A 53,444-nucleotide genomic window follows, 5' to 3' on the forward strand; every position below is an offset into this window, starting at 1 on the left:
GTTTCGGGGGCGGCGGTTCGTCGGGCGGCTGGTGATAACAATAATGAGCGAGCATTCAAAACCATGGCATTACTGACGGAACACGAACAGCGCAAAGTCGCCGAGGCCATCGCGCGTGTCGAGCGCGACACCGACGCTGAACTGGTCACCGTGCTCGCGGCCCGGGCCGACGACTACGCGTACATCCCGCTGCTCTGGGCCAGCCTGCTGGCGCTGATCGTGCCGGGCATCGTGCACTACGTTACCGGCTGGCTGAACATGCACAGCTTGCTGCTGGTGCAGTGGGTGAGTTTTATCGTGCTGTGCCTGGTGTTCCGGATTCCGTCGATCACCACCCACCTGATCCCGCGGTCGGTGCGCCATTGGCGCGCCTCGAACCTGGCGCGTCGGCAATTTCTGGAGCAGAACCTGCACCACACCGTCGGCGGCACCGGCGTGCTGATTTTCGTCTGTGAAGCCGAGCGCTATGTGGAGATTCTGGTGGACGAAGGGATTTCCAGGCGGCTGCCTGCCAAAAGCTGGGATCCGATCGTCGCGGCCTTCACCCGACAGGTGAAACAGGGCCAGACGTTGCAGGGCTTTGTCACCTGCATCGAGGCCTGTGGCGAGTTGCTCAAGGTGCATGTGCCGGTAACGCAAGTGCGCAATGAGTTGCCAAACCGGTTGGTGGTGTTGGGCTGATTTTTTGGGGGCTGTTGTGCCGTTGGGTAAATAACTGCGTGTCCCGACGCGCCATCCCCCCTAAAATACCGGTCACTCCCCGATCCGCACCGCCCGAGGCGCTTTTTACATGTCTGTTACCGCAACTCCCGCCAGCCTCACGCCGGATCATCACGCGCAATTCATCGACCTGCTGAGCACCAGCCTGGCACAGAACGCCTTCATCAAACTGGTGCTGGCCAAGTACGTCGGCGCTGAAGTCGACTTGCAGCGAATCATCATCAAGCAGCTGACGGTCAAGGAGCAGCCGTGCCTGTCCTTCGTCTATCGCTACAAGACGCGTGACATCACCAAGAATTTTCCGATCGAAGAGGGCATCGCGACGATTGCTGCGCTGTTGCCGCAGGACTTCAAGAACGCTCACCTGCTGGCGCTGACCGATGAAGCCCAGCTCGAATACAGCAAGAAGGGCAAGAGCTCGCTGTTCAAGAGCAAACCCCAGCAACTGCGCGAAGTGCCGTCCGCCGAGCACAACCGTGAGAAGAACCGCTTCCTCGACCTGACCCGACCGTTCCTCGCGGATCTCGGTGTAACGAACAGCAAGCACGAGCTGATTCCGGCGATGTCGCGCAAGTGGAAGCAGATCAACAAGTTCATCGAAGTCTTCAGCCATGCGCTGACGTCTTCACCGCTGGCGCTGGATAAACCGGTACGGGTGGCGGACTTCGGTTCAGGCAAGGGTTACCTGACCTTCGCCATTCACGATTACCTGCGCAACACCTTGCATGCCGAAGGCATGGTCACCGGTGTCGAGTTGCGCGAAGACATGGTCAACCTGTGCAACACCGCTGCCACGCGCCTGGAGCATCCGGGGCTGGTATTCAAATGTGGTGATGTGCGCAGCGTGGCGCCGAGCGAGCTGGACGTGATGATCGCCCTGCATGCCTGTGACATCGCCACCGACTACGCGATCCACACCGGCATCCGCTCCGGTGCCGCGATCATCATGTGCTCGCCGTGCTGCCATAAGCAGATACGCCTGCAAATCCAGAGCCCGGCGCTGCTCAAGCCGATGCTGCAATACGGTTTGCACCTCGGTCAACAGGCCGAAATGGTCACCGACAGCCTGCGCGCGTTGTTCCTCGAGGCCTGCGGGTATGAAACCAAGGTCTTCGAGTTCATCTCTCTGGACCACACCAACAAGAACAAGATGATCCTGGCGGTCAAACGCGCTGAACCGGTGGACCCGGCCCAGCTGTTGGTGAAAATCCAGGAGCTCAAGGCGTTTTACCACATCACCGAGCATTGTCTGGAAACGTTGCTGCGGGCCGATGGGCTGCTTATTTGAGCAGATTGGTCTGAATACCCGCCGGTAACGTGCCTGGTTGCGCCGGGCGCACTGCGGTCTTGCGCCCGAGCATCACGGTGATGATCACCCCGACCGCAAACAGCCAGGTAATCGGTTCGATGTGTTCACCAAAAAACAGTGCCGAAAAGGCGATGGTGAAGAAGATCTGCAGCAGCTGGATCTGACTGACCCGGGCGATGCCACCCATCGCCAGTCCGGCGTACCAGGCGAAGAAACCGATGAACTGCGAGAACAGCGACACGTAACCGAACGCCCACCAGGTTTTCGCCGAAATCTCGCCTTGGTGCTGCAGCGCCAGATACGTCACCGGGCCGATCAACAACGGTGTCGACAGCACCAGCGCCCAGCAGATCACTTGCCAGCCGCCCATCTCCTTGGCCAACCGGCCACCTTCGGCGTAACCCAGGCCGCCGATGGCAATTGCCCCGAGCATCAATAAATCACCGGCCTGGATACTTCCGGCACCGCTGATCAACGCGTAACCCAGAACCAGCGCGCTGCCCAATGCGGCACAGGCCCAGAAGGCTTTCGACGGTCGTTCATGGGACAGCCACGCCGCATACAGCGCCACGCACAAGGGCTGCAAACCGTTGACCAGCGCGCCATGAGACGCCGGCAGCGTTTGCATGGCCCAGGCCGAAAGCACCGGGAAGCCGAGAATCACTCCAGCGATCACCAGGGTCAGGCCTTTGACCTGTTTCCAGGTCGGCCATTTCTCCCGCCGCCAGAGCAACAACATCGCCGCCGGAATCGCCGCGAACAACGCTCGGCCCAGACCATTGAGCAGCGGATGGACTTCTTGCACCACGATCCGGGTGAAGGGCAGGGTCAGGCTGAAGATGACGACGCCGAGCAGGCCCAGGGCCATGCCGGTGTTTTCGCGCGAGGACATAACGGTAACCAGAATTCGAAAGTGGCGGGAGAGCTTTCATCTAGCCATAAACCCAGGGCATGCCGCTGTTACAGCTAGGCAAAGAGTTATCCGTACAGTTTGAAATCGCCATCGCGGTAACTATGCCGTAGTAGCTGGTTATTACCCATCCCACCGGATTCGGACTACCTTGAATACTCCTGCCTGCCCAAGTCTTTACCAGAGGAGTCATCCCCATGGCCGCGAAAAAAATTCTGATGCTGGTCGGCGATTACGTCGAAGACTATGAAGTGATGGTGCCGTTTCAGGCGCTGCTGATGGTTGGTCACACGGTGCACGCGGTGTGTCCGGACAAAACCGCCGGGCAGACCGTGCGCACCGCGATCCATGACTTTGAAGGCGATCAGACCTACAGCGAGAAACCCGGTCACCTGTTCGCGCTGAATTTCGACTTCGCCAAGGTCGATGCGGCGGACTATGACGCCTTGCTGGTGCCGGGTGGTCGTGCGCCGGAATACCTGCGCCTGAACGAAAAAGTCCTGCAACTGGTGCAAGCCTTCGACAAGGCCGGCAAACCAATTGCGGCGGTCTGCCATGGTGCGCAATTGTTGGCGGCGGCGGGGATTCTTGAAGGCCGCGAATGCAGCGCTTATCCCGCCTGCGCGCCAGAGGTACGTTTGGCCGGTGGCACGTTCATCGATATTCCGGTGACGCAAGGTCACGTTCAGGGCAATCTGGCGACAGCTCCAGCCTGGCCGGCACACCCGAGCTGGCTGGCCGGTTTCCTCGGTCTGCTGGGCACCACAATCACCTTGTAAGCGGAGGCCTGCGCATGTGCGAGCTGTACGTCAAAGCCGACCCGATCCTCTACGAGTCACGCTCGCGCTCGCTGCGCATCTGCGGGGTCGTGACCACGCTGCGGCTGGAGAACCAGTTCTGGGACATCCTCAGCGAGATCGCCGAAGTCGATGGAATGACCACCAACCAGTTGATCGCCAAGCTCTATGAAGAGGTGATGGACTACCGGGGCGAAGTGGTGAACTTCGCCTCGTTTCTGCGGGTCAGTTGCACGCGTTACCTGAGTCAGCGCCGGGTAACGACGCCGGCGTTGTCAGTGGTGCGCGCGGTGGTGAAGTAGGGCTGCCTGGTCTTTACTCTGAAGCGCGTAACCTCTCAATCGCCAAGGAGAACGAGCATGTCCGGATGGTACGAATTGAGCAAAAGCATCACTGGCCAGTTTCGCTTTGTGCTGAAAGCGGCCAACGCCGAGACCATTCTCACCAGCGAGCTGTACACCACACGCAGCGCCGCCGATGACGGCATCGCCTCGGTTCAGACCAATAGCCCGCTGGATGAACGCTACGAGAAAAAGTCCACCAAGGATGGCCATCCTTACTTCAATCTCAAGGCTGCCGATCATCAGATCATCGGCAGCAGCGAAGCCTATTCTTCCGACACCGCACTGGAAAAAGGCATCGCCAGCGTCAAGGCCAACGGGCCGACCAAGGTGATCAAGGACAAAACCTTGCCGGTTTTCTGAATACACCGAAAATCCAACGTGGGAGCGAGCTTGCTCGCGAAGGCGTCAGCTTCGCCGCCGCTAAACCTCGACTGGAACGGATAGCTTCGGGCTACCCAAGGCATGGCTCTTCGAATCAAAAAACCTCAGATCCACGCCAGTCCCTTCAAACACCTTCGCGTAATGCCGCTTCTGGCTCTGGATGAACGCCGCGCTGCGCGGGTAAATCGAGACTGCCACGGTTTTCGGTTTCGCCTGGCGCAGCGCATGAACGATGTGAGCGTCCTGCTTGCCCAGGCTGTGGCCGAAGATGCACAGCGCGTTGCTTTGCTTGAGTAACTGGTCATAGCAGAACGACAGATAATCCGAACTGCGGATGGTCTTGAGTTTGTCTTCGCTGCTGCCTTCGCTGACGAACAGCGGCACGTCGTCCAGCGTCTTGATCGTGTTGTTGATCGCAAAACTGCCCAGCAGCGTGCCCTCGGTCGAGGTCAGTTTACGTGCGGTGCCGTCCTGGTTGCGCACCAGGTGCAGGCCACCGTGCAGGTAGAGCAGGCGGGTTTTATCCGCGGTGCTGGCGCTCAGGTCGAAGCTCGGCTCGGTGCCGTGAAACAGGTCACTGATGGCGTCGGCTTGGTGCTGGATCGCCCAGTAATTAAGCAGGTCGTAGTTGGTGGTAAACACTGTCGGATAGGTGCTCAACTCCTGATTGATTGCCGCCAGGCTTGAGGCCTGCACCAGGCGCCACGGGATATGCACGGCGTGCACGGTATTGATCAGCGCTTCCTTGATCGCGTAGTAGCGATTGCGCGGTGCGGCGGAACTCACGGCCAGGGCCTTGTTGACCCGGCTGGTGGTTTTCAGTGCACTCAGCACTTGCTCGAAACTGCGGGTTTGCATCGCGTCGAACACGCTCAGCTCGGACTGGCTCAACGGCTTTTCTTCGACCGTGCGGGCGTTCTCGAACAGCGAGTCGTAACCAAAGTCATCCCACACCGCGCGGCTGGCGCCGTTGCCCACCAGCAGGCCGCTGAACGGGGTGGTTGCGCGCAACGCATTCCAGTCTTCTAGTCGGGCATCAAATTCCTGGAAATCGGTCATCGCGTCGGTCATCTCAAGCAGGTGGAGTGCAGGGCGCAGACTTTATCACGACCGGGTGTTGAGCCAGATCAAGATGCACAGTGACCGATGAGTCGATCCTTCGGGCATTCGCTGAATCGGGGGGCCGGTTCGGCACCATCGAAGAGGACTCGTCATGACCAGCACGTTTTTCATTCCTGCCGTGAACATCATGGGCACCGGTTGCCTCGACGAAGCCATGAATGCCATTCGCAACTATGGCTTTCGCAAGGCCTTGATCGTAACGGACGCAGGATTGGCCAAGGCTGGGGTGGCAGCCCTGATTGCTGAAAAACTGGCGATGCAGGACATCGACTCGGTGATTTTCGACGGTGCCAAACCGAACCCGAGCATCGCCAACGTCGAGAGCGGCCTGGAACTGCTCCAGCGCAGCCAATGTGATTGCGTGATTTCCCTGGGCGGCGGCTCGCCCCACGATTGCGCCAAAGGCATCGCGTTGTGCGCTACCAACGGCGGCAAGATCGCCGATTACGAAGGCGTCGACCAATCAGCCAAGCCGCAATTGCCGCTGATCGCGATCAACACCACCGCCGGCACTGCCAGCGAGATGACCCGCTTCTGCATCATCACCGACGAGTCGCGCCACGTGAAAATGGCTATCGTCGACCGCAATGTAACGCCACTGCTGTCGGTCAACGACCCGACGCTGATGGCGGGCATGCCCAAGGGCCTGACCGCAGCGACTGGCATGGACGCCTTGACCCACGCCATCGAAGCCTACGTTTCCACGGCCGCCAACCCGATCACTGACGCCTGCGCGCTGAAAGCCATCGAGCTGATCAGCCGTAACCTGCGCCTGGCCGTACACGATGGCAGCGACATGATCGCCCGGGAAAACATGGCGTATGCGCAGTTCCTCGCCGGCATGGCATTCAACAATGCTTCGTTGGGGTTTGTACATGCGATGGCGCACCAATTGGGCGGTTTTTATGACTTGCCCCACGGTGTCTGCAACGCGGTACTGCTGCCGCACGTGCAGAGCTTCAACGCCGCGGTCTGCGCCGAACGCCTGGTCGTGGTGGCGCAGGCTCTGGGGGCCGACACTCGTGGCGTCAGCCCGGAAGAGGGCGCCCAGGCGGCCATTGCGGCGATCCGCACGCTGGCCAGGGATGTCGAGATTCCCGGCGGTTTGCGCGACCTCGGCGCCAAGCTGCAAGACATCCCGATCCTCGCCGCCAACGCCTTGAAAGACGCCTGCGGCCTGACCAATCCACGGGCCGCGGATCAGCGGCAGATCGAGGAGATCTTTCGCAGCGCGTTTTGAATGGCGGCGTTACCGGGCGCTTTGTTCGATGATTTCGGGACGCGGCACAAGCGTTACGCAGAGCATCGCGCCGAGGGCCAACAGGCTGCACAACAATGACAACGGCCAAGCCTGCTGGCTGGCCAGCAGGCTGGCGATGCCACCGATAATGGCGGCCATCAGTTGATGGATAAAGCCGCTCAAGGCCATTGCATAAGCACCACTGACCGGCGAGCCATCGTTGGCCAGGGACAGGCTGATGGGATAAATCAGCGATTGGCCGAGCACCGCAACGCAGTAAGGCAACCACAGCAGTAGCGCCAGTGCAGTTGCCTGCAGGCTGCCCAGTAACATGACCGCGCTGCCGAGCAACATCAAGCCCACTCCCGCGTTCATCAACCGGTGCTGACCGGTGTGCAGGACGTAGCGATTGATCACCAGCGCCCCGAAAAAATAGGCTGCACTGATTGGCCATCCCAAGAGGCCGTACTCGACCGCAGACCAGTTGAATGAACCTTGCAGAATTGCTGGTGCGGCGGTGTTGAACGCGACGATTACTCCGTAACCGAGACCACCGGTGAGTGCTGGAAGCAGAAAATTCCGATGACGCAGAATGCGCCAGTAAATGGGCCAACTGGATGACTGACTTTTCGTTTCTACCAATGTCGGGAAGGTGACCCGTACTACCACTATCCCCATCAACAGGCTCGTGCCGCCCAGCAAATAAAAGATGGCTGACCAGCCCAGTGCAACCTGTATCAGTGAGCCCAGGTATTGTCCGATCCCTAATGCAACCACAAAGGAAATCGAAATCCAGGACAGTGCCTTGGCTAACAGATCTCCGCGAAAGCTGTCGCGAATCAGCACTCGGGCCATGACTGAAATCCCACTGGCGCCAATACCCTGAACCAACCGTAGTGCAAGGAATGACTCCAGGGTGGTGCCCATGGGCAAGGCCAGATTACCCAGCCCATAGATGCCTAACGCCGCGATCAGCACCGGCTTGCGACCAATGCGCTGGCTCAGGCTGCCCCAGAACAACATGGGCAGCGCCATGCCAATCAGGTACACCGCCAGCCCCCAGGAAACCTGCGAAGCCTCGCTGTTCAGGTACCGGGCAATCTCCGGCAGGGCCGGGAGATAAATGCTCATGCCCAACTGCGCGAGAAAAACCGTAGAGCAAGTGATGACGAGTGTTGTACTGCTTTTCAAGAACTGTTTCCTGGAGCGTCAATGGCCGGTGTTTCGGCTGTGAGCGCGCAATAGGTCGATGATCAGCTCGCAAAAAACGGCTGACCTGCGTGGGTTCCATGTCCGCACCAAAGGTCATTGCTTCAGTGCTGCCCGGTCCGTGTGAGGCTGTCAAAGCGTTGGATATTAACCTGAAGTTTTTCCAAGAATACGGAATATTAGAAGGCTCAGCGTCATTCGATGTATGCACCTGGCATCGCAGCCCTCGCGTCATGGCGACGATCAGGCATTGAACGGGTTGAATCGACAGACCGGGCAGGCGATAGTGCACGGCCGATCTTTTATCAATTGATGACGTTCGCAAGGAACAGGGAATGACCTTGAAATACAGCTGGTTGGGATGTGTGGCAATGAGCGGTGCGCTGGGCGCGACCCAGGCCTATGCCGAGTGTGTAACACCGCCATTGCCCGAGGGTGTACCGGGTTATTCGGTGTGCAAGGACTGGCCGGCCTATGACGGCCAGACCATCACTGCACTGTCGCAGATTGAGCTGGACTCGACTCATAGCGATGAGCCTGACGGCATGGGTATGTACGACTTGAAACTGGCGGTGGTGTCCAACGTCGACGGCAAGCCGCTGGCCCTCTATTCCAAAGCCTCGGTGTTCAGCTCCGATGCCATCCGGTTCGATGGGCTGAGCATCGATACCGCACGCTACAAGCTCACCTCCGACCTGCGAGCGTTCGGCGTGCGGGCAGGTTTCACCGGCTCGTCACGGGCCAATCCTTTCGGCGAGTCCCAGCTGTCGCTGTATGTTCGCGAAGGCAACACACTGCGCCCGGTCCTGGAGCAGCTGGTGATCGAATCCGGTGGCGGTGAGTGGGATACCAACTGTGCGGGCGAGTTCTCGAACATCAAACGCACTCTGGATATAGCCAAAACCAGCAGCCACGGCTTCGCCGACCTGATCGTTAAATCGGTGACCACCGGCTCGCAAGACTCGGTGAAAAATGGCGAATGCGAATCCAAAGATACAGTGGGCAAAACGGTACTGACGACGCTGCGTTATGACGGTCAGCGGTATGTTGTTCCGAAAGAGTTAAAAGGGCTCTGAACCGATGCTCTCCGGCCTCAACCATCTGACCCTGGCGGTCACTGATCTGGACCGCAGCGTGGCGTTCTATCATGGCCTGTTGCAACTGCGCCTCGACGCCACCTGGGACGGCGGCGCCTATCTGTCGTTGCCGGGGTTGTGGCTGTGCCTGTCTCTCGATCCGCTGCGCGAGCCTGAGGCGGCGGTCGATTACACTCATTACGCATTCAGCGTAGCCGCCAGCGACTTCCCGGTATTGGTTCAACGACTGCGAGCTGTGGGTGTTTTAGAGTGGCGGGACAATCGCAGCGAAGGCGCGTCGTTTTATTTCCTGGATCCGGATGGGCACAAGCTTGAACTCCATGTCGGGGATCTGGTGTCGCGACTTGAGGCGTGCCGCCAGAGACCTTATGCCGGGATGAAGTTTTTCACTCCGTGACCGGGCGCACTCCCGGCATGTCCATAGCTGATTTTTCCGAGTTTCGTTGGCGGTAGCGCCGCATACGCTATTCTGATCGGCATTGTGGGCACTCGTCGGGTTCAGCGTCATGAGCTGGCAATTACCCGGATTTGCGGGGTAATGTTCATCGGTTTCGCCATCAACGCCTTGCTGCACGCGGTGCCGGGGGGCTGACGAATAAAGTTTGAGGCTGCGCGCAGGGCTGCGACAGCAGCATCAGGACATCCGTTTCAGCGATGCCGGGTCCAGGGATTGATACTCACGGCTGCACTTTTGGACAGTATCCATCTTTGATGACCACCAGTAATTCCGCGCCGCTGGCGAGCTACATCGATCTTTTGCTCGACGTCGTGTGTGCGGTCGATAGCCAGGGGCGCTTCGTCTTTGTCAGTGCCGCTAGCGAGCGAGTGTTCGGTTACACGCCGGACGAGCTGATCGGCCAGTCGATGATCGAGATGGTCCACCCGGCCGATCGCCAACGGACTCTGGACGCCGCTCGGGAAATCATGCGCGGCCAACCCAACCCGAACTTCGAAAACCGCTACCTGCGCAAGGATGGTCAGGTGGTGCATCTTCTCTGGTCGGCGCGTTGGTCTGAAGTCGATCAACTGCGTATCGCCGTGGCCCGTGACATCACCGAGCGCAAACAGGCAGAGTCCCGGCAGGCCGCACTGTACGCGATCTCCGAAGCCGCCCATGCCGCTGAGGATTTGCTGGCGCTGTTCAAGCTCGTTCATCAACTGATTGGCGAATGGCTGCCGGCGTTGAACTTCTCGGTGGCGCTCTATGACGAGCACTGCGAGCAATTGAGTTTCCCTTACCACGTCGACGAACACGAGAGCGATCCGCTGTGCAGCGTTACCGGCCGGCTTTGCACCGAGGTGATCCAAACGGGGCAGCCGGTGCTGGTGACGCCTGACCAACCTGTCTTGATGCCCGGACTGTCCGAGGTCGGCAATGGCCAGGATTCACCCTGCTGGCTGGGCGTACCGCTGAACTCACAGAAAGGCACCATCGGTGCACTGATCGTCAAAAGCGTACCCGGTGGCGAACGCTATACCGAGCGCGACAAGGAGCTGCTGCAATACGTCTGTGCCCAGCTCGCGGCAGCCATTGAGCGCAAGCAGTTGCACTGCCGGCTGCAATTCATGGCGCAGCACGACCAGTTGACCCGTTTGCCTAACCGCGAACTGTTGCGTGAACGCCTGACTGCTGCCCTCGGCAAAGCCAGAAGAGACTCTGGACAGATGGCGCTACTGTACGTCGACCTGGACCACTTCAAGCAGGTCAACGACACCTATGGCCATGGCGTCGGCGACATGTTGCTGCAAGCCGTGGCCAATCGACTGCAAGGCTGCGTGCGTGAGACCGACACGGTGGCGCGCATTGGCGGTGATGAGTTTGTCGTCCTGCTCGACAGCATTCACGCTGCCGAAGACGCGGCCCGTGTGGCGATCAAAATCTGTCAGGTGCTCGGCCAGCCGATGCGTCTGGACAGCCATAGCCTGAACATCATGCCGAGCATCGGTATCGCGCTTTACCCCGAGCATGGCAGTGAGGAAAAGCAATTGTTCAAGCACGCAGATGAGGCCATGTACGCTGCCAAGCGCTTGAGCGGGCGCCTGGACCGCGCCTGATTCGACTTTGGCGCGGGGCACCGTTCGTCGCGGCAGGCTCAACTTTTCTAAACCTTTGTGGCGTTTTAACTTCAGACGTCAGGCGGGGATGCCCGCTGCACTCATTTGCCTGTTCAGGAGGGCGTGACCATGAAACGTATGGCCAGCCGATTACCGACCATCAGTTTTGCCGTGTTGCTGGGTCTGGGCGCCAGCAGCGCTTTTGCCCAGTCGCCAGCCGAATTCATCAACGACACCTCGGCCAAAGGCATGGCCGAGATTGAAGCCAGCCGCCTGGCTCACCAGAAAACCGAATCCAAAGAGGTCAAGGATTATGCGATTGTGGTGATCAACGACCGTACGACGGCCAACCAGCATCTGGAGAAAATCGCCAAGAAACTCGATCTGCCCGTTGCCCCCAGAGACGAGCTGGCCAGCAAGGCCAAGGCGTTGATTCCTGAGGTCAAGGACGGCGACTCGTTTGACGCGGCCTATGCCGCCAGCCAGGTGAAAACCACTCAGGAAGCCATCGAACAGTTGAAGCAGGAGGCACAAACCACCGACGTGCCGGAGCTCAAGGCCTTCGCTGCAGAGACGCTGCCCAAGCTCGAAAATCACCTGAAAATGGCCAGGGCCCTTCAGGCCAACAGCCAATCGGGTCGGGTGGATGGTTGACGCGGACGATGGGTATTACGACGGATCACCGCAGGAAAAACTGAAAACCGGCTATTGAGGCCGGTTTTTTGTTTAGCTCGACAGCTTCACCCCAACCGTCCAGCTGAAATACCCCAGCACTTCACAGCTGCTGTTCACCAGCATAAAGCTCAGCTCGCACTGCTCGACACCGGTGCTCTGCTGCTGGCAATGCCAGTAGTGATCATCGGCTTTCACCGGGAGTGGTTCGGTGGGGGATTCGGGATTTGGGGCGGCCAAGGTCTGGCCGTTGTGCACCACTAGATGTGGTTTTGAGAACACCCCGGCGTCGCCCACGGTCAGGTTGTAAAACACCACGCTGTGCTCGGCGTGCAGGCCGACGGTTCGGCCACGGATGTGGAAGGTTTTGGTTGAACTTGCGGGTAGTTCAAGGCAAGTGCTCTTGGACGTTGGCGTTGTTCCCGGGGACGCGCCAAAGGTGAAAATGAAGCCGTCCTCGATCACGGTCGGTTGCTGCGGGTCGAGGCTCGGTTCGGGGTAGCGGGTGAGCAGGGTTTCGGCGTCGACAATCAGCAACACATTGGTTGCCTGCTCAGCGATGGATGACGGGTTTGCGCTGGTATCTGTGGACATCACGGCTTCCTTTCATGATGTGGGTGGATCGCGGCGCACCGCTGCGGCTTACGCAAGACATCCAGTTCCAGTCGGGGCGCGAGGCAGAGGGGAAAGCCCCTTGTCGCCAAGGGGCCGTCCAGATCAGTTACGGATGGTGATGAACGGATCCCACGAGCAGCAACCTACAATCTGGCAGTCCCGATCCACGATCAGGAAGTTGAAGTGATAGGTCACGCTGCCGGTGGCAAGGGTTTCCGAAGACCAGTAATAGTTATCGACTTTCTGGCAGCTAGGCACCGAGGGGTTGCTGGCGTTTGGCACGGCAACACTCGCAGTGGCTTTGCGCATGGCCGGTGTCGAAATCAGCTCATTGCCCGCGTTGCCAATGAACTTGTAGAAAATCACCGATTTTTCGAAGCTCTGCGACAGGCTGGTTTCGCGCCAGCGAATCAGGTCACCGACCGAGGCTTTCAAATTGAGTTCGCCACCGGCCTGGCCATTGATCACGTTGTCCCGGTTGGTGACCATGTACACGTGATTGACATCGATCATTGTTGGCGCAGCAGGGTTTTTGCTGATGTTCGGGTAGTTTTTCAGAATGGATTCGGTGTCGATCGAAACAAGCACATCCGTGACTCGAGACATAGTAAAGCTCCTTGTTCATAGTGAGCGCCTGGCATCTACCAGACACAACAACGCTTGATTGTCTTGCGACTGTTGTTAAGCGCGCTATTACGGGGAACCCACCGATCACAGGGTACGAGCTGGCCTGGCTCCTTGCCTATAAAAGTGACCGGCCCGGGTTCCTTCCAACAGGCCGCGTCTGGAATATAGATGCCCGTCTTAAGCTGTCAAAACAGATGGGGCTTCGTTCGACGAACGGTCGTTTTGCTTCTGATTTCCGATGATTTGGCGATAAGGAAATGGCGATCCAGAACGTTTTCCAAGCGTTGATTTCCCTCTAAATTATGTGCCATTGAGCAACGATTACCGATCCCGGCAGCCTCACTTCCAGGGTGTCGGAGAATTGACCATCGATGGTTTTGAGCAGGCCTTGCGCCGATGTTCGACCCTGGCTGATGGCCTTGAGTCCGGAGCTTGCGACCATCAGCGCCTTGAGGTCTTTTAACGTAATGCGGTGCATATTTCTTACGCCGATCAGAGCAACTGCAATGCGTCCGGACGCGCACCGGGAAATACGTTCTGCAACTGCGAAGCGGATAAGCCCCACGTCCTGCCAAGTAAACCACCGAGCAGGTTCCGATAATTGTTGAGCACCGGGTAATCGCGGTTTTGCAGCAGGCTTTGTGGGTTGACCGCCACCTGTTCACCCACGATGCGTCCACCGCGAACGTTGCCGCCAAGTACCCAGTACACCGTGCCATGCCCGTGGTCGGTGCCCCTGGCGCCGTTTTCACGAAAGGTGCGGCCGAACTCCGAGACCACCACCACGGTGGTGTTGCTCCATTCATCCCCCAGCGCCTGGGCATAGGCGACCAGCCCTTCTCCGAGGTTGGCCAGGTTGTTGGCCAGTTGGCCACTGGTGCTGCCTTGATTGACGTGGGTATCCCAGCCGCCGACATCGACGAAACCCAGTCGGTACTGGTCGCGCATCAGCGTCGCCATGCGCCGGGTCTGGGCCGCAAAGTTCTGCGCATTCGGCGCACCACGATTGGCCTTGACCATCTCTTCTTGCAGATCCTTTGACACCTGCTGGCGAAGTTCAAGGCCACCGGCTGCGGAGGCGGCATAAGGTGTGTTTTGGTACATTGACGAAAGAATCGCCGATTGCCGAGCATCGAAGGCCGGTTTCGAGGCACCACGCAACGAGATGTTAGGGATGGCGTTGCCGCCCTGAAAACTCAGGGGTAAAGCATCGGTGAAGGCAATGGGCGCACTGTTCGGCACCTGACGCGACAAGCGCGCAAGAAAGCCCGAGTCGTAACGGTTACGCTGTTGGCTCGGTTCGCCAGACTCGATGTTGTCCTGGGTTTCGAAGTGACTGCGGGACAAGTCATCGGTCCCGGCGAACGGCACGAAGGCGATCTGCTTGCGTTGCCACAACGGATAGATCGAATCACGTAAAACCGGGTTCAGGCCCCAATGGCTGTCCAGCGCAATGGCGCTGTTGGGGTTATGCGTGTCCGGGCGGGCAATGGCGAGAGTCGGACGCGACTCGTAGTAAAAGTCGCTGGAACAGGGCACCAGCAGGTTGTTGCAGTCGTAGCCGCCGCGCAGAAAAACGATCAGAAAGCGCGGTGCCGAAACGGGGGCGGCGAACAGCTTTGCACTGAACGACAACGACGGCAGCGTCGCGGCTGCCGCAGCGGCAATCAGCAGTTCTCGACGATTCATGGCGGCACCTCATTACGCAACTTAGCGGTTATTGAAGTCAGGTGAGGCGAGCAAAAAGGTGTTCCATTCCTGAGGCGACACGGCCTTGTTCAGCGCGCCAAGGGTCGCTGCTGCAAGGTGTGGGGAGATGGCCTCGTAGAACAATGGTGTGGTGATCATCGGAAACCCGGGGCCGGGCAGGTTGCTACCTTGCGGGGTAAACAATCGGTTATCCCCGCGTCCGATTGCCCGGGCGATTTCGAAGCGTTTTGACATCTGCCCTGAGCTCGACCAACCGCTGGATTCCAGAGGCCAGCCGTCCGGTGTCACGCGACCGAATACTGGTTGTCCCAACTGATTGAGCCAATTGATCATCGGCCTGGCGTTGGCCAGCGGCTTACCGTCATAGGCCAGCCGCACCGCCGACACCACAAACTGCATCGGGTCCTTGAACCTGGTGCCAGCGCTTTGCAGCAACTCTTTCGATTCGAACAACGTACGCATCACTTGGGCGATATCGCCGTCGCTGTCCTGGAAGGTCTTGGTCATCCGTTCCACCAGCGCAGGCGACGGCTGATCGGCAACAAAGTATTCGGCCAGCCGTTGCGAGACAAAATGCGCACAGGCTTTCTGCCGGGTGATCAACTCCACGGCCTGACGGATCTCGTCAAAGCCGCTGCCCCTGATCGGATGGCCGAGCAGTACCTTGTCGCTAAAGTCGTGACGACGAGGATTGAATTCGAACAGCCCTTCGCGCACCACCAAGGGCTGTAACCGAGGAGCAAACTTTTGCGTACGACCATCGAGCGGCATCAGCCCGGCGCCGGTCAGAATCAACGCCAGTTGCTGCACGTCTTGCTGGGTATAGCCTGAGCCGACGCCCAGGGTGTGCAGCTCCATCAATTCGCGGGCGTAGTTCTCGTTGACCTTGCCCCGGGCATTTTGCGCGTTGTCCAGGAACTCAAGCATCGCCGGACTCTTGAGGGTGGCCATCACCAGGTCCTTGAACTTACCCAGTGCGTGTGGGCGGATTGCATGTTCTGCGTAGTCCGCCGTCAGCACCCGTATGCGACCTTTGCCCTGAAACACGCTGAAGTGGTTGAGCCAGAAACCCACCAATTGCTCTTTGAGCTGATTGGGCCCATACACCGCACGCAACAGCACGGCTTCACGCGCTTGTTCTGCGAGTTCGTTGGCTTGTTGTTGTGCGTCTTTTTTCGCGGCGTTTTTGGCGTCGCCTTCGGGCATGGCCTTGAGCTGTTCTTGCTGGCTCTTGAATGCCAGCAACAAGGATTCGGGTGATGTGCTCAATACCGGATAACTGTGCAACAGCGCGTTGATTGCCGGTGGCAGCGGGTCATTGATGCGGTCGGCCAATTGGGCTTGAAGCAGGCCCTCGCGTCCCATGCTGCGCAAGCGCGCCAGGTTGGCGGCATCCAGATCGAAGCCATCGCGGCGCAGCCAGGCAATGTCGCTCGGATTGAGCGCGGCGGGTGTACCGGCCGAGGCCAGTGTGGGGAACAACAAGCAGACCGACAGGCACAACGGGCGAAAAACGGCATGTGGCATGTGCATGTAGGAGGTTCCCGAGTATCAAGAGAGACGTCGACAGCAGCCAGTGTAGTTTCCACCCGTGCAGCTGACGCTATGCTGAATAACGTACATCTAGAACAGCTCGACAAAGAAGACGTTGCACTTTTTCTTGCAGGTTCTGCGAGCTGTGGAAGGTCAACTTTTCTTTACACAGTTCCTGTGGGTGGGTTCAGGTATTAGACAGATATCTGCTGGTACAAATATTCATACGCCAAGCAGGAGCGCGGCGGTAAAGGGGGCATGGTTTTACGGGGTTACTCTATTGGCCGATGAGCCTCAGGAGGCAGCATGTTGTTACGTTACGCGGCATTGGTAGCAGTGGTCATCGCGGCCTCCGGTTGCGTACAGGAGCGGGTGGTTCATGACCGGCGTCCGCCGCCACGCGAGTACGTCGAAGTCATCGCACCGCAGCCACCACCGGTCCAGGTGATCGAAGTGGAGCCCGCGGGCCGGCCGGGTTATGTCTGGTCGCGCGGTTACTGGCGCTGGGAAGGCGGGCGTTATGTCGCCGTTCGCGGGCACTGGGAACCGGAACGCCGAGGCTATCGTTACGTGCACCCGCATTGGGAACCGCGCAACGATGGCTGGCATTGGCAAGGCGGGGGCTGGGCCCACTAGAGCCAGCGTTTCGCCGAATCAAAAAGAGCGACCTTCTCAGGTCGCTTTTTTATTGTGTTGTGGTCACGATTTCGCAGCGTTGACACTGATTTCGTAGCAGCTGCCGTGCTCTCGTCGGAAGGATGGCCGGAGGCGTTACCGACCAGGTCTACCGGACATCGGCGTAACCACCTTCACCACATCACCCACCCACCGGATCTTGACGAACTTGGCGGGTCCGTCGCTTACTGGCGCCCCACGAGCGAAACGCAGAGTCTAGCGCGTCGCTCATGTCCTGATCCGTTACAGGAGTCCGCGATGAGCTGGTCTGCCAAACAGTATGTGGCTTTCGAAGATGAGCGCACGCGCCCGGCGCGCGATTTGCTGGCGGCTATCCCGAACACCGATGCGCATTCGGTGATCGACATCGGCTGCGGCCCCGGCAACTCTACCGAATTGCTCGTGCAGCGCTTTGCCAATGCCGCGGTGCGTGGACTGGACAGCTCGGCCGACATGATTGACGCCGCCCGTAAACGCTTGCCGGACGTACGCTTCGACACTGCCGATATCGCCGCCTGGAGCGAGCCCGGCCCGTTCGATGTGATCTTCGCCAACGCGGTGTTCCAGTGGTTGCCTGACCACGCCACGCTATTGCCGTCGCTGGTGTCCAAGCTCGCACCGGGTGGCAGCCTGGCGATTCAAATGCCTGACAACCTCGATCAACCGTCGCATCGGATGATGCGTGAAGTCGCCAGTAAGGGGCCTTGGGCCAGCAAGCTGGCGGACATCGCCGGGCAACGGACGACCCTGGACGATGCCAATACCTACTACCGGATGCTGTGTTCGTGCGCCTCGCGCGTCGATGTGTGGCGCACCACCTACCATCACCCGCTGGAGGGCGGTCCTGCGGCCGTGGTCGAGTGGTTCAAGGGCAGCGGTTTGCGGCCGTTTCTTGAACCGCTCGACGAGGCGGAAAAAGCTCAGTACCTCGAGCAATATCTGGCTGCGTTAGAGCCATTCTTCCCGGTACAGGCCGATGGTTCGGTGTTGCTGCCGTTCCCGCGTTTATTCATTGTGGCGACCCGCTAAAGGCCGTTGTTGCATCGGGCCTGAAGCTGTTGCCCTCAGCCCTGCTGCAACACTTTCAACGCCGCCGAGGCCAGGAAGCCGGAACGGCTTTTTTCTTCCGGGTGATGCAGCACGTATTCGTCGATACGGGTCAGCAGATAGCCGGGCAGGGTGATGTTGAGTTTCTGCGCCTTGCCCAGGTACTTGGTGACATCGATGTCCACCAATGCCCAGGTAACGCCGGCGTACTGCGGATTGGCTGCATGCACGGTGACTTTGTTGGCGGGCGGAATCGCCGAGCCGTCTTCGGCGAGTATCTCGAAGTGGCCTTCGATGGCTTCGCGCGCCATGGCGATCGCATCGTCCAGGTCCTCGCCGGCCGAGAAGCAGCCCGGAATATCCGGCACTTCCACGCCCCAGGCGTGTTCGTTATCGCCCATTGAAATCGCAATTGAGTAAAGCATGTTCGTTGTCCTCTGGGTGCTGTGCGCCGATTCAATACAGCAGGGCCTGTTGCAGAATGCTGACGGCTGTCTTGGTCAGTAAATCCTTTTTAGGGTGCGGGACGGTGACCAGACCAGGCTTCGTTGGATGCTTGAAGTGGTGGTGACTGCCTCTGACCCGTACCAGATACCAGCCGTCTGCGACGATTTGGGTTATCAAATATCGGCTATTCACATCACTTCCCTGTGCTGTGTAGGTGGTTACTATACCTACTGAAAATAAATTATCAACACTATAACCACCGCTGGTGGCGACAGAATGGATGAGTGGTAGGGAACAGTGTAGGAACCACCGCAGGACACGGTGTCCGGGAGCAGCGCTGGAGTGTTTCTGATTCCTTCAACGCCAGGGCAACGTGTGATGTTGCTGAACGACGGGCGTAAAAAACCGGTCACTGAGGACCGGCTTTCTTGTCTCTGCATCTTCTGTTTAAAAGGTGAGTTTTCGACACCGCGCTCCCCCCGCAGAGAAAAACCGAGGCCGAGAATCACGTAGTCGCTACTCAAGCAGCTGATCAATCAATACCGCGTTGGTATAGATCAAGCTTCCATCGCTTGCTCGATGTCCGACCAGATGGAACTGACCGCGCCCATGTTGCAAATAGACGCGCATTTGGCAGTCGGACAAGGGGCCGTATTCCTCTGGCATGATCAAATCCATTGAACTCATGTCGACATCGACCATGGCTTCAGGCTCAAGGGTCTTCTGCAGGCGCCCTTCAGCTTCCTCCAGGCGCAGATGGAGGGGGCCATCGACGTTAAAATGGACTTCTCCCACCGGGGTGGACTTTTGGTCGCCGCTGATTTTGCACCAGCCTTCGATCGTCAAGGCACTCATGACGGAACCTCCATTGTGGACTGCGGGACTCTGTAGCTCGGGCCGCTTCTGGCCGATCTCTGCCGTCCCTGATCAGAAATTGAGTATAGCTGGCAAGCGGGCCTCGCTTGGGATGGGGCGGGCTCGACTCTGATTATTTTGACTGATCGGAAACAAGTCGCTATGCCCAATTGAGTACCGGGGGACGTGATGCTGAGTATCTATAGTTATAGGGGGTGAATGGATTTAAATAATTAACTTAATGATGGAGTTGTAATCTTCGAACATCAGGTTCTTCAGGAAAAGCGCTTGTTTCGTTCATGCACTATACTTCTTGCTGACTCTACCGTCAGCAGCAGGGGTGCTTGTCTACCTTGCTGGTGCGTTAGATGTATGTTGATGTGATGATGCGGTTAAGTGGCGATGCTGTTGCATAACCAACGAGTGACAGGAACAGGATGAAGAGAAAATGGCAATAGCAATTATCTTGATTCTAATCGTTGTTGCATCAGTGTTGTTCAATATTCTGGCACCTTGGCATGCGACACCGGCCGCTTCCAACTGGGGGTCAATAGACACCACCCAGTTCATCACCCTGATCATCAGCGGAATATTTTTCATCGCCGTCACAGTATTTATGGCGGTCGCGGTGATGCGTTATCGTCACAAGGAGGGCGCCAGGGCGGCTTACCAGCCAGGAAATAAGAAGTTGGAGTCATGGTTAATTATTGTTACTTCGGTCGGTATTGCCGCGATGTTGGCGCCAGGTCTGGTTGTTTACAGTGATTTTGTCCGAGTGCCAAAACAAGCTTATGAACTTGAAGTGCTCGCCCAGCAGTGGCAGTGGGCCTTTCGTTTTCCCGGTCGGGACGGGAAACTGGGCAAGTCGGATATTAAGTTTGTTGATTCCACTAACCCCTTCGGTCTTGATCCCAAGGATCCTGCAGGGCAGGACGATGTGCTAATACTAAACAATGAAGTTCGCCTGCCGCTTGATCAGCCGGTAAAAGTTTTACTGCGTTCCAAAGATGTGCTGCACGATTTCGATGTACCGCAAATGCGCGGCAAGATGGACATGGTGCCGGGGATGGTGTCGTACTTTTGGTTTACGCCGACTAAAACCGGGGAATATGAAATTCTGTGCGCTGAATATTGTGGCGTAGGGCATTACAACATGCGCGGTCATATGATCGTGGTAGAACAAAACGCCTTCGATCAATGGCTGAGCAGCCAACCGACTTTTGCGCAGACATTAGCGGCAGCGGCCAAGCCCAGTCGGGACAGCATGCTGGAAAAAGGCCGGCTGTTGGTCGAGAAGTACGGCTGCAGCGCCTGCCATAGCCAGGATGGCAGTGCCAGTCTCGGCCCGGGTTGGAAAGGGTTGTATGGCCGCGCCGAACAGCTCGCCGATGGCACCAGTGTGCAGGTCGATGAGGCCTACCTGAAAGCGGCGATCCTCGATCCGAAAGCCCGACGGGTACAGGGCTACCCGCCGGTCATGGTGGCCTATACTCTCAATGAAGATGAACTGGGTGCTCTCGTTACCCTGATCAAATCACTGGGTACCGCGCGCCAAGGCGATGAGCTTTCTGCCGCAGTTGAAGACTTGGTGGCGCAAGGACAGCAGCTGGCCAAGTCGTTCGGCTGTCTGGCCTGCCACAGTGTTGATGGCAGCAAGGGCGTCGGCCCCAGCTGGCAGGGCCTGTATGGCAAGACAGAAACCCTTGAGGACGGTACGAGGATAAAGGTCGATGAGGACTATATAAAAGAATCGGTTCTTAAGCCTAATGCCAAAATCGTCAAGGGCTATGCGCCCATCATGCCTACCTTTACGCCGAGTGATAAGGAGTTGAGCGCACTGATCGCTTTTATCAAGTCCAAAGCGAATGCCGACGCTGATGCGAGCAAGGCGGGGCCAGGAAAGCAGCCGTAAGCAGCCAGCAATACACCGAAACTTCAGTAGGAGGATGACGTGATGGCCTATGCGGAGCAAGCCGAAACAGAAGCACTGCACGAGCCCAAAAGTTTCCTGACCAAATATATCTGGAGTCAGGACCACAAGGTCATCGCCATTCAGTATTCCTTGACGGCTATATTCGTGGGCATCATCGCCGTGGTGTTGTCCGATTTGATGCGCTTGCAGATAGGCTTCCCCGGTAGTTTGGGATTCATGGACGCCAGTACTTACTATCAGGCGATGACCATGCACGGGATGATCATGGTCATTTACTTGCTGACAGCCTTGTTTCTGGGTGGCTTCGGCAACTATCTGATCCCGCTGATGGTGGGCGCCCGGGACATGGTCTTCCCCTACGTCAACATGCTGAGTTACTGGACTTACCTGCTGGCGGTTCTGGTGTTGCTCGCCGCTTTCTTTGTCCCGGGCGGCCCCACGGGTGCGGGTTGGACGCTTTATCCGCCGCAGTCCATTACCAAGGGGACACCGGGAACCGACTGGGGCATCGTGCTGATGCTCGTGTCACTGGCGATTTTTATCGTCGCAACCACCATGGGCGGGTTGAACTACGTCACCACGGTGTTGCAGGCACGCACGCACGGCATGACCTTGTTTCGCATGCCGCTCTCCGTATGGGGAATCTTCATGGCCTCGATTATGGCCTTGCTGGCGTTCCCGGCGTTGTTTGTCAGTGCGATCATGACGCTGTTCGACAAGCTGTTGGGCACCAGCTTCTTTATGCCGGCAATCATCTCGCTGGGGCAGCAGCTCGATCACCAAGGTGGCAGCCCGATATTATTCCAGCATCTGTTCTGGTTCTTCGGCCACCCGGAAGTCTATATCGTTGCTCTCCCGGCGTTTGGTCTGGTCTCCGACTTGATCAGCACGCATGCGCGTAAAGGTATCTTCGGCTACCGAATGATGGTGTGGGCCATTATTGCGATTGGCGTACTCAGTTTTGTGGTCTGGGCACACCATATGTATGTCAGCGGAATGAACCCGTACTTTGGCTTTTTCTTCGCCACCACCACCTTGATCATCGCGGTGCCGACCGCACTGAAAGTCTACAACTGGATTCTGACCCTGTGGCGGGGCGACATTCATCTGACCGTACCGATGCTGTTTGCCCTGGCCTTTATCGTCACCTTTCTGGTCGGCGGTCTGACGGGGTTGTTTCTCGGTAATGTGATCGTGGACATTCCGCTCTCGGACACCTATTTCGTCGTGGCCCATTTTCATATGGTCATGGGTGTCGCACCGGTACTGGTGGTGTTCGGCGGCATCTATCATTGGTTCCCGAAAGTCACCGGGCGCATGACGAACGACACCCTCGGCAAGCTGCATTTCTGGATTACCTTTCTCGGCACCTACGCGATCTTCTTTCCCATGCACTACCTGGGTTTCCAGGGCATGCCACGCCGCTACTACGCCTATGACAACTACGCGTTCATCCCGCAGTCGGCGCAAGAATTGAATTCTTTCATTACGGTGGTCGCATTGATCGTCGGCGTTTCCCAACTGCTGTTCCTGTTCAACCTGGCCTGGAGCACTTTCAAAGGCAAGCCCGCAGGCAGTAACCCCTGGGGCGCAGCCAGTCTGGAATGGCAAACGCCGGACACCCCGCCGGTACACGGTAACTGGGGCGCGAAGCTGCCGGTCGCGCATCGCTGGGCCTACGACTACAGCATGCCGGGAATAGACCAGGATTTCGTTCCGCAAACGGTCTCCGACGAGGAGCTGGAGCAGATGCGGCAACTCAGTGCAGGAGCCAGGATTGCGGACGTTAAAACATGAACGGGCTGCTATTGAGAAACGCCGACGGTGCTGACCCCGGCGGTAGTTGGAGTGGTGGTCCTGAGGATATTCAGGCTGCCGAGGCTGCCGATAGAATCCAAAACGCAAGGGTCGGCCTGCGCTTGTTTCTGGCCGTAGTGAGCTCGTTATTCTTTCTCTTCCTGGTCGCCTTTATCGAGCGCTCGCAAATGGCCGACTGGCAACCTCTGACGGAGCCCTTGGCGCCGTTAGCCAATCTATGGCAGCTATGGCTGAATTCGGCTTTTCTGGTATTCAGCTGCATCGCACTGCAGTGGTCGCGTATGGCCGCCCGACAGGGTCGACTGGACGCAACGGTCATTGGTTTTGCATTAGGGGGCGTATTTGCAGTTGCCTTTCTGACGGGACAACTCTGGGTCTGGCAGCAGTTTGTCGCCTGGGGCTACTTTGTCGCCAGCAATCCGGCCAATAGTTTCTTTTACCTGTTGACCGGCCTGCATGGGTTCCACCTGCTGGGCGGACTGATCGCCTGGAGCAGAACCGTCGCTAAATTCCTGCATCACATACCGTTGCCGCAACTCAGCGCCAGCGTAGAGCTCTGTGCCACCTATTGGCATTACTTACTGGGTCTTTGGTTCGTGCTATTCGCTCTGCTGACCAGTACGCCGGCAACCTATGAAGCCATTGCCAGATTCTGCGGCCTGAGGTGAAAAACCATGGCATCGCCCCCGCTAGCCCCAGTCGAGTCCAGTTCATCCAACCCACCCAGCTCGCCGCCTGCAACGGGATGGCAGGGCATCGCCAACGACTGGGCCTCGGACAGAGAGGCTTTCAGGCAGGTGCCTTGGGGCAAGGCGATGATGTGGATATTCCTGCTCAGCGATACGTTTGTATTTACCTGCTTTTTAACCGGCTACATGTCGGTACGCATGACGATCACCAGCGCCTGGCCGAACCCCAGTGAAGTGTTCGCATTGACGATCGGCGGTAGAGAAATCCCGCTTATTCTGATCGCCATCATGACCTTTGTGCTGATCAGTAGCAGCGGCACCATGGCCATGGCAGTCAATTTCGCCTATCGCCGCGATCGCGCGAAAACCGCTGCCCTGATGCTGGCGACCGCAGCCTTCGGTGTGACCTTCGTCAGCATGCAGGCATTTGAATGGAGCAAGCTCATCGCAGAAGGGGTGCGTCCCTGGGGGAACCCCATGGGGGCGGCGCAATTCGGCGCCAGCTTTTTCATGATTACCGGTTTCCACGGGCTGCATGTGTCAGTCGGCGTCATCTACCTCAGCATTGTGGCGCTGAAGGTATTGCGCGGAGATTATGAGCGCTCCGGAAACTATCAGATCGTCGAGATAGCCGGGCTTTACTGGCACTTCGTGGACCTGGTGTGGGTGTTTATTTTTGCTTTCTTCTATTTATGGTAGGTCGTGAACAGGTTCTGAAGAGGAGCACTGATGATGGCGCATACTCAGGGGCAGCAACATCCAATCAGTTTGTACCTGAAAATCTGGGGGCTGTTATTCGTCCTCAGCACGCTGTCGTATCTTGTCGACTATTTTCACTTCCAGGGCTACCTCCGGTGGTCCCTGATCATCACGCTCATGTTGTTGAAGGCAGGTTTAATTGTCTCCATCTTCATGCACATGGCCTGGGAACGGTTGGCCATGGTCTACGCCATATTGGTGCCACCGTTGTGTTTACTGGTGCTCGTCGGACTGATGGCCACCGAGGCAGACTATGTGTTCCTCAGTCGGGTGATTTTCTTCGGCCAATAAGCGACGTCCGGATGGCACTTCCGGATGGCCTCAAGCCTCCAGGGGCTAACCCGATATCACTCGCTTGAACTGATGCCATTTGTGCTGCCAGGCTACTGTCCAGTGAGGGGCTGCCGTTCCCGTGCCGGCGATCTTCAGTCTTGGATGATGTTCGATCACCCGGTCCAGTACCGATTCCTGATCCGGCTCAACATCCACGAAGAAGATATGTTTGCCCTCATCGACCACCTGTTTAAAACTGCGGAAGTGAGTGTTCGGCACCTGGATACCAAAAAAACCACCTTCCCAGATGCTGAAGCCCACTATAACAACGGCCAGGAAGATGAAAGGCATCCAGCCTGCGACGGATTGGGTCCACCCCAGCCAATAGGCGCCGCCAAGGACCAGTGCCGCGAGTGGCACACCGACCGCCGCACCAATCTCGCCAGAGTGAACAGTATCCTGTTTCATTAACGAGTTAACTTCGTGGAGGTGATGTTCTTCAACATCAGCAACCTCTTCACTGAGCACATGAATTTGTTCGGTATTGATGCCGTTGGCTTCCAATTCATTTTCAACAGTTTCAAGATCGTCGAGATTGTCACTGATGTAATAGTGCCGATTCATACCACACCTCCCATCTCGTGTTTGCTGTAGACCTCCTCTGTCCGGCAGCCGTTAACTGAGATTTGCAGTCGGTATCTGTACCCGTGGGGGACGTTGCAGACTTCATGCAATTCGAAAGAAGTATAGCACTCGCTATCATGCGTGGTTTTCGCTGTCAAGACCTGGAGGGGGCGCCGAAATGGCGCCCCCTTGTGACGTCAGGACGGTTCTGCATCCATACGTCGCGCAATCACATCCAGCACATCGCAACCGTCGCGCAAAGGTATGCAGCAGAGCAATGCGAAGTCGCTGAGAATGACCGAGTCAGTGGTGATGTCACCCCGCATCGCGAGGTTTTCCAGAATCTGCGTCACGGCTCGGATTCTGTAACTGGCCGTGCTGAGCAGTGAATGCAGCGGTTGAGTGGTGTTGACGAACAGGGAGGGTAGGTCGTCGGCGTTGCTGGTTAAAGCCATATATTCATTCATGAGTAGAGCTCCATTGAGATAAGAGGTCTACCACTCAATCGTCGCCAAACGAAAAGGGTGGCAGCTGTACGCAGGTTGGCGAACCGGACAATGGACAACCCGGCAGACCCGAAGATCTCCCGCGCACAGCTACCAAAATGCAGGCAGCTAAGTGCTTTAAAGCGCTCCGAAAACTGATCGGAGGCTTTTGTACATTGGCATCGAGTCGCCAAACCCGAAGCGCCATTTTGGCGCCGGCTCGACTATAGGCCTCGTTGCAAATGCACAGCAATGCGCAAGTGTACGGACAATTCCCAGTGTCGTGTGGGACATTGCCTTTTCGGAAATTGGCTTCTTTGTGCCACCAGTCAATGGGTGGTTGACACTGAATTTGGCTGGCATTAATCCGCCGCGCCGTAGAATCACTCTTCGCCGCCCTCCATCTCACGATCCTCAAACGCAAAACGCACGGCCTCCACAACGCGTTCTGCCATGCGCTCATCTTCAAGCTGCGGGTAGCCTTTCATTAGCTTGCCGGACACCACCCAGCCGTTCTCCTTGATGGAACGGATGATGCGGTTCGCATCCTGGTCCGGCATTTTCAGTACTTCTTTCAGCCGGTTCTGAGCTCGCTGAAAGATCACCAGTACTCTGGCTTCATCCGCCATTCCCTTTCGAATCGTGTGCTCGACGACACGTGCGGTGTACAGGACGTGTTCGGTCAGATCGAGATAGCGCCAGGCAAAGCGCGCGTCCTCGTATTCATTGAAGATGAAGTTGCTGCGAGTCCCGTGCGAAAACGCTAATTTTCGCGGATATGAAAATGCTAACGCTTGATGAAATTTGATAATAAATCCGTGTTTTCAGAAAAAAACGCTAACAGACTTCAGGGTAGTCGCTAACGCCCCGAGAGCACTTAATCATCGATCAGCGGGCAACGGACGAAAGGGGGGATGCCTCAGAGCCCGATTCCACCAAACCCCAGAAACAAAAAAACCGGCCATCAAGGCCGGTTTTTTCTTTACCTGCATCCCCGTCAAAAAACGACGTGAGACTGAAATCTGATTGGAGCGGGTGAAGGGAATCGAACCCTCGTTATCAGCTTGGGAAGCTGGAGTAATGCCATTATACGACACCCGCTCAGAGCGGCTGACTTTGTACCAGATGTGGCGCTGGATTTGAAGTTTTTCTTTGGCGAATCTGCGGTTACGTGGTTTTTTGCAGGCAAGGCAATGCCTCGTCGGCAGCTGGGCTCAGCGCTGGCGATGGCGGCGGTACACCGGGTTTGAAAGCGTATTGCGGTCTGTCGCGGGCAAGCCTCGTACCTACAGGTAATGCGTGTAGTCAGGAAGACGAGGTTGCTCGCGAGGACGCTGTTTCAAATGGCCAATGCATGGTGGTCCTGGGTGAAGTGGGAACGCGTTCGGCCTTCATGATGAGCCGGTTTCAGGAACCCCATCAGTGCATGACGGCTGTCTCGGCAGGCGGCTTTGTGCTCCATGTCGAGAAAGTGCCCGGTGGCCCGGATGGTGCTGAATGTGCTGTGTTGCACATGGCTGGCGAACAGTCGGGCATCGTCGGCGGCGGTGTACTCGTCCCATTCACCGTTCATGAACAACACCGGTACGTCGATATGCTTGGCGGCCTTGAGGTAGCACTGGCGATCGCTGTTGAGCAGATCGCTGATGTGGAAGTGCATCTGCCCGTATTCATGCTCGGCCAGGCTGCTGACGTGACGATAATTGAAGCGCTTGAACAGCGTCGGCAGGTGTTTGCCGATGGTGTTGTTGACCAGGTGGCCGACACGGTCGCCATCAAGGTTGCCGAGGTAGTCGACACCGCGCTCCAGATAATCGCGCATGTGCTCGTTGACTATCGGCGAGAACGAGCTGATCACAGCTTTCTCGATCCGGCGCGGGCGTTGTGCCAAAGCGATCAACGTAGCGGAGCCACCCCACGAGAATGACATCACGTGTTCTGCGGCAAAATGGTCGATCAGCTCAAGGAGGATCTGCCCTTCGACTTCCTTGGTGAGCATTTGCTCATGCCGATTGTGGGCCTTTGACTTGCCCGCGTAGGGCTGGTCGTACAACACCACGTTGAATTGCGGGTGCAGGTTTTTTACGGTTTGTGCAAACGATGCAGTCGTGGCCATCGAGCCGTTGACCAGAATGATGGTCTTCTCTGCGGCGTCTGCGCGATAGAACTCCGTGTAAACCCGGTACTGACCTTGTATATCCAGCACAGCGATTTCTGGCCTCATGTCATAAGACTCCTGGCAAGCGGGTATGCGCGCAATGAGATTGCACGAGCTTTGTGACAGGTAGGCATACGCCTGGAATTTTTTGAGCCCATGTCGATCCGGTGAAGGCTGGTCGACGGGTATTGTTATTGGCGGGCAGTCTGTCGGGAGAGGTGAAATCTGCGAGGCGCTCTGCCGACAAAAAGTTTCTTAGAAGTATGTTATGACTTGCCGGTCACATTTGGGCCGACGTCCTGATTCAAGCAGGGGAGTGGCCATCGCGCAAGTGCAGTTCGTAAATTGTTCGACAACTTCTGCTCAGCGGTCGCTTGCTTCAGATCAGCTGGATCTCTCTGGCGCTCAGCGGACGGTACTCGCCCGGACTCAATGTGTCATCGAGTACCAGCGGCCCCATGCGCTCGCGGTGCAGGCGCAAGACCTTGTTATCGAAGTGGCCGAACATCCGTTTCACCTGGTGATAGCGGCCCTCGACGATGCTCAACCGTGCAGATTTTTCGCCCAGCAGCACCAGGTCGGCAGGCTGGGTGGTGAGATCCTCAAAGGCGAAGTACAGGCCTTTGGCGAAGGTCTGTGCGTATTCATCGGTGATGGGTTGTTCGGTTTCGACGTAGTAGACCTTTGGCAGCTTGGTCTGCGGTTGGGTCAGGCGCCGCGACCAGGAGCCGTCGTTGGTGATCAGCATCAGCCCGGTGGTGTTGAAGTCCAGTCGCCCGGCGATGTGCAGGTCGTCCTTGTCAGGTTCAAGGATCAGGTCGAGGACGGTCGGGTGTTCCGGGTCGCGAGTGGCGCTGACACAGCCCGGCGGTTTGTGCAGCATGAAGTAGCGCGGTGGTTTGCCGGCTTGCAGTACTTCGTCGTCGCACTCGACACGGCTGAACTCGCGCACTTCACAATGCGGATCGCTGACGATCTGCCCGTCGACCTTGATCCGCCGTTCGACCAATAGCAGGCGCACCTGTTTACGGTTGAAGCGAGGCAGGTTGCTGAGGAAGCGGTCAACGCGCATGACGGTCGGCAGATCGGAAAAGGGCGCGCATCTTACCCTATAGGGCTGCTTGCAGCTGCGACTCGACCTGCGCGCAGCGTGGGCACAGGCACGACTGGTCGCGCAGTTCGGCGGGCAACGCCAGCAGCACTGCCGGGTCGATAGCCACGGCGTAGCACCAGCAGGCCTGGTCGGCGGTTCGCGGGTCGGCCAGGCTGCAATCGTTGCTGGCGCCGCAGGCCGGGCAGAGGTCAGGTTTTTTCATGGCTGGAATGGGGCACTTCTGTGCAGGTTCGATGACGGTTGATTGGGCACGGTACATGGTCTGTGTGGAGCGTAACAGCAGGCTGTGCAGGCGGGTGGTCTGGCCGTCGATCTGAAGGCGTGCGCGGTGAGGCACTTGGCGGTTGTTTCAGAGTCTTAATAGATGTCAGCCGCTCAGTGTTCCGACTGACGCCGACCAGCGTTGCTGGTACGCGCTGTCTGCGGTCCAGGAGGCCGCCATGTATCGTCGAATCTTGCTTGGTGCGTTGCTGGGTTTGAGTCTTTCTGCCTGTTATTACTATGTCGATCCAGGCTATTACGGTCCTGCGGTGTACACGGCACCGGTACCGTATTACTACGGCGGTTACTATGCGCCTTACTACTGTTGTGGTCTCTACTATGGCCCCCGCTATTATTATGGTGGTTACCATGGTTATTACCACGGTGGTTATGGGGGGCGTTATCACGGTGGTGGGGGGTATCACGGGCATCACTGAAACGGTGGCGAGTCGGGCCGCTTTGATCGTGTTGGGTTTTTCTAATTGCGCGGCGCTTTCTGGTGAAGGAAGCGCCGTTTTTTATGCAGGCTAATCGGCGCTCGAGAAGCGTTATCGGCTACGTGTTTAAATTTGTTTCTGAATCGCACCAGATTCCGATTTTGCTGTCAGATATTTCGTCAGTCAGATGAATTGGCTGCCGCTGACCAGCGTCGCTGGTATGGCTCATTCGCGGTCCAGGAGGCCGCCATGTATCGCCGACTTCTTCTTATCGCTTCATTGGGTTTGACGCTTTCTGCTTGTGTTCCCTATTACGACGAAGGTCCCGGTAATTACGGCCCTCAGGTCTACACCTCGCCGGCACCGGCTTATTACTACGGCGGTGGACCCTATTATTCCGCACCGCCTGTGCGTTACTACTCGCCGCCGCGCTACTACCAGCCAGCGCCGCGTTATTACCAGGCACCACCGCGAGTCGAGTACCGCGTTTACCAGAGCCGTGGCTGGGATGACCGCGACCGCCATGGCTGGGGTCATCGCGAGGAGGGTGGCCATGGCCGCCGGGAATGGGATGATCGGGGTCATCGTGACGGGCGTGATCACGACAGACAGGGTGACCGTGATGGTCGCGATGGCCGCGATGGCCGCCGTAATTGGGACGGCCACCGCTAGGCCTTCCAACGAACAAGCGGCGCATTCAGCGCCGCTTTTTTATGCCTGAAATTTCAGTAACCCGACAAATCCGCCAGCGGATGTCGACCTTCCCAGGCCTTATGAAAATGCGCCTGGACCACCGCCTCAGGAATCGTGTTGATGTCCGGCCAATGCCAATGCGGCTTCTGGTCCTTGTCGATCAAACGCGCACGAACACCTTCGCTGAATTCCGGGTGCCGACAGCAATTCAGGCTCATGGTGTATTCCATCTGGAAGACCTCGGCCAATGACAGGTGCCGAGCACGCTGGATTTGCTCCCAGACCAGATAGGCGGTCAGCGGGCAGCCCTCGTGCAAGGTTTTCGCCGCACGGGCCAGCAGCAAGTCGCGGTGATCGCGCAACAGGCTGATGGCACGCCAGGCACAACGTACATCGCTGACATCCAGCAACTCATCAATCTGCTGGCGTCGTGGCAACCATTGCGCCTCGGGCATTTGCCCGACGGCTTCTTGCTGCAAGGCCTTGAGCAGGCTGTTGAGCTGCATGGGCGTCTGTTCCTGCCAGTTCAATTGCAGCAGACCTTCGATGAGCTCTTCCTGCTGTTCATCCAGCAAGAAGCGGTCAGCCAGGTCCAGATCAATGGCGTCGCGTGCGTTTATCTGCGCGCCGGTCAAGCCAAGAAACAGGCCGAGCTTGCCGGGCAGTCGTGACAAAAACCAACTGGCGCCAACATCCGGGTACAGGCCGATACTGATTTCAGGCATGGCCAGGCGGCTGCTCGGGGTGACGATGCGGATGCTTGCGCCTTGCAGCAACCCCAGGCCGCCACCGAGGACGTAACCGTGGCCCCAGCAGATCAGCGGTTTAGGGTAGGTGTGCAAACGAAAATCAAGGCGATATTCCGCCGAGAAAAATTGCGCGGCCAAGGGCGGTACTTCACCGGGATGGGCCCGACAGGCTTCTACCAGACTGCGTACTTCACCGCCGGCGCAAAACGCCTTGGCACCGTTGCCGCGTAACAGCACACAGACAATCTGCGGCTCTTTGGCCCAGTCCTCCAGTTGATCGCTCAAGGCTCTGATCATCGGCAGCGAGAGGGCGTTCAGGGATTTTTCGGCATCCAGGCTGGCGATACCGATGCGTGCGCCGTCCGTGCCGGTGAGTTCTTCGAAGTGCAGATTCATTTTGACCTCGATGACTGAATTGAACGTTCAGTATGATCGCTGTACGAGAAAGTGCTGGATCTGCGTCAGATCAATTGACAAGCGCGGTGGGCTTTCCTAGGGTTCGCCCCATTGAATTCTCGGGTGTAACCATGACTGTTGAAGACCGTATCAAACTCGAACCGAGCTGGAAGGAAGCACTGCGTGCCGAATTCGACCAGCCTTACATGGCTGAGTTGCGCGAGTTTCTGCGGCAGGAAAACGCCGCAGGCAAGGAAATCTATCCGCCGGGGCCGATGATCTTCAACGCCCTCAACTCCACGCCGCTGGACAAGGTCAAAGTGGTGATCCTCGGCCAGGACCCGTACCACGGCCCGGGTCAGGCTCATGGCTTGTGCTTCTCGGTGCAACCGGGTGTGCCGGCGCCACCGTCGCTGGTGAACATCTATAAAGAGTTGAAGCGCGACCTGAACATCGACATCCCGAACCACGGTTACCTGCAAAGCTGGGCCGACCAGGGCGTACTGATGCTCAACACCACCATGACCGTGGAGCGGGCCAATGCCAACGCCCATGCGGGCAAGGGCTGGCAGCACTTTACCGATCGGATTATCGAGGTGGTCAGCGAGCATCAGCCCCATCTGGTGTTTTTGCTATGGGGCGCTCACGCGCAGAGCAAACAGAAACTGATCGATGCCACCAAACATCTGGTGTTGACCTCGGTGCACCCGTCGCCGCTGTCGGCTTACCGCGGATTCCTCGGTTGCGGGCATTTCAGCCGCGCCAACAAGTTTCTTGAACAGAATGGCGAGACGCCGATCGAGTGGCGGTTGCCTCCGGTCTGAATTCGTCTTTGCAGGCAAGCCCCGCGCCTACGGAGCGAGGCTTGCCTGCGATAGGTTCGACTCGATCGCCTCAGGCGATAGCGCGCCGGGCCATCGAGCGTTTGCGCCAGATGCGCAGGATCGGCATCAGCAACATGATCGCGGTCAGTACCCAGCAACCGAAGGTGATGGGGCTCGACCAGAGGATATCCAGCGCACCGTTGGAAATCGACAGCGCACGTCGCAGGTTCTGCTCCATCAACCCGCCAAGAATGAAACCCAGCAGGACCGGTGACAACGGGAAATCCAGCTTGCGCAGGATGTAGCCGAAGATACCGATACCGATCATCAGGAACAGGTCGAAGGTCGTCGCGTGCACGGCGTAGACGCCGATCCCGGTAATGATTGCGATCACCGGCACCAGTGCCCAGTTCGGCACGGCAAGGATGCGGGTGAAGAGGCGGATCATCGGGATGTTGAGGATCACCAGCATGACGTTGGCGACGAACAACGAAGCGATCAGGCCCCAGACAATGTCCGGTTGCTGTTGGAACAGCAGCGGGCCGGGGGTGATGTTGTACAGCGACAGGGCGCCGATCATCACCGCCGTGGTGCCTGAACCCGGTACGCCGAGGGTCAGCATCGGCACCAGCGCGCCGCAGGCAGCACCGCCGATGGCGGTTTCCGGTGCCGCGAGGCCACGTTTGTCTCCCTGGCCGAAGGTGCCGCTGGCACCGGCAATACGTTTCTCGGTCATGTAGGCGACGGCACTGGCCAGCGTCGCGCCGGCACCCGGCAACACGCCCATGATGAACCCCAGAACGCCGCAACGGATATTCACCACGAACACCGAGGCGGCTTCCTTGAAGTTGAACATCATCCGCCCGGTGGCTTTCACGGCTTCCTGACCGTGATGGGTTTTTTCCAGCAGCAACAGGATTTCGCTGATGGAGAACAGGCCCAGTACCAACACCACGAATTGAATACCGTCGGTGAGGTGGATGTTGTCTCCGGTGAAACGGTAGACGCCGCTGTTGGCATCGATCCCGACGCACGACAGAAACAACCCGATCAGCGCGGCAATAAAGGTTTTCAGCGGTCGATCACCGGCCATGCCACCGAGGCAGACAATCGCGAAGACCATCAGCACGAAGTATTCCGCAGGGCCGAAGGCAATGGCCCATTTCGCCAGCAGCGGGGCGAACAGCACCATGCCGCAGGTGGCGATGAAGGCACCGATGAATGAACTCCAGGCCGACAACGACAGCGCCACCCCGGCCATGCCCTGGCGGGCCATCGGGTAGCCATCGAGGGTGGTCATGACCGTGGATGCTTCGCCCGGAATGTTCAACAGAATCGAACTGATCCGTCCGCCGTATTCGCAGCCCAGGTAGACGGCAGCCAACAGAATCAACGCGGACTCTGGTGGCAGGCCAAGGGCGAACGCAATCGGAATCAACAACGCCACGCCGTTGATCGGCCCCAGGCCCGGCAACAAGCCGACCACGGTGCCGATCAGGGTGCCGCACAACGCGGTGACCAGGTTGTAAGGGGTCAGTGCGACGCCGAAACCCTGGCCAAGGTAGTTAAGGGTATCCATATCAGTTCTCCAGAACGTCGAGCAGACCCAACGGCAGCGGCACGTCCATCAACCGGTCGAACAGCATGTACAGACCGACGCTCATCAAGCTGATGATCACCACGCTGGGCAACCAGCGCCCGCCATACAGGCGCGCCATCGGTACACCAATGAGAATGCTGGAAACAATGAAACCCAGTGGTTCGAAGGTTCCGGCGAACACCAGCAGCAGAACGACACAGATGCCGATCTTGGTCAGGGTTTCGCGGTCCAGTGGCGGCTCGTCTTCGCTGTGTTTGATCGGCGCAGGGCGAAACACCATGTACAGCAGCGCCGCGCTCATCAAACCGAGCATCAACAGCGGGAAGGCTCTTGGTCCGACGGGTTCATAGGAAAAAGCCGCCTGGTACGGCCACGCCATCAGCGCCAGGCCGAGACAGGCGAGCAGCAGCAACGCGGCAAAAATACGTTGTAAGAGCATGACAAACTCCTGGGCCACCCCTTTGATGCGCAAGGGGATGGCCGCGAGACAGAGGCGATTACTGAATCAGGCCGAACTCTTTGGCCAGCAGTTTGTAGTCCGCTACCTGCTTCTTCACGTAGGTGTCCAGCTCTGGTCCGGTCATGGCGAACGGGAACAGTTCACGCTGATCGCGCAGCTTGGCGAAGTCCTCCGAGGCCAGCAGTTTGTCGAAGGCGTTTTTCCACCAGGCGTATTCCGCATCGCTGACTTTTGGCCCAAGGTAGAACCCCCGAACCACTGGCCAGACGATGTCGTAGCCTTGCTCTTTGGCGGTCGGAATGTCCTTCATTTCCGGCTCGTCCAGACGCTCGTTGGCGAACACGGCCAGCAGGCGCATGTCACCGCTCTGGATGTGCGGCATCGAGTCGGAGATGTCGGTGCTGCCGACCTGAATGTGACCACCGAGCAGTGCGGTAGCGATTTCACCGCCGCCTTCGAGGGCGACGTAGCGCAGGTCACGCGGATTGATCCCGGCGGCCTTGGCGATCAGCGCGGTTTGCATCCAGTCCTGACTGCCCACCGTGCCACCGGAGCCGATCACTACTTTGCTCGGGTCTTTCTTCAGCGCCTGAACCAGGTCGTCGAGGTTCTTGTAGGGCGAATCGCTTTTCACCGCGATCGCACCGTAGCTGGTGCCCACCGCTGCCAGCCAGCGCACGGCACTTTCATCGAAGCGACCGAACTTGCCTTGGGCCAGGTTCAGCAGCGAGCCGCTGGACCAGGCCACCAGGGTACCGGCGTCCGCAGGTCGCTGGGCGACGACGGCATTGTAGGCTACCGCGCCGACACCGCCGGGCATGTAGGTCACGCGCATCGGTTTGGTCAGGATTTTTTCGTTCACCAGCGCGCTTTGCGCCAGTTTGCAGGTCAGGTCGAAGCCACCGCCCGGGGATGCCGGTGCGATGCATTCCGGGCGCTTGGGCTCGCTGGCGACGTCCGCCAGCAGTGGGCTGGCAAACAGCAGGCAGCTGGCCGCCAGGGCGAATTTACGCAGTGATGGGTTCATGTGGATCTCCATAATTATTGTTTTTATTGGCGAAAACGCTTCGAGGCATCTTTCGGATCTCGACGGCCTGTGTACAGCAGTCGAGACGGTCCCTGACGGGACTCTAACGATCCAACCTTTCACGAACCTTTCAACAGACTTTCACGTTTTTCGGGCTTCACAGCGGCGGATGCGGCTGTAAACTCGGCGCCAAAGAATGGCGTCGACCATCCCCCGAACGAGGTAAAAATCCATGCGTGTTCTTCTCGTCGAAGACCATCTTCAGCTGGCCGAAAGTGTCGCCCAAGCGCTCAAGAGCACCGGCTTGACCGTCGATGTGCTGCATGATGGGGTGGCCGCCGACCTGGCCTTGAACAGCGAGGAGTACGCGGTGGCGATCCTTGATGTCGGCCTGCCGCGCATGGACGGTTTCGAGGTGCTGGCGCGTTTGCGCAGCCGTGGCAAGAACCTGCCGGTGCTGATGCTGACGGCCCGCAGCGACGTCAAGGATCGGGTTCACGGGCTCAACCTTGGCGCCGACGACTACCTGGCCAAACCCTTTGAGCTGACCGAGCTGGAAGCGCGAGTCAAGGCGCTGTTGCGGCGCAGCGTACTCGGCGGCGAGCGTCAGCAACGCTGCGGCGTGTTGGTGTATGACCTGGACACTCGGCGCTTCACCCTCGGCGATGAGCTGCTGACCCTGACTTCTCGCGAACAAGCGGTGCTCGAAGCGTTGATCGCGCGCCCTGGGCGGGTGATGAGCAAGGAGCAGCTTGCCTCCCAGGTGTTTGGTCTGGACGAAGAGGCCAGCCCTGACGCCATCGAAATCTACGTCCACCGTTTGCGCAAGAAACTCGACGGCCATGCGGTGGCAATCGTGACCTTCAGGGGGCTCGGTTACCTGCTGGAAACCCGCGATGCATAAGCCCGGCAGTTTGCGCTGGCGGTTACTGTGGAACCTCGCACTGCTGCTGGTGGTGCTGATGATCGCCAGCGGTTTGAGCGCCTACTGGAACGGTCGCGAAGCGGCCGACACGGCGTATGACCGGACCTTGCTGGCCTCGGCGCGAACCATCGCCGCCGGGCTTTCCCAGCGCGATGGCAGCCTTAGCGCCGATGTGCCTTATGTGGCGCTGGACACGTTTGCCTACGACAGCGCCGGACGCATTTACTACCAGGTCAACGACATCCATCAGCAGCTGATTTCCGGTTACGAAAACCTGCCCGGACCACCGCCAGGCACGCCGCGAACCGACGATTATCCAGCGCTGGCGAGGTTCTATGACGCCATTTACCAAGGGCAGAACGTGAGGGTAGTGAGCCTGCTCAAGCCGGTGACCGAACCGAACATGAATGGCATGGCGGAAATCCGCGTGGCGGAAACCGACGAGGCCCGTGTTCGCATGGCTCGCAGCCTGATGACCGATACCTTGCTGCGTCTGGGCATGCTGGCCGGAGGGGCGTTGCTGCTGGTGTGGTTTGCGGTGAGCGCGGCATTGCGCCCGCTCGAGCGTTTGCGCACGGTGGTAGAGGAGCGGCAGTCGGATGATCTTCGGTCTTTGCCGCTGGTGGAAGTGCAACGCGAATTGTGGCCGCTGGTACGCGCGCTTAACCACTTTACCGAACGCTTGCGCGGGCAGTTCGAACGTCAGGCGCAGTTCATCGCCGATGCGGCCCATGAGTTGCGAACGCCGTTGGCGGCCCTCAAGGCAAGGCTCGAATTAGGGTTGCGGGCGAGTGAGCCCGAGACTTGGCGAAATACATTGGAGAGCGCCGCTCAGGGCACTGATCGGCTGACTCATCTGGCGAATCAATTGCTCTCGCTTGCGCGCGTCGAGAACGGCGCGCGGGCGATTGCCGAGGGTGGTGCGCAGTTGCTCGATCTGAGTCAACTGGCTCGCGAGTTGGGCATGGCCATGGCGCCGTTGGCCCACGCGCGGGGCGTCGCGTTGGCGTTGGAGGCTGAGGAACCGGTATGGCTGCGCGGCGAGCCAACACTGTTGAATGAGCTGTTGAGCAATCTGGTGGATAACGCCTTGGCTCACACGCCTCCGGGCGGCAACGTGATTTTGCGCGTCAGTGCGCCCGCGGTGCTGGAGGTCGAGGATGATGGGCCGGGGATTCCGCTTGAGGAGCGCGACCGGGTGTTCGAACGCTTCTACCGGCGGAATCAGCAGGTGGCGGGATCAGGCCTGGGCCTGGCGATTGTCGGTGAAATCTGCCGCGCCCATCTGGCCCAGATCAGCCTGCACGATGGCGCACAGGCCGGGTTGAAGGTTCGCGTAAGTTTTATCGCCGGGTAGTTTTGTAGTGCTCGTATTGGCCTCATCGCGAGCAGGCTCGCTCCCACACTGAGTATTCTGTGTGCATGCTGTTTGTGATCACCACAGTTCAAATGTGGGAGCGAGCCTGCTCGCGATGGGGGCGATGCAGTCTCTTGATCAGTAGAACATCGATCGTGATTCATCCAGATCGCTGCACATTGCCGTGTTCTCCGGATCAATCCCCAGTTTTTTGAATGCTGGCACGTTGAGCACGTCAATTCTGGACAGCGGATGATCGGTGTCCTTGTGGCAATACAGGCTGGCGATCTGCACCAGATCGACATAATCGACCTGCTCGGACTGACGCTTGAAGTCCAGATACAGCCCCGGCAGTTTCACCAGCATTTCCGGAAACTCCCAGACCTGCAGCAGCTTGTCACCGAGCAGCGGATGAATGTGTTCGATCACATGGTTGAGGCTGACCGGATCTGACAGCAGCTCGTAGTGGTCTTCGGCATAGGTCAGAATCGGCAGCACACCGATCTGATGCACAAGCCCGCCAAGAGCCGCCTGATCCGGTTTCAATTGGGTATGAGTGCGGCACAGTGCATAGCTGACACCGGCGATTTCCAGGCTCTTGCGCCAGACTTCGCGCATCTTCTGTTCCACCACCTCGGAGCGGGCATGGAAAATCTGTTCCATGACCAGACCGATAGCCAGGTTGCTGCTGTAATTGATGCCCAGTCGGGTGATTGCCGTGTGCAGGTCGGTCACTTCCTGAGCGGCACGCAGCAACGGACTGTTGACCACCTTGATCAAGCGCGCGGACAACGCGGTGTCGCGGCCGATGACTTTGCTCAGGTCGGCGACGCTGATTTCCGGGTCTTCGGCGGCCTTGCGAATCTGCAGGGCCACTTCCGGTAACGTTGGCAGAACCAGGTCATCGTTATCGATGGCCTCAACCAAATCCTGTTGGACCTTTTCCGCCAGCTCGCTCATTTAGTTTCTCTAGGGCATTGCAAAAAAATGCTGCAGTTAACGCTGGATCTCGCGATCACGATCCAGTGAGTAAGGCAGATCGAGCAGGTGCAGGGCCGGGCCCTCCAGGGCACCAAGATGCACATCGCCACTGTCCGCGGCTTCGGCTTGCAGCACCGCCAACAGCTCGATGTTCTTTTCGGCACGAGCGGCGATCACTACTTCACCAATGGAACTGCCATGGGTTGGGGAAAACAGTGCAGTGCCAGGCTCGGGCAGCTCGGTGGCGTCGAGTTGCAGGCGATACAACCGACGCTTGAGTTTGCCCAGGTACTGCATGCGCGCGACGATTTCCTGGCCGGTGTAGCAACCTTTCTTGAAGCTCACGCCGCCCACCGCTTGCAGATTGAGCATTTGCGGAATGAACAGCTCGCGGGTCTGCGGCATGACCTGGCCGATGCCGGCGCGGATCTGCCCGAGCAGCCACTGGTTCAGATTGCCTTCAGGCAGCAGCGCGGCCAGCGTGTTGTGCAAGGTGTCGGCCTGACTGGCTGCCGCCCAGAGTTCGACGCGATCGGATGACACACGAATGGCAATCAGGCCGCCCGCGCGGGCTACTGCGCCATCTTCCAGGGGAAGCGCCAGGCCCAGGCCGGACAGGACGGCTTCTGAATGCTGCAGGCCGAAGCGAACCCAGGCGGCACTTTCGTCGGTCAATTTGGATTTGGAGAACACCGCGTACTTTTTCAGGTCCGCCAACTGTGGCTCCAGCAACTCGCTGGCCATCGCCAACAGAACCCCGTCACCTTCCAGCAGGATGCGAAAGCTCGACTGCATGCGGCCTTTCTGGGTGCAGCGCGCACCGAGACTGGCCTGGGTGTCGTTCAGGTAATTGAGGTTGCAGGTCAATTGCCCCTGAAGGAACTTGCTGGCGTCGGAGCCGCGAACGGCGAGCACGCCTTCATGGGACAAGGTGCAGAAAAAAGCAGAATCGGCCATGGGTCATCGCAGGGTAAAGAGTCTGGAGGACATCATAAGGGGGCGCCCTTGAAATGGGTAGTTCACAAAGGTTCGAGGGTGCCCGACCAAAGCCGACTGTTCGACAGGGATTGGGGCTGTATACTTGCGCTCTATTTGAGGAGCGCTCCATGGTCGAAGATGTTGAACTGAACCGCCTCTACTGGCACAGCCGTCGCGGCATGCTCGAGCTTGACGTGTTGCTCGTGCCGTTTGTCAAAGAGGTTTATCCGCACCTCAACGATGTCGATCGCGAGTGCTACCGCAAACTGCTCGAATGCGAAGATCAGGACATGTTCGGCTGGTTCATGGAACGCGCCGAATCGGAAGACCCTGAGCTGCAGCGCATGGTTCGCATGATTCTGGACCGTGTTCAACCCAAGTAACCATTATGAATGCCGCTGGCATGCCTCACGGCAATTGCTGGCGGCTTATCTTCTCGCCCAGCTGTTCGCGCTGGGTTCGCTGTTGCTGCTCTCTATACCGGTATGGGCCTGTTTGCTCGGCATTGCGCTGTGCGTGGCTCACGGTTTTTGGGTGTTGCCACGCCAGATTCTGCTGACGCATCCGCAGGCATTCCGTGGCTTGCGCCGGGACGCTGATGGTTGGCAGTTGTGGAATCAGCTGTCGGGTTGGCAATCCGTGCAATTACGTCCGGACAGCCTGGCGCTACCGTTGGTCGTCGTGTTGCGTTTTCGTCTGCGCGGCGAGCGGCGGGTCCGGGCGATCTGTGTGCCGCGCGATGCGCAGGCGACGGATATTCACCGACGCCTGCGGGTCCGGCTGAAGTTCAGTCGGCGTAGGTGGGCGGCACCAGAATAGTGTCCAGCGCCTCTGGCAGCATGTTCGGGTAATCGAGGGTGTAATGCAGGCCGCGACTTTCCTTGCGCTCCATGGCTGAGCGAATCATCAGCTCGGCCACCTGAGCCAGGTTGCGCAGTTCGATCAGATCCCGGCTGACCTTGTAGTTGCTATAGAACTCGTCGATCTCGTCCAGCAGCAGGCGCACGCGATGCTGCGCACGTTGCAGGCGCTTGTTGGTACGCACGATGCCCACGTAGTCCCACATGAACCGCCGAAGCTCATCCCAGTTGTGCGCAATGATCACGTCTTCATCGGAATCGGTCACCTGGCTGGCGTCCCAGGCGGGCAGGGCGCTTGGAATCGCGACGTGCGGCAACTGCTCAAGAATGTCCGCCGCCGCCGAGCGGGCGTAGACGAAGCATTCCAGTAGCGAGTTGCTGGCCATGCGGTTGGCACCGTGCAGGCCGGTGAAGCTGGTTTCGCCAATCGCATACAGGCCAGGCACGTCGGTGCGGCCGTGTTGGTCAACCATGACGCCACCGCAGGTGTAGTGTGCAGCCGGGACCACCGGGATCGGCTGTTTGGTGATGTCTATGGAGAATTCCAGGCAGCGCTCGTACATCGTCGGGAAGTGCGACTTGATGAAAGATGCAGGTTTATGGCTGATGTCCAGATAGACGCAGTCGATACCCAGGCGCTTCATTTCATGGTCGATTGCCCGGGCGACGATGTCCCGTGGTGCCAGTTCGGCGCGCGGGTCAAAACGCTGCATGAAGCGTTCGCCGTTTGGCAGCTTCAAATGTGCACCTTCACCGCGCAGGGCTTCGGTAATCAGGAAGCTTTTGGCTTGTGGGTGGTACAGGCAGGTGGGGTGGAACTGGTTGAACTCCAGATTCGCCACCCGGCAGCCCGAACGCCAGGCCATGGCAATTCCGTCGCCACAAGCGCCGTCGGGGTTGCTGGTGTAGAGGTAGACTTTCGCGGCACCGCCGGAGGCGAGGATCACGAACCGCGCGCCATAGGTATCGACTTCACCGGTGCCCCGATTGAGCACGTAGGCACCAAGGCAGCGATCACCTTCCAGGCCCAGGCGTTTTTCGGTGATCAGATCAACGGCGACCCGTTGCTCCAGCAATTCGATGTTCGGCCGTTGCCGTGCTTGATCAAGCAAGGTATTGAAAATCGCCGCGCCTGTGGCGTCGGCGGCATGAATAATGCGCCGATGACTGTGGCCGCCCTCGCGGGTCAGGTGAAACTCGAAACCACCGTCTTCAGTGCCGGACTGTTCATCGCGGGTGAACGGCACGCCCTGATCGATCAACCATTGAATGGCTTCGCGGCTATGCTCGACGGTAAAGCGCACGGCGTCTTCGTGGCACAGGCCTCCGCCAGCGTTGAGGGTGTCATCGACGTGGGATTCTACGGTATCGGTGTCATCCAGTACGGCAGCGACACCGCCCTGAGCCCAGTAGGTCGAACCGTTGGCGAGGTTGCCTTTGCTCAGTACGGCAATGCGCAAATGATCGGGCAAGGTCAATGCCAGACTCAAACCGGCAGCGCCGCTGCCAATTACCAGAACATCGTGTTGAAACTGTTGGCTCATTTCAGGATTCCGCTCAAAGCGACCCGGGTCGGGGTTGGCGCAAGACACCTGAATCGGCGAGTCGAGACAGCCACACAGCGCACTAGTATATAGAGGGGTGGATCGGCACAATAGTCGGGCCTACGTGGCAATGTGAAACTACTGTGACGGAAAAGACAGATGGTTGTGTAGGACGATTTACACGCGGGGTCGACGATAAGGCAGCCTGATCGCCGATGAAGCGCTGTTTTTCGCCGCGTGGTCATACATTATTCGTTTTGCACGACTATAAAAGGTTGGGAACTTTGCCAGGCGTCCAAGCTCAATAGAAGGTTGCCTGAAACAAGGAACAGCGTCGGCTTCACGCAGGATTTGTGTTTTGGTCATTGCGGGTGGATTCGACGAAAAGATTATTCGCGTAGCCGGCCCAGCCCGTGCTGCGTCTTTCGTGTGTGCCAAATCAGAGCGCGCAGGAAACTTGCTTGGAGGGGGAGAACTTTTGCGAAAAGCCCGAGTCTATGTTTGCAAGCCTGATCGATTAGTTATGCAAGCCTCCTCCGAGCTTATCGAGGAGTGTTCATGCTAACCCAGGAAGAGGATCAGCAGCTGGTCGAGCGCGTTCAACGCGGCGACAAGCGCGCTTTCGATCTGCTAGTGCTGAAATACCAGCACAAAATTCTCGGGTTGATCGTGCGTTTCGTGCACGACACCCATGAAGCCCAGGATGTCGCACAGGAAGCCTTTATCAAGGCCTACCGTGCACTTGGAAATTTTCGCGGCGACAGCGCGTTTTATACATGGCTTTACCGCATCGCCATCAACACGGCGAAAAACTATCTGGTTTCACGCGGCCGTCGGCCGCCGGATAGCGATGTCAGTTCAGAGGATGCAGAGTTCTACGATGGCGATCATGGCCTCAAGGATCTCGAGTCGCCGGAACGTGCATTGCTGCGTGATGAGATCGAAGGCACCGTCCATCGAACCATCCAGCAACTGCCAGAAGATTTACGTACGGCATTAACTTTACGTGAGTTTGATGGTCTGAGTTACGAGGACATTGCGAGCGTCATGCAGTGTCCGGTGGGTACCGTGCGCTCCCGGATTTTCCGCGCTCGGGAAGCCATCGATAAAGCCCTGCAGCCGTTGTTGCAGGAAAGCTGAGACAGCGGCGACAGCCAAGAGAGGAACCGCCATGAGTCGTGAAGCCCTGCAGGAATCGCTGTCCGCAGTGATGGATAACGAAGCGGACGAACTGGAATTGCGTCGGGTATTAAATGCCTTTGACGATGTTGAAACCCGCGAGACCTGGGCCCGTTACCAAGTCGCTCGGGCAGTCATGCACAAAGACCTGCTGATCCCACGTCTGGATCTTGCTTCGGCCGTTTCTGCTGCCCTGGCTGACGAAGCCGTACCGGTCAAGGTCACTCGTGGTCCGTGGCGTACCGTGGGTCGTCTGGCGGTGGCCGCATCGGTGACCCTTGCTGTTCTGGCTGGCGTGCGTCTGTACAACCAGGATGAGATCGCCGGTGTCGAATTGGCCCAGCACTCCACTCAACCGGCTCTGGCTGTTCCTCAAGTAAAAGGTCCAGCCGTTTTGGCAGGCTACAATGAGAGTTCGGAAGCCACTGGTCCTATGGCCAACGGCGTATTGCAAGGTCAGCCGGGCTGGCATGATCAGCGTCTGCCAGGCTACTTGCGCCAACATGCTCAACAAGCTGCACTGAAAGGCACTGAAAGCGCTCTGCCTTATGCTCGTGCGGCAAGCCTGGAAAACCGTTAAGGAGGATCATGCGCGCCATCCCTCTACTTACGCTGCTGGTTACTGGCTGGTTTGTTGTTCCAGCCTATGCCGATGAGGCTCAGGACTGGTTGACCCGCCTGAGTCAGGCCGAACAACAGCAAAGCTTCCAAGGCACTTTCGTCTACGAGCGTAACGGTAGTTTTTCTACCCACAACATCTGGCATCGCGTCCAGGATGGCAAAGTCCGCGAGCGTTTGCTTCAGCTTGACGGTTCTGCTCAGGAAGTCGTACGTATTGATGGGCATACTCAATGCGTCAGCGGCAGCCTGGTAGCGGGGCTGGGGGATACTCCCGACTCTTCTGCTCGTGCGCTTGATCCACAAAAGCTCAAGAATTGGTACGACCTTGCCGTCACCGGCAAGTCGCGCGTGGCTGGACGCCCGGCCGTCATTGTTTCACTGACGCCGCGTGATCAGCATCGTTATGGTTTTGAATTGCACCTGGACCGCGAAACCGGCCTGCCGTTGAAGTCATTGCTGTTGAATGACAAGGGGCAGTTGCTGGAGCGTTTCCAGTTTACTCGCCTGGATACGGCTGAAGTACCTGCTGAGCGTGATCTGCAAGCAAGCTCCGAGTGCAAGGCCGTGACGCTCGAAAGCGACAAGGCATTAGCGGTGAAAGCCGCTCAGGTATGGCATTCCGACTGGTTGCCACCTGGCTTCGAACTCAGCAGCAGTAGCGCCCGCAAGGATCCGGAGACCAAGGTCCAGGTCAGCAGTTTGATGTATGACGATGGCCTGGCGCGTTTTTCGGTGTTCCTGGAGCCGCTCAATGGCGCAGTGGTTACCGATACGCGTACTCAGCTAGGCCCGACCGTTGCAGTTTCGCGACGTCTGACCACGCCCGATGGCGAGATGATGGTCACGGTAGTCGGCGAAATTCCGATCGGAACTGCTGAGCGCATTGCACTCTCCATGCGCACCGACGCCGCTGCGGCCAAGCAGTGAGCAGGTCCGGTGATGCTTATCAGGCAGCCAGTTAGTTGTGAAGGAGGCCAGCAATTGTCCGCTCCACAATTGAGATGTCGAAATGTTTGGTGAGCATTTCCATTTGCAAAATCTCCAAAAATTTTCTATAGGTCAGAGCCCCACGGCTCTGGCCTTGTTTGTTGTTCCCGGAGCAAAAGTACCGGTGCATGTTTCCCGGTATTCCTTGCTCCATATCGCTTAACCATGCTCGTCGTAACGGGAGCCGTATGTCGATACTACGTTTGAAATCCTGCCTCTCCATTTTTGCCGTTGTATTGGTACTCGGTCAGGCAGTCAGTGCCCAGGCCGCCGAACTGCCTGATTTTACGCAACTGGTCGAGCAAGCCTCGCCTGCGGTAGTAAACATCAGTACCACGCAGAAGCTGCCGGACCGCAAGGTCTCCAATCAGGATATTCCGGATCTGGAAGGCTTGCCGCCGGCGCTGCGCGAGTTTCTCGAGCGCGGCATGCCGCCACAGAAGCGCTCGCCTCGTGGTCGCCAGCGTGAAGCGCAATCCCTGGGTTCAGGGTTCATCATCTCGCCTGATGGCTACATTCTGACCAACAACCATGTGATCGCCGATGCTGATGAAATCATCGTGCGTCTCGCCGATCGCAGTGAGCTTAAAGCCAAGCTGGTCGGCACTGACCCACGCTCCGATGTGGCATTGCTGAAAGTCGAGGGCAAGGGCCTGCCTGTGCTCAAATTGGGTAAATCCCAGGATCTGAAAGCTGGGCAGTGGGTTGTTGCCATCGGTTCTCCGTTTGGTTTTGACCACACGGTGACCCAGGGCATCGTCAGTGCCATTGGTCGCAGCCTGCCGAACGAAAACTATGTGCCGTTCATCCAGACCGACGTGCCGATCAACCCGGGTAACTCGGGTGGTCCGCTGTTCAACCTGGCGGGCGAAGTGGTAGGGATCAATTCGCAGATCTACACCCGTTCCGGTGGTTTCATGGGCGTGTCGTTCGCGATCCCGATCGATGTCGCCATGGATGTTTCCAATCAGCTGAAAAGCGGTGGCAAAGTCAGCCGAGGCTGGTTGGGTGTGGTGATCCAGGAAGTGAGCAAGGATCTCGCCGAGTCCTTTGGCCTGGAGAAGCCGGCCGGTGCGCTGGTGGCTCAGATCCAGGATGGCGGTCCGGCTGCCAAGGGTGGTTTGCAGGTCGGTGACGTGATCCTGAGCATGAATGGTCAGCCGATCATCATGTCAGCGGATCTGCCGCATCTGGTGGGTGCGCTCAAGGCAGGTGAGAAAGCCAAGCTTGAAGTGATTCGTGACGGCAAGCGTAAAAATGTCGATCTGACGGTTGGCGCGATTCCAGAGGAAGGCAAAGAGCTTGATGCCCTTGCCAAGCCTGGTGTCGAGCGCAGCAGCAATCGACTGGGTGTATCCGTGGCCGATTTGAGCGATGAGCAGAAAAAAGCCTTCGACCTCAAGGGTGGCGTGGTGATCAAGGACGTTCAGGAAGGTCCTGCCGCCCTGATCGGCCTGCAATCGGGTGACGTGATTACTCATTTGAACAATCAGGCAATAGGTTCCGCCAAGGAGTTCACGGAAATCGCCCAGGCGCTGCCAAAGAACCGCTCTGTATCGATGCGGGTCTTGCGTCAAGGGCGTGCCAGCTTCATTACCTTCAAACTGGCCGAGTAAACCGGTTAGTCACTGAATAAAAAAACGCCTCGAAAGAGGCGTTTTTTTATGGGGCAAAGAAACGTCAGCCCATCATGTCCTTGACCAGGCGCTCTTGCTCCATCAGCTCCCGTTGACGCGCATCGATGCGTGACGACAGCGGGAAATTGGTGCCTGCGCGGCGTTTGGCGAAGTCCAGTTGCTGGATCGCCTGACGGTAGTCGCCAATCAGTGCGAAGTACTCGGCGCGGGCCTGATGCAGGCCAATGATGTTGCCGGACAGGCCGCGAGTCTCGGCCACCATGTACCAGACGTCCGGATCGTTCGGGCGGTTCTTGAGCAGGGCTTCAAGGGCTTTCTCGGCGTCGGCCGGGCGGTTCTGCTTGAGCAGCAAGTCGACCCGCACCTGATTCAGCGGATAGTTGCGCGGGTACTGCACGAGCATCCGGTCGACCCGCGTCTGTGCATCCGGCAGGCGATTGTTGGCGATGTCCAGATCGACTTGCGCCAGGTTGTAGATGATTTCGTCAGGCGACTTGGCCAGTAATTGCTTGAGGTTCTCGCGGGCGTCGTTGAACAGGCTGCCCTTGATCTGGGCGATTGCCAGGCCATAACGTGCTACGTCGCTTTTCGGGTTTTCATCGAGTTGGGCGCGAAAGCGTTTAGCGGCAAGACCCGGACTGTCTTCGTAGAACAACTGGACGCGCGCGCGAATCAGTTGATACGTCAGGCTGTCTTCCTTGCCGCCCGGTTTGAACTGCTCGGCGCGGTTACGGGTGTCGGCGATCCGCGATTCGGTGACCGGGTGAGTCAGCAGAAATTCGGGCGGTTTGGCATTGAAACGGTACTGGCGCATCAGGCGTTCGAACATGGTCGGCATCGAGCGCGGGTCGTAACCGGCTTTCTCGAGGTTGAGCATGCCGATACGGTCGGCCTCCTGCTCCTTCTCCCGGGAGAAGCGTAGTTGCTCCTGAATGGCCGCTGCCTGGGTGCTGGCGATGGCGGCGATACCGGCGTCTCCGGCGCCAGCCGCGGCCACGATGATCCCGCCGAGCAGAGCGGCCATCATCGGGATTTGCATACGTTGCGAAGCTTCGACGCCGCGAGCAAAGTGGCGTTGCGACACGTGAGCCAATTCATGGGCGAGTACCGAAGCGTATTCGCCTTCGGTCTGGGCATTCAGAAACAGGCCGCCGTTGACCCCGACAATCCCGCCGGGTGCGGCGAAGGCGTTGAGTTGCGGGCTGTTGATCAGAATGAACTCCAGGCGCCGGTCGTTGACCTGGCTGGTTTCCACCAGTTTATAGACGCTGGTTTCGACGTAATCCTTGAGCAGTGGGTCGTTGAGTTGTGACACCTGGCTGCGCAGCATCGCCAGCCATGCGCGGCCCAACTGGTATTCCTGCTGTGGCGATACGATGGCAGAACTGGCATCGCCAAGTGACGGCAGGTCGTCGGCAAAGCCCGGTGAGGCTAGCAGGCAAGCGAGCGTCAGCAGGGTGGGGCGCAGAAAAGTCATGCACGAGGCCTTAGTCGACAAAGACCTTACTGTAGCCGGACACATGCGTTGCGACCAGATATTCTAGATCACTCAATCACCTATCCGGAGTGAAGCAATGACCGACGCTGTAGAGCATGACGCCGAACTGGACGCCTGCGGGTTGAACTGTCCATTGCCGTTGCTCAAGGCCAAGCTGGAGCTCAATCGCCTGCCCAGCGGCGCGGTACTCAAGGTCATCGCTACCGATGCGGGTTCACAGCGCGACTTCCGCACCTTTGCCCGTTTGGCCGGTCATACGCTGCTTCATGAAGAGGATGAGGCTGGCGTTTATCGCTACTGGCTGAAAAAAGCCTGAATTTTGCGGCGTTCATTGTTAAGGAATATCGATGTTCAAAGTGTTACGCGACTGGATTCAGCGCTACTTCTCCGATGAGGAGGCCGTGGTGCTGGCCGTGCTGCTCTTTCTGGCCTTCACCGCGGTCCTGACTCTGGGCGGAATGCTCGCGCCGGTATTGGCGGGGATGGTGTTGGCGTATCTGATGCAAGGTCTGGTCAGTACCCTTGAGCGCCTGCATTTGCCCGGTGCTGCCGCGGTGGGGCTGGTGTTCGCGTTGTTCATGGGCATGTTGCTGCTATTTCTGGTCGTGGTGCTGCCGTTGCTTTGGCATCAACTGATTGCCTTGTTCAACGAACTGCCGGGCATGCTCGCCAAATGGCAGTCGTTGCTGCTGTTGCTGCCCAGGCGCTATCCACATCTGGTGTCCGATCAACAGGTGCTGCAGGCCATCGAGGTGGCGCGTGGCGAGATTGGCAAGTTCGGTCAGTGGGCGTTGACGTTCTCGCTGTCCAGCTTGCCATTGCTGGTGAACATCATGATCTATCTGGTGCTGGTGCCGATTCTGGTGTTTTTCTTCCTCAAGGACCGGGCGATGATCGGGCAGTGGGTCCGCGGGTATCTGCCGCGCGAGCGTGCACTGATCACCCGCGTTGCCGAAGAAATGAACCGGCAGATCGCCAATTACATTCGCGGCAAGGTCATGGAAATGGTCATTTGCGGCGGGGCGACCTACATCGGCTTCGTTGCCCTGGGGCTCAATTACGCGGCACTGCTGGCGCTGTTGGTCGGCGTTTCGGTGGTGGTACCGTATGTCGGGGCGGTGGTGGTGACCGTGCCGGTGCTGTTGATTGCCTTGTTCCAGTGGGGCTGGAGCGATCAGTTCATCTACTTGATGGCGGTCTACGGGATCATTCAGGTGCTGGACGGCAATGTGCTGGTGCCACTGCTGTTTTCGGGGGCGGTCAATCTGCACCCGGTAGCGATCATCTGCGCAGTGCTGTTGTTTGGTGGACTGTGGGGATTCTGGGGCGTGTTTTTCGCGATTCCGCTGGCCACCCTGTTCAAGGCGGTGCTGGATGCCTGGCCGCGCAAAGAACCAATTGTTGCGCCGTTGTTGTAACCATCGCTGATCCGTAGGAGCAGAGCTTGCTAGCGATGAACGATGACGCGGTGTGTCAGGAACACCGTCATCGCGGGCAAGCCTTGCTCCTACAGCTCAGGCTTTGTTCAAGGCCTGGGCCGCGGTCAATACCGCATCAACGTGCCCTGGCACCTTCACACCACGCCATTCCTGACGCAGTACACCATTCTTGTCGATCAGAAAGGTGCTGCGATCAACCCCCATGTATTCCTTGCCATAGAGCTTTTTCAGCTTGATCACGTCGAACAGCTGACAGATGGCTTCGTCCTTGTCGCTGATCAGCTCGAACGGGAACTCCTGTTTACACTTGAAGTTCTCGTGGGATTTCAGGCTGTCACGCGACACGCCGAACACTTCGGTGTTGGCGGCGGTGAACTGCGCATACTGGTCGCGAAAGCCCTGACCTTCGGTGGTGCAACCCGGCGTACTGTCCTTGGGATAGAAGTAGATCACCACTTGCTTGCCCTTGAGGGCCGCGAGGCTGACGGTCTGCCCGCTGGTGGCAGGCGCTTCGAAGTCGGTGACAGGTTGGTCGATAGCAACGGCCATGGGAGCTTCCTTACATTGGATTCTGTGGGCGCCACGGTTCGATCAGCGCGTCCAGGTTCAGCGCGTCGGCGAAGTCCAGGAACTGATCGCGCAGCCAGCTGATTTGTACGCCGGCCGGTAGCGTCACGGTAAACGTGGCGTTGAGCATGGTGCCGCCGGTTTGCGGCGCCTGATAGGTGTCGCAGGTCAGGTTTTCGAGCTCGACGTTATGGTCCATGAAGAATTGGCACAGCTCGTTGATGATGTCCGAGCGGTAAGCCGAGCTGACATAGGCGACATACGGCAGGGCCTGTGGACGGTTCTCCAGCGCCGCGCTGCGTACCACGTTGACCGTGAAGGCGTGCTTTTTGGCGAGGCTCGACAGGCTGCCTTCAAGGCGCGCCAGTGCATCCCAGCTACCGGAAATCTCGAGGACCAACGCACTGCACTCGCCATGACGGGTCAGGCGAGAGGTGACCACGGCACAGCGGTTTTCATGGCTGGCGCGGCACAGGACGTTAGTCAGCTCCATGGGGTTGGCGCCGAGGGCACTGATGACAAGGAATTGTTCGCGAACTGTGGGGGTGGACATGCAGCATTCCTAAAGCGATGAGCGGTCGGTACTTATCAAGGGCCGATTCGTCGGGGTGGGCGTCCGGATGCGAAATCAAAAAGCCCGAACCAGATGGTTGCGACGAGCTCCAGTGAGGCGAGATCGGGTAGGCGGCAACGCAGGATCAGGGCTTGTGAGGCCGAAAGTGGAGGCTGGAACCCGGCGTACGAGCCTGTCGGTACTGATCAAAGTCTGAAGGGTAGCGAAAACCGGCGCTCAGGGGAATGGCGCGAGCGCAGTACTTCGCTTGTACAAGCATCTTGGCGCCAGTACCATTACCGTTCTCTTTTTCCGGCAGGAGCGGTTGCATGATTGCGGGCAGTATGGTGGCACTGGTCACACCCATGGATGCACAGGGTCGTCTTGACTGGGACAGCCTGAGCAAACTGGTGGACTTTCACCTGCAAAACGGCACCCACGCCATTGTGGCGGTCGGCACCACAGGTGAGTCTGCGACCCTTGACGTGAACGAACACATCGAAGTGATTCGTCGCGTAGTCAAGCAGGTCAACGGTCGTATCCCGGTGATCGCCGGTACCGGCGCCAATTCGACGCGCGAAGCGATCGAGCTGACCACCAATGCGAAGACCGCCGGCGCCGATGCGTGCCTGCTGGTAACGCCGTACTACAACAAGCCGACGCAAGAAGGCCTGTACCTGCACTTCAAGACCATCGCCGAAGCTGTCGACATCCCGCAGATCCTCTACAACGTGCCGGGTCGTACCGCGTGCGACATGCAGGCCGAGACGGTCATCCGCCTGTCGACCGTGAAGAACATCATCGGCATCAAGGAAGCCACGGGCGATCTTTCGCGCGCCAAGGCCATCCTCGACGGTGTCAGCAAGGACTTCCTGGTGATTTCCGGTGACGACGCCACCGCAGTCGAACTGATCCTGCTGGGCGGCAAGGGCAATATCTCGGTGACCGCCAACGTTGCACCGCGTGAAATGGCCGACCTGTGTATCGCCGCTCTGAATGGCGACGCCGTGAAAGCCCGCGCGATCCACGAAAAGCTGATGCCGCTCAATAAAACCCTGTTTATCGAATCCAACCCCATCCCCGTGAAATGGGCGCTGCATGAAATGGGCTTGATGCCGGACGGTATCCGTCTGCCGCTCACCTGGCTCAGCGAAGCCTGTCACGAACCGCTGCGGCAGGCCATGCGCCAGTCCGGCGTATTGGTTTAATTGAGGAAGTACAACGCATGAAGCGAATGGCCGGACTTTCCGCACTTGCCTTGATTATCTCCAGCACCAGTGGCTGCGGATGGATCTGGGGCCCGGAAGGTTATTTCCGTGACCGTGGTAGCGATTACCTGGAAGCGCAACAGACTGCACCGATGCAACTGCCGCCGGATGTCCATACCTCCAAGCGCCTGGACCCGTTGCTGCCGATTCCGCGCAACGTCGCCGATGACACGTTCAAGGGCGAATACATCGTTCCTCGTCCGCAGCCGTTGTCGGCGATTGCCGATGCCAGCGATTACAGCCTGCAAAAAAGCGGCGATACGCGTTGGGTCATGGCCCAGCATCCACCGGCTGAAGTCTGGCCAGTGGCTGTGCAGTTCTTCCAGGACAACGGCTTCCGTCTGGATCAACAGCGCCCGCAAACCGGCGAGTTCACCACCGCCTGGCAGCGTCCTGACGAGCTTTCCGCGACGATGGCCAAGCGCCTGAGCAGTACCGGCGTTGGTTCTGACAGCCAGACTCGCGTGCGGGTGCGCATCGAGCCTGGCGTGCAGCGCAACACCAGTGAAGTCTACGTGGTCAGCGCCGAGCGTCCTGCCGGTAGCACCGCCGATGTCGCGTTCACCAACCGTTCGGTCAACACCGGCCTGGACGCTGCGCTGATCGACGACATGCTCGCCAGCATGAGCCGCACGTCGGAGAAGGGCGGTTCGGTCTCGATGCTCGCTTCGCGTGATTTCGATACGCCAAACCGTGTCAGCCTGGCTGAAGACGGCAGCGGTAACCCGGTGCTCAACGTCGGTACCGACCTTGACCGTGCCTGGTCGAGCGTAGGGCGCGCGTTGGAGAAGGGCGAATGGCGTGTTGAAGACATCAACCGCAGCCTGGGCCTGTATTACATCAACCTTTCCGAAAAAGCCGAGAAGAAAGACCAGAAGCCAGGTTTCTTCAGCAACCTGTTCGGCAGCGCGCCGAGCAAGGAAGAAGTTGAAGCCCGTGCCGAGCGTTATCAGGTTCGCCTGAGCAAGGTTGGCGAGAACGTACAAGTGACCGTCGAGAAGAACATCAACACCGTTGCGCCGGCTGAAGTGGCGCGCAAAGTGTTGGGCGTGATTCAGGACAACCTGGGCTGATCAGATGCGTTTCGCCGTTCTCGGCAGTGGTAGCCAAGGAAATGGCACGCTGATAGCCAGTGATGACACGTACGTCCTGGTCGATTGTGGTTTCTCCTTGCGCGAAACCGAAAAACGCCTGCTGCGCCTGGGTGTAAGCCCGACGCAGCTGAGCGCGATACTGGTGACCCACGAACATGCCGACCACGTGCATGGCGTGGGTTTGCTGTCTCGGCGCTACAATCTTCCTGTCTACCTGAGTCGCGGCACCTTGCGCGGGATGCGCAAGCCGGTTGAACCGGCAGGCTTTGTCGCCGGTGGTGAGCAGTTGCA

Annotated in this window: 59 protein-coding genes, 1 tRNA gene and 2 pseudogenes (1 of these 62 running past the window's edge); 34 read left to right on the forward strand and 28 right to left on the reverse strand. The window is 58.3% G+C overall.

Annotation, left to right across the window (positions count from 1 at the left end; translation table 11 throughout):
* Nucleotides 1–63: 63 nt before the first annotated feature.
* Nucleotides 64–681, forward strand: coding sequence for a TPM domain-containing protein (locus FPT12_RS24045; protein WP_145020962.1), 618 nt, complete (start codon nucleotides 64–66; stop codon nucleotides 679–681).
* Nucleotides 682–790: 109 nt separating this feature from the next.
* Nucleotides 791–2,008: an SAM-dependent methyltransferase gene (locus FPT12_RS24050; protein ID WP_145020965.1), complete on the forward strand. Its 1,218-nt coding sequence runs from the start codon at nucleotides 791–793 to the stop codon at nucleotides 2,006–2,008.
* Here FPT12_RS24050 and FPT12_RS24055 read toward each other — a convergent pair.
* Nucleotides 2,001–2,921 carry a DMT family transporter gene (locus FPT12_RS24055; RefSeq protein ID WP_145020968.1) on the reverse strand — a complete coding sequence of 307 codons (921 nt, stop codon included), beginning with the start codon at nucleotides 2,919–2,921 and terminating at the stop codon, nucleotides 2,001–2,003. The two genes, FPT12_RS24050 and FPT12_RS24055, sit on opposite strands and share 8 nt — an antisense overlap.
* 215 nt (nucleotides 2,922–3,136) lie before the next feature.
* Here FPT12_RS24055 and FPT12_RS24060 point away from each other — a divergent pair, with 215 nt between their 5' ends.
* Genes FPT12_RS24060 through FPT12_RS24070 form a run of 3 tightly spaced genes read left to right on the forward strand, consistent with a single transcriptional unit; the run spans nucleotide 3,137 to nucleotide 4,440 of the window.
* On the forward strand, nucleotides 3,137–3,718 hold the full coding sequence (locus tag FPT12_RS24060) for a DJ-1/PfpI family protein (protein ID WP_145020971.1): 582 nt from the start codon (nucleotides 3,137–3,139) through the stop codon (nucleotides 3,716–3,718).
* A gap of 14 nt (nucleotides 3,719–3,732) precedes the next feature.
* A complete protein-coding gene (locus FPT12_RS24065; protein ID WP_145020974.1) occupies nucleotides 3,733–4,038 on the forward strand; it encodes a ribbon-helix-helix domain-containing protein in 306 nt (101 codons plus the stop codon).
* 57 nt (nucleotides 4,039–4,095) lie between these two features.
* Nucleotides 4,096–4,440, forward strand: coding sequence for a YegP family protein (locus FPT12_RS24070; protein ID WP_145020977.1), 345 nt, complete (start codon nucleotides 4,096–4,098; stop codon nucleotides 4,438–4,440).
* A gap of 60 nt (nucleotides 4,441–4,500) precedes the next feature.
* On the opposite strand, the gene FPT12_RS24075 is transcribed toward FPT12_RS24070, so the two are convergent.
* A complete protein-coding gene (locus FPT12_RS24075) occupies nucleotides 4,501–5,520 on the reverse strand; it encodes a DUF4917 family protein (RefSeq protein ID WP_145020980.1) in 1,020 nt (339 codons plus the stop codon).
* A 154-nt stretch (nucleotides 5,521–5,674) separates the two neighbouring features.
* Here FPT12_RS24075 and yiaY point away from each other — a divergent pair, with 154 nt between their 5' ends.
* Nucleotides 5,675–6,823 carry an L-threonine dehydrogenase gene (gene yiaY / locus FPT12_RS24080; protein WP_145020982.1) on the forward strand — a complete coding sequence of 383 codons (1,149 nt, stop codon included), beginning with the start codon at nucleotides 5,675–5,677 and terminating at the stop codon, nucleotides 6,821–6,823.
* Between the two features lie 9 nt (nucleotides 6,824–6,832).
* Here the strand turns inward: yiaY and FPT12_RS24085 are convergent, their stop codons facing one another.
* Nucleotides 6,833–8,014 (reverse strand): multidrug effflux MFS transporter, encoded by a 1,182-nt coding sequence (locus FPT12_RS24085; protein WP_145020985.1) that lies wholly within the window; start codon nucleotides 8,012–8,014, stop codon nucleotides 6,833–6,835.
* Between the two features lie 353 nt (nucleotides 8,015–8,367).
* On the opposite strand from FPT12_RS24085, the gene FPT12_RS24090 reads away from it, so the two are divergent.
* The 5 genes and pseudogenes from FPT12_RS24090 (at nucleotide 8,368) to FPT12_RS24110 (ending at nucleotide 11,838) form a co-directional block, all read left to right on the forward strand.
* Nucleotides 8,368–9,108 carry a hypothetical protein gene (locus FPT12_RS24090; protein WP_145020988.1) on the forward strand — a complete coding sequence of 247 codons (741 nt, stop codon included), beginning with the start codon at nucleotides 8,368–8,370 and terminating at the stop codon, nucleotides 9,106–9,108.
* A 4-nt stretch (nucleotides 9,109–9,112) separates the two neighbouring features.
* A complete protein-coding gene (gene fos / locus FPT12_RS24095; RefSeq protein ID WP_145020991.1) occupies nucleotides 9,113–9,526 on the forward strand; it encodes a fosfomycin resistance glutathione transferase in 414 nt (137 codons plus the stop codon).
* Nucleotides 9,527–9,553: 27 nt separating this feature from the next.
* Nucleotides 9,554–9,721: pseudogene (locus tag FPT12_RS24100) on the forward strand (LysE family translocator); the annotation flags it as partial.
* A 119-nt stretch (nucleotides 9,722–9,840) separates the two neighbouring features.
* Complete coding sequence (locus tag FPT12_RS24105) at nucleotides 9,841–11,184, forward strand: GGDEF domain-containing protein (RefSeq protein WP_145020993.1); 1,344 nt, start codon at nucleotides 9,841–9,843, stop codon at nucleotides 11,182–11,184.
* A 129-nt stretch (nucleotides 11,185–11,313) separates the two neighbouring features.
* The gene (locus tag FPT12_RS24110; RefSeq protein WP_145020997.1) at nucleotides 11,314–11,838 is read left to right on the forward strand and encodes a DUF4142 domain-containing protein; all 525 of its coding nucleotides are present in this window, start codon (nucleotides 11,314–11,316) and stop codon (nucleotides 11,836–11,838) included.
* A 72-nt stretch (nucleotides 11,839–11,910) separates the two neighbouring features.
* Here FPT12_RS24110 and FPT12_RS24115 read toward each other — a convergent pair whose 3' ends face one another.
* The 5 genes from FPT12_RS24115 to FPT12_RS24135 form a co-directional block, all read right to left on the reverse strand.
* A complete protein-coding gene (locus tag FPT12_RS24115; protein ID WP_145021000.1) occupies nucleotides 11,911–12,450 on the reverse strand; it encodes an AidA/PixA family protein in 540 nt (179 codons plus the stop codon).
* A 123-nt stretch (nucleotides 12,451–12,573) separates the two neighbouring features.
* The gene (locus tag FPT12_RS24120) at nucleotides 12,574–13,077 is read right to left on the reverse strand and encodes an inclusion body family protein (RefSeq protein ID WP_145021004.1); all 504 of its coding nucleotides are present in this window, start codon (nucleotides 13,075–13,077) and stop codon (nucleotides 12,574–12,576) included.
* 316 nt (nucleotides 13,078–13,393) lie between these two features.
* A complete protein-coding gene (locus FPT12_RS24125; RefSeq protein WP_145021007.1) occupies nucleotides 13,394–13,576 on the reverse strand; it encodes a hypothetical protein in 183 nt (60 codons plus the stop codon).
* A 14-nt stretch (nucleotides 13,577–13,590) separates the two neighbouring features.
* Entirely contained in the window at nucleotides 13,591–14,787 is a 1,197-nt protein-coding gene (locus tag FPT12_RS24130) for a DUF1501 domain-containing protein (RefSeq protein WP_145021009.1), read from the reverse strand.
* Between the two features lie 21 nt (nucleotides 14,788–14,808).
* On the reverse strand, nucleotides 14,809–16,341 hold the full coding sequence (locus FPT12_RS24135) for a DUF1800 domain-containing protein (protein WP_178098877.1): 1,533 nt from the start codon (nucleotides 16,339–16,341) through the stop codon (nucleotides 14,809–14,811).
* A gap of 306 nt (nucleotides 16,342–16,647) precedes the next feature.
* On the opposite strand from FPT12_RS24135, the gene FPT12_RS24140 reads away from it, so the two are divergent.
* Complete coding sequence (locus tag FPT12_RS24140; RefSeq protein ID WP_145021012.1) at nucleotides 16,648–16,977, forward strand: YXWGXW repeat-containing protein; 330 nt, start codon at nucleotides 16,648–16,650, stop codon at nucleotides 16,975–16,977.
* Between the two features lie 297 nt (nucleotides 16,978–17,274).
* The gene (gene tam, locus FPT12_RS24145; RefSeq protein WP_145021015.1) at nucleotides 17,275–18,045 is read left to right on the forward strand and encodes a trans-aconitate 2-methyltransferase; all 771 of its coding nucleotides are present in this window, start codon (nucleotides 17,275–17,277) and stop codon (nucleotides 18,043–18,045) included.
* A 35-nt stretch (nucleotides 18,046–18,080) separates the two neighbouring features.
* Here the strand turns inward: tam and FPT12_RS24150 are convergent, their stop codons facing one another.
* The 3 genes from FPT12_RS24150 to FPT12_RS24160 form a co-directional block, all read right to left on the reverse strand.
* On the reverse strand, nucleotides 18,081–18,488 hold the full coding sequence (locus FPT12_RS24150; protein WP_145021018.1) for a type II toxin-antitoxin system HicB family antitoxin: 408 nt from the start codon (nucleotides 18,486–18,488) through the stop codon (nucleotides 18,081–18,083).
* A 31-nt stretch (nucleotides 18,489–18,519) separates the two neighbouring features.
* The gene (locus FPT12_RS24155; protein ID WP_095082823.1) at nucleotides 18,520–18,702 is read right to left on the reverse strand and encodes a type II toxin-antitoxin system HicA family toxin; all 183 of its coding nucleotides are present in this window, start codon (nucleotides 18,700–18,702) and stop codon (nucleotides 18,520–18,522) included.
* A gap of 324 nt (nucleotides 18,703–19,026) precedes the next feature.
* Nucleotides 19,027–19,365, reverse strand: a complete 339-nt coding sequence (locus tag FPT12_RS24160; RefSeq protein WP_145021021.1) for a hypothetical protein — start codon at nucleotides 19,363–19,365, stop codon at nucleotides 19,027–19,029.
* 448 nt (nucleotides 19,366–19,813) lie between these two features.
* Between FPT12_RS24160 and FPT12_RS24165 the strand changes: the two genes are divergently transcribed.
* From FPT12_RS24165 to FPT12_RS24185, 5 genes are read left to right on the forward strand one after another with little or no spacing between them, the layout of a single operon-like run.
* Complete coding sequence (locus tag FPT12_RS24165; protein ID WP_145021024.1) at nucleotides 19,814–21,277, forward strand: cytochrome c oxidase subunit II; 1,464 nt, start codon at nucleotides 19,814–19,816, stop codon at nucleotides 21,275–21,277.
* A gap of 42 nt (nucleotides 21,278–21,319) precedes the next feature.
* Nucleotides 21,320–23,095 (forward strand): cytochrome c oxidase subunit I, encoded by a 1,776-nt coding sequence (gene ctaD / locus FPT12_RS24170; RefSeq protein ID WP_145021148.1) that lies wholly within the window; start codon nucleotides 21,320–21,322, stop codon nucleotides 23,093–23,095.
* Entirely contained in the window at nucleotides 23,092–23,784 is a 693-nt protein-coding gene (locus tag FPT12_RS24175; RefSeq protein WP_145021027.1) for a cytochrome c oxidase subunit 3, read from the forward strand. The genes ctaD and FPT12_RS24175 overlap by 4 nt, the downstream gene beginning before the upstream one ends.
* Before the next feature lie 6 nt (nucleotides 23,785–23,790).
* Nucleotides 23,791–24,504 (forward strand): heme-copper oxidase subunit III family protein, encoded by a 714-nt coding sequence (locus FPT12_RS24180; protein WP_145021030.1) that lies wholly within the window; start codon nucleotides 23,791–23,793, stop codon nucleotides 24,502–24,504.
* Between the two features lie 33 nt (nucleotides 24,505–24,537).
* The gene (locus tag FPT12_RS24185) at nucleotides 24,538–24,855 is read left to right on the forward strand and encodes a cytochrome C oxidase subunit IV family protein (RefSeq protein ID WP_123582582.1); all 318 of its coding nucleotides are present in this window, start codon (nucleotides 24,538–24,540) and stop codon (nucleotides 24,853–24,855) included.
* Between the two features lie 45 nt (nucleotides 24,856–24,900).
* Here the strand turns inward: FPT12_RS24185 and FPT12_RS24190 are convergent, their stop codons facing one another.
* From FPT12_RS24190 to FPT12_RS24220, 7 genes and pseudogenes are all read right to left on the reverse strand, one after another.
* The gene (locus FPT12_RS24190; protein WP_145021033.1) at nucleotides 24,901–25,461 is read right to left on the reverse strand and encodes a magnesium transporter; all 561 of its coding nucleotides are present in this window, start codon (nucleotides 25,459–25,461) and stop codon (nucleotides 24,901–24,903) included.
* Between the two features lie 197 nt (nucleotides 25,462–25,658).
* Nucleotides 25,659–25,928, reverse strand: a complete 270-nt coding sequence (locus FPT12_RS24195; protein WP_054596089.1) for a hypothetical protein — start codon at nucleotides 25,926–25,928, stop codon at nucleotides 25,659–25,661.
* A 401-nt stretch (nucleotides 25,929–26,329) separates the two neighbouring features.
* Nucleotides 26,330–26,698, reverse strand: a pseudogene (locus FPT12_RS24200) (cell filamentation protein Fic); the annotation flags it as partial.
* Nucleotides 26,699–26,973: 275 nt separating this feature from the next.
* Nucleotides 26,974–27,047 (reverse strand) — tRNA-Gly (locus tag FPT12_RS24205).
* A gap of 238 nt (nucleotides 27,048–27,285) precedes the next feature.
* Nucleotides 27,286–28,170: an alpha/beta fold hydrolase gene (locus FPT12_RS24210; protein ID WP_145021036.1), complete on the reverse strand. Its 885-nt coding sequence runs from the start codon at nucleotides 28,168–28,170 to the stop codon at nucleotides 27,286–27,288.
* A gap of 313 nt (nucleotides 28,171–28,483) precedes the next feature.
* Entirely contained in the window at nucleotides 28,484–29,176 is a 693-nt protein-coding gene (locus tag FPT12_RS24215) for a pseudouridine synthase (RefSeq protein ID WP_145021039.1), read from the reverse strand.
* A gap of 37 nt (nucleotides 29,177–29,213) precedes the next feature.
* Complete coding sequence (locus tag FPT12_RS24220; RefSeq protein WP_145021151.1) at nucleotides 29,214–29,420, reverse strand: cysteine-rich CWC family protein; 207 nt, start codon at nucleotides 29,418–29,420, stop codon at nucleotides 29,214–29,216.
* A 238-nt stretch (nucleotides 29,421–29,658) separates the two neighbouring features.
* Between FPT12_RS24220 and FPT12_RS24225 the strand changes: the two genes are divergently transcribed.
* Both FPT12_RS24225 and FPT12_RS24230 read left to right on the forward strand, forming a co-directional pair.
* Nucleotides 29,659–29,916 (forward strand): hypothetical protein, encoded by a 258-nt coding sequence (locus FPT12_RS24225; RefSeq protein WP_145021043.1) that lies wholly within the window; start codon nucleotides 29,659–29,661, stop codon nucleotides 29,914–29,916.
* A 249-nt stretch (nucleotides 29,917–30,165) separates the two neighbouring features.
* Complete coding sequence (locus tag FPT12_RS24230) at nucleotides 30,166–30,588, forward strand: hypothetical protein (RefSeq protein WP_145021046.1); 423 nt, start codon at nucleotides 30,166–30,168, stop codon at nucleotides 30,586–30,588.
* 53 nt (nucleotides 30,589–30,641) lie between these two features.
* Here FPT12_RS24230 and FPT12_RS24235 read toward each other — a convergent pair whose 3' ends face one another.
* Complete coding sequence (locus FPT12_RS24235; protein ID WP_145021050.1) at nucleotides 30,642–31,754, reverse strand: enoyl-CoA hydratase/isomerase family protein; 1,113 nt, start codon at nucleotides 31,752–31,754, stop codon at nucleotides 30,642–30,644.
* Nucleotides 31,755–31,885: 131 nt separating this feature from the next.
* On the opposite strand from FPT12_RS24235, the gene ung reads away from it, so the two are divergent.
* Nucleotides 31,886–32,578, forward strand: coding sequence for a uracil-DNA glycosylase (gene ung, locus FPT12_RS24240; protein ID WP_145021054.1), 693 nt, complete (start codon nucleotides 31,886–31,888; stop codon nucleotides 32,576–32,578).
* A gap of 70 nt (nucleotides 32,579–32,648) precedes the next feature.
* Here ung and FPT12_RS24245 read toward each other — a convergent pair whose 3' ends face one another.
* From FPT12_RS24245 to FPT12_RS24255, 3 genes are read right to left on the reverse strand one after another with little or no spacing between them, the layout of a single operon-like run.
* Nucleotides 32,649–34,157 (reverse strand): tripartite tricarboxylate transporter permease, encoded by a 1,509-nt coding sequence (locus FPT12_RS24245; protein WP_145021057.1) that lies wholly within the window; start codon nucleotides 34,155–34,157, stop codon nucleotides 32,649–32,651.
* Nucleotide 34,158: 1 nt separating this feature from the next.
* Nucleotides 34,159–34,617 (reverse strand): tripartite tricarboxylate transporter TctB family protein, encoded by a 459-nt coding sequence (locus tag FPT12_RS24250; protein WP_145021060.1) that lies wholly within the window; start codon nucleotides 34,615–34,617, stop codon nucleotides 34,159–34,161.
* Between the two features lie 58 nt (nucleotides 34,618–34,675).
* Entirely contained in the window at nucleotides 34,676–35,665 is a 990-nt protein-coding gene (locus FPT12_RS24255) for a tripartite tricarboxylate transporter substrate binding protein (RefSeq protein ID WP_145021063.1), read from the reverse strand.
* A gap of 232 nt (nucleotides 35,666–35,897) precedes the next feature.
* On the opposite strand from FPT12_RS24255, the gene FPT12_RS24260 reads away from it, so the two are divergent.
* Both FPT12_RS24260 and FPT12_RS24265 read left to right on the forward strand, forming a co-directional pair.
* On the forward strand, nucleotides 35,898–36,569 hold the full coding sequence (locus FPT12_RS24260) for a response regulator (protein WP_071551450.1): 672 nt from the start codon (nucleotides 35,898–35,900) through the stop codon (nucleotides 36,567–36,569).
* Nucleotides 36,562–37,947: a sensor histidine kinase gene (locus FPT12_RS24265; protein ID WP_145021066.1), complete on the forward strand. Its 1,386-nt coding sequence runs from the start codon at nucleotides 36,562–36,564 to the stop codon at nucleotides 37,945–37,947. The genes FPT12_RS24260 and FPT12_RS24265 overlap by 8 nt, the downstream gene beginning before the upstream one ends.
* A gap of 138 nt (nucleotides 37,948–38,085) precedes the next feature.
* Here FPT12_RS24265 and FPT12_RS24270 read toward each other — a convergent pair whose 3' ends face one another.
* Together FPT12_RS24270 and FPT12_RS24275 are read right to left on the reverse strand one after the other, a co-directional pair.
* Nucleotides 38,086–38,907, reverse strand: coding sequence for an HDOD domain-containing protein (locus tag FPT12_RS24270; protein ID WP_054596103.1), 822 nt, complete (start codon nucleotides 38,905–38,907; stop codon nucleotides 38,086–38,088).
* 36 nt (nucleotides 38,908–38,943) lie between these two features.
* Nucleotides 38,944–39,885, reverse strand: coding sequence for a folate-binding protein YgfZ (locus tag FPT12_RS24275; protein WP_145021069.1), 942 nt, complete (start codon nucleotides 39,883–39,885; stop codon nucleotides 38,944–38,946).
* 149 nt (nucleotides 39,886–40,034) lie between these two features.
* On the opposite strand from FPT12_RS24275, the gene FPT12_RS24280 reads away from it, so the two are divergent.
* Entirely contained in the window at nucleotides 40,035–40,289 is a 255-nt protein-coding gene (locus FPT12_RS24280; protein ID WP_019692540.1) for a succinate dehydrogenase assembly factor 2, read from the forward strand.
* Complete coding sequence (locus FPT12_RS24285; protein WP_145021073.1) at nucleotides 40,273–40,725, forward strand: protein YgfX; 453 nt, start codon at nucleotides 40,273–40,275, stop codon at nucleotides 40,723–40,725. Before FPT12_RS24280 ends, FPT12_RS24285 begins: the two co-directional genes overlap by 17 nt.
* Here FPT12_RS24285 and nadB read toward each other — a convergent pair.
* Entirely contained in the window at nucleotides 40,694–42,310 is a 1,617-nt protein-coding gene (nadB, locus tag FPT12_RS24290; RefSeq protein ID WP_145021076.1) for an L-aspartate oxidase, read from the reverse strand. The two genes, FPT12_RS24285 and nadB, sit on opposite strands and share 32 nt — an antisense overlap.
* A 558-nt stretch (nucleotides 42,311–42,868) precedes the next feature.
* Here nadB and rpoE point away from each other — a divergent pair.
* The 4 genes from rpoE (at nucleotide 42,869) to FPT12_RS24315 (ending at nucleotide 46,713) form a co-directional block, all read left to right on the forward strand.
* Complete coding sequence (gene rpoE, locus FPT12_RS24295) at nucleotides 42,869–43,450, forward strand: RNA polymerase sigma factor RpoE (RefSeq protein WP_019692537.1); 582 nt, start codon at nucleotides 42,869–42,871, stop codon at nucleotides 43,448–43,450.
* Nucleotides 43,451–43,481: 31 nt separating this feature from the next.
* Nucleotides 43,482–44,069 (forward strand): sigma-E factor negative regulatory protein, encoded by a 588-nt coding sequence (locus FPT12_RS24300; RefSeq protein ID WP_145021079.1) that lies wholly within the window; start codon nucleotides 43,482–43,484, stop codon nucleotides 44,067–44,069.
* Between the two features lie 8 nt (nucleotides 44,070–44,077).
* Nucleotides 44,078–45,037: a MucB/RseB C-terminal domain-containing protein gene (locus tag FPT12_RS24305; RefSeq protein WP_145021082.1), complete on the forward strand. Its 960-nt coding sequence runs from the start codon at nucleotides 44,078–44,080 to the stop codon at nucleotides 45,035–45,037.
* Nucleotides 45,038–45,285: 248 nt separating this feature from the next.
* Entirely contained in the window at nucleotides 45,286–46,713 is a 1,428-nt protein-coding gene (locus FPT12_RS24315) for a DegQ family serine endoprotease (RefSeq protein WP_145021088.1), read from the forward strand.
* Between the two features lie 64 nt (nucleotides 46,714–46,777).
* Here FPT12_RS24315 and FPT12_RS24320 read toward each other — a convergent pair whose 3' ends face one another.
* Complete coding sequence (locus FPT12_RS24320; protein ID WP_145021091.1) at nucleotides 46,778–48,211, reverse strand: M48 family metalloprotease; 1,434 nt, start codon at nucleotides 48,209–48,211, stop codon at nucleotides 46,778–46,780.
* Nucleotides 48,212–48,308: 97 nt separating this feature from the next.
* Here FPT12_RS24320 and FPT12_RS24325 point away from each other — a divergent pair, with 97 nt between their 5' ends.
* A complete protein-coding gene (locus tag FPT12_RS24325) occupies nucleotides 48,309–48,548 on the forward strand; it encodes a sulfurtransferase TusA family protein (RefSeq protein ID WP_145021093.1) in 240 nt (79 codons plus the stop codon).
* Between the two features lie 31 nt (nucleotides 48,549–48,579).
* Nucleotides 48,580–49,650, forward strand: a complete 1,071-nt coding sequence (locus FPT12_RS24330; protein ID WP_145021096.1) for an AI-2E family transporter — start codon at nucleotides 48,580–48,582, stop codon at nucleotides 49,648–49,650.
* Between the two features lie 96 nt (nucleotides 49,651–49,746).
* On the opposite strand, the gene FPT12_RS24335 is transcribed toward FPT12_RS24330, so the two are convergent.
* On the reverse strand, nucleotides 49,747–50,220 hold the full coding sequence (locus FPT12_RS24335) for a peroxiredoxin (RefSeq protein ID WP_145021099.1): 474 nt from the start codon (nucleotides 50,218–50,220) through the stop codon (nucleotides 49,747–49,749).
* 10 nt (nucleotides 50,221–50,230) lie between these two features.
* A complete protein-coding gene (locus FPT12_RS24340; RefSeq protein ID WP_019692529.1) occupies nucleotides 50,231–50,791 on the reverse strand; it encodes a glycine cleavage system protein R in 561 nt (186 codons plus the stop codon).
* A 329-nt stretch (nucleotides 50,792–51,120) separates the two neighbouring features.
* Here FPT12_RS24340 and dapA point away from each other — a divergent pair, with 329 nt between their 5' ends.
* The 3 genes in view from dapA to FPT12_RS24360 are tightly spaced (at most 17 nt apart) and all read left to right on the forward strand, a layout consistent with a single transcriptional unit that may run on beyond the window.
* Complete coding sequence (gene dapA / locus FPT12_RS24350) at nucleotides 51,121–51,999, forward strand: 4-hydroxy-tetrahydrodipicolinate synthase (RefSeq protein ID WP_145021102.1); 879 nt, start codon at nucleotides 51,121–51,123, stop codon at nucleotides 51,997–51,999.
* A 17-nt stretch (nucleotides 52,000–52,016) separates the two neighbouring features.
* A complete protein-coding gene (gene bamC / locus FPT12_RS24355; RefSeq protein WP_145021105.1) occupies nucleotides 52,017–53,132 on the forward strand; it encodes an outer membrane protein assembly factor BamC in 1,116 nt (371 codons plus the stop codon).
* A 4-nt stretch (nucleotides 53,133–53,136) separates the two neighbouring features.
* A protein-coding gene (locus FPT12_RS24360) for an MBL fold metallo-hydrolase (RefSeq protein ID WP_145021108.1) crosses the window boundary here: on the forward strand, nucleotides 53,137–53,444 show its 5' end (the start). The gene runs 451 nt beyond the window's last position; the window shows 308 of its 759 coding nt (coding positions 1–308); its start codon is at nucleotides 53,137–53,139; the stop codon falls past the right edge of the window.

It is taken from the genome of Pseudomonas sp. H3(2019), from assembly GCF_007713465.1.
GTDB lineage: Bacteria > Pseudomonadota > Gammaproteobacteria > Pseudomonadales > Pseudomonadaceae > Aquipseudomonas.

What these genes read in the sequence shown, in the direction of transcription:
- FPT12_RS24045 (WP_145020962.1), top strand. Translation starts at nt 64, where the DNA reads ATGGCATTACTGACGGAACACGAACAGCGCAAAGTCGCCGAGGCCATC.
- FPT12_RS24050 (WP_145020965.1), top strand. Translation starts at nt 791, where the DNA reads ATGTCTGTTACCGCAACTCCCGCCAGCCTCACGCCGGATCATCACGCG.
- FPT12_RS24055 (WP_145020968.1), bottom strand. Translation starts at nt 2,921, where the DNA reads ATGTCCTCGCGCGAAAACACCGGCATGGCCCTGGGCCTGCTCGGCGTC.
- FPT12_RS24060 (WP_145020971.1), top strand. Translation starts at nt 3,137, where the DNA reads ATGGCCGCGAAAAAAATTCTGATGCTGGTCGGCGATTACGTCGAAGAC.
- FPT12_RS24065 (WP_145020974.1), top strand. Translation starts at nt 3,733, where the DNA reads ATGTGCGAGCTGTACGTCAAAGCCGACCCGATCCTCTACGAGTCACGC.
- FPT12_RS24070 (WP_145020977.1), top strand. Translation starts at nt 4,096, where the DNA reads ATGTCCGGATGGTACGAATTGAGCAAAAGCATCACTGGCCAGTTTCGC.
- FPT12_RS24075 (WP_145020980.1), bottom strand. Translation starts at nt 5,520, where the DNA reads ATGACCGATTTCCAGGAATTTGATGCCCGACTAGAAGACTGGAATGCG.
- yiaY (WP_145020982.1), top strand. Translation starts at nt 5,675, where the DNA reads ATGACCAGCACGTTTTTCATTCCTGCCGTGAACATCATGGGCACCGGT.
- FPT12_RS24090 (WP_145020988.1), top strand. Translation starts at nt 8,368, where the DNA reads ATGACCTTGAAATACAGCTGGTTGGGATGTGTGGCAATGAGCGGTGCG.
- fos (WP_145020991.1), top strand. Translation starts at nt 9,113, where the DNA reads ATGCTCTCCGGCCTCAACCATCTGACCCTGGCGGTCACTGATCTGGAC.
- FPT12_RS24105 (WP_145020993.1), top strand. Translation starts at nt 9,841, where the DNA reads ATGACCACCAGTAATTCCGCGCCGCTGGCGAGCTACATCGATCTTTTG.
- FPT12_RS24110 (WP_145020997.1), top strand. Translation starts at nt 11,314, where the DNA reads ATGAAACGTATGGCCAGCCGATTACCGACCATCAGTTTTGCCGTGTTG.
- FPT12_RS24115 (WP_145021000.1), bottom strand. Translation starts at nt 12,450, where the DNA reads ATGTCCACAGATACCAGCGCAAACCCGTCATCCATCGCTGAGCAGGCA.
- FPT12_RS24120 (WP_145021004.1), bottom strand. Translation starts at nt 13,077, where the DNA reads ATGTCTCGAGTCACGGATGTGCTTGTTTCGATCGACACCGAATCCATT.
- FPT12_RS24125 (WP_145021007.1), bottom strand. Translation starts at nt 13,576, where the DNA reads ATGCACCGCATTACGTTAAAAGACCTCAAGGCGCTGATGGTCGCAAGC.
- FPT12_RS24130 (WP_145021009.1), bottom strand. Translation starts at nt 14,787, where the DNA reads ATGAATCGTCGAGAACTGCTGATTGCCGCTGCGGCAGCCGCGACGCTG.
- FPT12_RS24135 (WP_178098877.1), bottom strand. Translation starts at nt 16,341, where the DNA reads ATGCACATGCCACATGCCGTTTTTCGCCCGTTGTGCCTGTCGGTCTGC.
- FPT12_RS24140 (WP_145021012.1), top strand. Translation starts at nt 16,648, where the DNA reads ATGTTGTTACGTTACGCGGCATTGGTAGCAGTGGTCATCGCGGCCTCC.
- tam (WP_145021015.1), top strand. Translation starts at nt 17,275, where the DNA reads ATGAGCTGGTCTGCCAAACAGTATGTGGCTTTCGAAGATGAGCGCACG.
- FPT12_RS24150 (WP_145021018.1), bottom strand. Translation starts at nt 18,488, where the DNA reads ATGCTTTACTCAATTGCGATTTCAATGGGCGATAACGAACACGCCTGG.
- FPT12_RS24160 (WP_145021021.1), bottom strand. Translation starts at nt 19,365, where the DNA reads ATGAGTGCCTTGACGATCGAAGGCTGGTGCAAAATCAGCGGCGACCAA.
- FPT12_RS24165 (WP_145021024.1), top strand. Translation starts at nt 19,814, where the DNA reads ATGGCAATAGCAATTATCTTGATTCTAATCGTTGTTGCATCAGTGTTG.
- ctaD (WP_145021148.1), top strand. Translation starts at nt 21,320, where the DNA reads ATGGCCTATGCGGAGCAAGCCGAAACAGAAGCACTGCACGAGCCCAAA.
- FPT12_RS24175 (WP_145021027.1), top strand. Translation starts at nt 23,092, where the DNA reads ATGAACGGGCTGCTATTGAGAAACGCCGACGGTGCTGACCCCGGCGGT.
- FPT12_RS24180 (WP_145021030.1), top strand. Translation starts at nt 23,791, where the DNA reads ATGGCATCGCCCCCGCTAGCCCCAGTCGAGTCCAGTTCATCCAACCCA.
- FPT12_RS24185 (WP_123582582.1), top strand. Translation starts at nt 24,538, where the DNA reads ATGGCGCATACTCAGGGGCAGCAACATCCAATCAGTTTGTACCTGAAA.
- FPT12_RS24190 (WP_145021033.1), bottom strand. Translation starts at nt 25,461, where the DNA reads ATGAATCGGCACTATTACATCAGTGACAATCTCGACGATCTTGAAACT.
- FPT12_RS24195 (WP_054596089.1), bottom strand. Translation starts at nt 25,928, where the DNA reads ATGAATGAATATATGGCTTTAACCAGCAACGCCGACGACCTACCCTCC.
- FPT12_RS24210 (WP_145021036.1), bottom strand. Translation starts at nt 28,170, where the DNA reads ATGAGGCCAGAAATCGCTGTGCTGGATATACAAGGTCAGTACCGGGTT.
- FPT12_RS24215 (WP_145021039.1), bottom strand. Translation starts at nt 29,176, where the DNA reads ATGCGCGTTGACCGCTTCCTCAGCAACCTGCCTCGCTTCAACCGTAAA.
- FPT12_RS24220 (WP_145021151.1), bottom strand. Translation starts at nt 29,420, where the DNA reads ATGAAAAAACCTGACCTCTGCCCGGCCTGCGGCGCCAGCAACGATTGC.
- FPT12_RS24225 (WP_145021043.1), top strand. Translation starts at nt 29,659, where the DNA reads ATGTATCGTCGAATCTTGCTTGGTGCGTTGCTGGGTTTGAGTCTTTCT.
- FPT12_RS24230 (WP_145021046.1), top strand. Translation starts at nt 30,166, where the DNA reads ATGTATCGCCGACTTCTTCTTATCGCTTCATTGGGTTTGACGCTTTCT.
- FPT12_RS24235 (WP_145021050.1), bottom strand. Translation starts at nt 31,754, where the DNA reads ATGAATCTGCACTTCGAAGAACTCACCGGCACGGACGGCGCACGCATC.
- ung (WP_145021054.1), top strand. Translation starts at nt 31,886, where the DNA reads ATGACTGTTGAAGACCGTATCAAACTCGAACCGAGCTGGAAGGAAGCA.
- FPT12_RS24245 (WP_145021057.1), bottom strand. Translation starts at nt 34,157, where the DNA reads ATGGATACCCTTAACTACCTTGGCCAGGGTTTCGGCGTCGCACTGACC.
- FPT12_RS24250 (WP_145021060.1), bottom strand. Translation starts at nt 34,617, where the DNA reads ATGCTCTTACAACGTATTTTTGCCGCGTTGCTGCTGCTCGCCTGTCTC.
- FPT12_RS24255 (WP_145021063.1), bottom strand. Translation starts at nt 35,665, where the DNA reads ATGAACCCATCACTGCGTAAATTCGCCCTGGCGGCCAGCTGCCTGCTG.
- FPT12_RS24260 (WP_071551450.1), top strand. Translation starts at nt 35,898, where the DNA reads ATGCGTGTTCTTCTCGTCGAAGACCATCTTCAGCTGGCCGAAAGTGTC.
- FPT12_RS24265 (WP_145021066.1), top strand. Translation starts at nt 36,562, where the DNA reads ATGCATAAGCCCGGCAGTTTGCGCTGGCGGTTACTGTGGAACCTCGCA.
- FPT12_RS24270 (WP_054596103.1), bottom strand. Translation starts at nt 38,907, where the DNA reads ATGAGCGAGCTGGCGGAAAAGGTCCAACAGGATTTGGTTGAGGCCATC.
- FPT12_RS24275 (WP_145021069.1), bottom strand. Translation starts at nt 39,885, where the DNA reads ATGGCCGATTCTGCTTTTTTCTGCACCTTGTCCCATGAAGGCGTGCTC.
- FPT12_RS24280 (WP_019692540.1), top strand. Translation starts at nt 40,035, where the DNA reads ATGGTCGAAGATGTTGAACTGAACCGCCTCTACTGGCACAGCCGTCGC.
- nadB (WP_145021076.1), bottom strand. Translation starts at nt 42,310, where the DNA reads ATGAGCCAACAGTTTCAACACGATGTTCTGGTAATTGGCAGCGGCGCT.
- rpoE (WP_019692537.1), top strand. Translation starts at nt 42,869, where the DNA reads ATGCTAACCCAGGAAGAGGATCAGCAGCTGGTCGAGCGCGTTCAACGC.
- FPT12_RS24300 (WP_145021079.1), top strand. Translation starts at nt 43,482, where the DNA reads ATGAGTCGTGAAGCCCTGCAGGAATCGCTGTCCGCAGTGATGGATAAC.
- FPT12_RS24305 (WP_145021082.1), top strand. Translation starts at nt 44,078, where the DNA reads ATGCGCGCCATCCCTCTACTTACGCTGCTGGTTACTGGCTGGTTTGTT.
- FPT12_RS24315 (WP_145021088.1), top strand. Translation starts at nt 45,286, where the DNA reads ATGTCGATACTACGTTTGAAATCCTGCCTCTCCATTTTTGCCGTTGTA.
- FPT12_RS24320 (WP_145021091.1), bottom strand. Translation starts at nt 48,211, where the DNA reads ATGACTTTTCTGCGCCCCACCCTGCTGACGCTCGCTTGCCTGCTAGCC.
- FPT12_RS24325 (WP_145021093.1), top strand. Translation starts at nt 48,309, where the DNA reads ATGACCGACGCTGTAGAGCATGACGCCGAACTGGACGCCTGCGGGTTG.
- FPT12_RS24330 (WP_145021096.1), top strand. Translation starts at nt 48,580, where the DNA reads ATGTTCAAAGTGTTACGCGACTGGATTCAGCGCTACTTCTCCGATGAG.
- FPT12_RS24335 (WP_145021099.1), bottom strand. Translation starts at nt 50,220, where the DNA reads ATGGCCGTTGCTATCGACCAACCTGTCACCGACTTCGAAGCGCCTGCC.
- FPT12_RS24340 (WP_019692529.1), bottom strand. Translation starts at nt 50,791, where the DNA reads ATGTCCACCCCCACAGTTCGCGAACAATTCCTTGTCATCAGTGCCCTC.
- dapA (WP_145021102.1), top strand. Translation starts at nt 51,121, where the DNA reads ATGATTGCGGGCAGTATGGTGGCACTGGTCACACCCATGGATGCACAG.
- bamC (WP_145021105.1), top strand. Translation starts at nt 52,017, where the DNA reads ATGAAGCGAATGGCCGGACTTTCCGCACTTGCCTTGATTATCTCCAGC.